53 protein-coding genes and 1 riboswitch (1 of these 54 running past the window's edge) are annotated in these 57671 nt (G+C 42.2%); of the genes, 15 read left to right on the top strand and 38 right to left on the bottom strand.

The genetic code is table 11. The annotated features are described in order from the left end of the window. Nucleotides 1-901: the 3' portion of a GGDEF domain-containing protein gene (locus ORI98_RS15260; RefSeq protein ID WP_306135803.1), read on the top strand. Its footprint begins 287 nt before the window's first position; 901 of the gene's 1188 nt are visible here — the last part of the coding sequence; its start codon lies off the left edge, out of view; its stop codon occupies nucleotides 899-901. 70 nt (nucleotides 902-971) lie between these two features. Here ORI98_RS15260 and ORI98_RS15255 read toward each other — a convergent pair whose 3' ends face one another. The 11 genes from ORI98_RS15255 to moaA all read right to left on the bottom strand — a co-directional run bounded on the left by ORI98_RS15255 (nucleotide 972) and on the right by moaA (nucleotide 9316). After that, a complete protein-coding gene (locus ORI98_RS15255; protein ID WP_306135802.1) occupies nucleotides 972-1658 on the bottom strand; it encodes a TIGR01621 family pseudouridine synthase in 687 nt (228 codons plus the stop codon). Nucleotides 1659-1671: 13 nt separating this feature from the next. Beyond that, nucleotides 1672-2931: a HAMP domain-containing sensor histidine kinase gene (locus tag ORI98_RS15250; RefSeq protein ID WP_306135822.1), complete on the bottom strand. Its 1260-nt coding sequence runs from the start codon at nucleotides 2929-2931 to the stop codon at nucleotides 1672-1674. Nucleotides 2932-2980: 49 nt separating this feature from the next. After that, nucleotides 2981-3658: a response regulator transcription factor gene (locus ORI98_RS15245; protein WP_306135821.1), complete on the bottom strand. Its 678-nt coding sequence runs from the start codon at nucleotides 3656-3658 to the stop codon at nucleotides 2981-2983. 14 nt (nucleotides 3659-3672) lie between these two features. Next, nucleotides 3673-4194, bottom strand: a complete 522-nt coding sequence (locus tag ORI98_RS15240; RefSeq protein WP_306135801.1) for a hypothetical protein — start codon at nucleotides 4192-4194, stop codon at nucleotides 3673-3675. 167 nt (nucleotides 4195-4361) lie between these two features. After that, nucleotides 4362-5468 (bottom strand): ABC transporter ATP-binding protein, encoded by a 1107-nt coding sequence (locus ORI98_RS15235; RefSeq protein ID WP_306135800.1) that lies wholly within the window; start codon nucleotides 5466-5468, stop codon nucleotides 4362-4364. Then, a complete protein-coding gene (gene modB / locus ORI98_RS15230; RefSeq protein WP_261299565.1) occupies nucleotides 5449-6129 on the bottom strand; it encodes a molybdate ABC transporter permease subunit in 681 nt (226 codons plus the stop codon). Before modB ends, ORI98_RS15235 begins: the two co-directional genes overlap by 20 nt. A gap of 1 nt (nucleotide 6130) precedes the next feature. Further along, nucleotides 6131-6913 (bottom strand): molybdate ABC transporter substrate-binding protein, encoded by a 783-nt coding sequence (gene modA, locus ORI98_RS15225; protein ID WP_306135799.1) that lies wholly within the window; start codon nucleotides 6911-6913, stop codon nucleotides 6131-6133. A gap of 123 nt (nucleotides 6914-7036) precedes the next feature. Beyond that, entirely contained in the window at nucleotides 7037-7495 is a 459-nt protein-coding gene (moaE, locus tag ORI98_RS15220; RefSeq protein ID WP_306135798.1) for a molybdopterin synthase catalytic subunit MoaE, read from the bottom strand. A 5-nt stretch (nucleotides 7496-7500) separates the two neighbouring features. After that, nucleotides 7501-7749 carry a molybdopterin synthase sulfur carrier subunit gene (moaD, locus tag ORI98_RS15215; RefSeq protein ID WP_261299568.1) on the bottom strand — a complete coding sequence of 83 codons (249 nt, stop codon included), beginning with the start codon at nucleotides 7747-7749 and terminating at the stop codon, nucleotides 7501-7503. Between the two features lie 75 nt (nucleotides 7750-7824). Further along, nucleotides 7825-8301 (bottom strand): cyclic pyranopterin monophosphate synthase MoaC, encoded by a 477-nt coding sequence (moaC, locus tag ORI98_RS15210; RefSeq protein WP_261299569.1) that lies wholly within the window; start codon nucleotides 8299-8301, stop codon nucleotides 7825-7827. 34 nt (nucleotides 8302-8335) lie between these two features. Then, nucleotides 8336-9316, bottom strand: coding sequence for a GTP 3',8-cyclase MoaA (moaA, locus tag ORI98_RS15205; RefSeq protein WP_261299570.1), 981 nt, complete (start codon nucleotides 9314-9316; stop codon nucleotides 8336-8338). Next, nucleotides 9304-9437: riboswitch (molybdenum cofactor riboswitch) on the bottom strand. Its footprint overlaps the gene before it by 13 nt. Before the next feature lie 228 nt (nucleotides 9438-9665). Between moaA and ORI98_RS15200 the strand changes: the two genes are divergently transcribed. Both ORI98_RS15200 and ORI98_RS15195 read left to right on the top strand, forming a co-directional pair. Continuing rightward, a complete protein-coding gene (locus tag ORI98_RS15200) occupies nucleotides 9666-11315 on the top strand; it encodes an electron transfer flavoprotein-ubiquinone oxidoreductase (protein ID WP_306135797.1) in 1650 nt (549 codons plus the stop codon). A 139-nt stretch (nucleotides 11316-11454) separates the two neighbouring features. Then, entirely contained in the window at nucleotides 11455-13374 is a 1920-nt protein-coding gene (locus ORI98_RS15195; RefSeq protein ID WP_306135796.1) for a methyl-accepting chemotaxis protein, read from the top strand. A gap of 75 nt (nucleotides 13375-13449) precedes the next feature. Here ORI98_RS15195 and ORI98_RS15190 read toward each other — a convergent pair whose 3' ends face one another. From ORI98_RS15190 to ORI98_RS15165, 6 genes are all read right to left on the bottom strand, one after another. Further along, nucleotides 13450-13821 (bottom strand): DUF4870 domain-containing protein, encoded by a 372-nt coding sequence (locus ORI98_RS15190; protein ID WP_261299573.1) that lies wholly within the window; start codon nucleotides 13819-13821, stop codon nucleotides 13450-13452. Between the two features lie 21 nt (nucleotides 13822-13842). Further along, nucleotides 13843-14532 carry an MOSC domain-containing protein gene (locus ORI98_RS15185; RefSeq protein WP_306135795.1) on the bottom strand — a complete coding sequence of 230 codons (690 nt, stop codon included), beginning with the start codon at nucleotides 14530-14532 and terminating at the stop codon, nucleotides 13843-13845. Nucleotides 14533-14755: 223 nt separating this feature from the next. Further along, nucleotides 14756-15601 (bottom strand): PfkB family carbohydrate kinase, encoded by an 846-nt coding sequence (locus ORI98_RS15180; protein ID WP_306135794.1) that lies wholly within the window; start codon nucleotides 15599-15601, stop codon nucleotides 14756-14758. A gap of 120 nt (nucleotides 15602-15721) precedes the next feature. Next, entirely contained in the window at nucleotides 15722-17059 is a 1338-nt protein-coding gene (locus ORI98_RS15175) for a coproporphyrinogen III oxidase family protein (protein ID WP_306135793.1), read from the bottom strand. A gap of 406 nt (nucleotides 17060-17465) precedes the next feature. Beyond that, nucleotides 17466-18314, bottom strand: coding sequence for a substrate-binding periplasmic protein (locus tag ORI98_RS15170; protein WP_371931177.1), 849 nt, complete (start codon nucleotides 18312-18314; stop codon nucleotides 17466-17468). Between the two features lie 379 nt (nucleotides 18315-18693). Then, complete coding sequence (locus ORI98_RS15165) at nucleotides 18694-19062, bottom strand: hypothetical protein (protein WP_306135792.1); 369 nt, start codon at nucleotides 19060-19062, stop codon at nucleotides 18694-18696. A 198-nt stretch (nucleotides 19063-19260) separates the two neighbouring features. Between ORI98_RS15165 and ORI98_RS15160 the strand changes: the two genes are divergently transcribed. The 4 genes from ORI98_RS15160 (at nucleotide 19261) to ORI98_RS15145 (ending at nucleotide 22915) form a co-directional block, all read left to right on the top strand. Continuing rightward, nucleotides 19261-20061, top strand: a complete 801-nt coding sequence (locus ORI98_RS15160) for a hypothetical protein (protein ID WP_306135791.1) — start codon at nucleotides 19261-19263, stop codon at nucleotides 20059-20061. 96 nt (nucleotides 20062-20157) lie between these two features. Continuing rightward, a complete protein-coding gene (locus ORI98_RS15155; protein ID WP_306135790.1) occupies nucleotides 20158-20736 on the top strand; it encodes a hypothetical protein in 579 nt (192 codons plus the stop codon). 274 nt (nucleotides 20737-21010) lie between these two features. Continuing rightward, nucleotides 21011-21871 (top strand): LPO_1073/Vpar_1526 family protein, encoded by an 861-nt coding sequence (locus tag ORI98_RS15150; RefSeq protein ID WP_306135789.1) that lies wholly within the window; start codon nucleotides 21011-21013, stop codon nucleotides 21869-21871. Between the two features lie 261 nt (nucleotides 21872-22132). Then, nucleotides 22133-22915 (top strand): restriction endonuclease, encoded by a 783-nt coding sequence (locus ORI98_RS15145; RefSeq protein WP_306135788.1) that lies wholly within the window; start codon nucleotides 22133-22135, stop codon nucleotides 22913-22915. Nucleotides 22916-23435: 520 nt separating this feature from the next. Here ORI98_RS15145 and yqfB read toward each other — a convergent pair. Both yqfB and ORI98_RS15135 read right to left on the bottom strand, forming a co-directional pair. Then, entirely contained in the window at nucleotides 23436-23750 is a 315-nt protein-coding gene (gene yqfB / locus ORI98_RS15140; RefSeq protein ID WP_261299800.1) for a N(4)-acetylcytidine aminohydrolase, read from the bottom strand. Between the two features lie 19 nt (nucleotides 23751-23769). Next, nucleotides 23770-24639, bottom strand: a complete 870-nt coding sequence (locus tag ORI98_RS15135) for an AraC family transcriptional regulator (protein WP_306135787.1) — start codon at nucleotides 24637-24639, stop codon at nucleotides 23770-23772. Between the two features lie 270 nt (nucleotides 24640-24909). On the opposite strand from ORI98_RS15135, the gene ORI98_RS15130 reads away from it, so the two are divergent. Further along, a complete protein-coding gene (locus ORI98_RS15130) occupies nucleotides 24910-26073 on the top strand; it encodes an iron-containing alcohol dehydrogenase (RefSeq protein ID WP_306135786.1) in 1164 nt (387 codons plus the stop codon). Between the two features lie 397 nt (nucleotides 26074-26470). Here the strand turns inward: ORI98_RS15130 and ORI98_RS15125 are convergent, their stop codons facing one another. From ORI98_RS15125 to ORI98_RS15060, 14 genes are all read right to left on the bottom strand, one after another. Beyond that, nucleotides 26471-27394 carry a hypothetical protein gene (locus ORI98_RS15125; RefSeq protein ID WP_306135785.1) on the bottom strand — a complete coding sequence of 308 codons (924 nt, stop codon included), beginning with the start codon at nucleotides 27392-27394 and terminating at the stop codon, nucleotides 26471-26473. A 226-nt stretch (nucleotides 27395-27620) separates the two neighbouring features. Further along, the gene (locus tag ORI98_RS15120; RefSeq protein ID WP_261299804.1) at nucleotides 27621-28490 is read right to left on the bottom strand and encodes a DMT family transporter; all 870 of its coding nucleotides are present in this window, start codon (nucleotides 28488-28490) and stop codon (nucleotides 27621-27623) included. A 216-nt stretch (nucleotides 28491-28706) separates the two neighbouring features. After that, the gene (locus tag ORI98_RS15115; protein WP_261299805.1) at nucleotides 28707-29684 is read right to left on the bottom strand and encodes a formate dehydrogenase subunit gamma; all 978 of its coding nucleotides are present in this window, start codon (nucleotides 29682-29684) and stop codon (nucleotides 28707-28709) included. A 78-nt stretch (nucleotides 29685-29762) separates the two neighbouring features. Then, nucleotides 29763-30332, bottom strand: a complete 570-nt coding sequence (gene fdh3B, locus ORI98_RS15110) for a formate dehydrogenase FDH3 subunit beta (protein WP_261299806.1) — start codon at nucleotides 30330-30332, stop codon at nucleotides 29763-29765. A 29-nt stretch (nucleotides 30333-30361) separates the two neighbouring features. Continuing rightward, nucleotides 30362-33217, bottom strand: a complete 2856-nt coding sequence (locus ORI98_RS15105; protein WP_306135784.1) for a molybdopterin-dependent oxidoreductase — start codon at nucleotides 33215-33217, stop codon at nucleotides 30362-30364. Nucleotides 33218-33235: 18 nt separating this feature from the next. Next, nucleotides 33236-33433 (bottom strand): twin-arginine translocation signal domain-containing protein, encoded by a 198-nt coding sequence (locus tag ORI98_RS15100; RefSeq protein WP_306135783.1) that lies wholly within the window; start codon nucleotides 33431-33433, stop codon nucleotides 33236-33238. Between the two features lie 377 nt (nucleotides 33434-33810). After that, entirely contained in the window at nucleotides 33811-34824 is a 1014-nt protein-coding gene (locus tag ORI98_RS15095) for a formate dehydrogenase subunit gamma (RefSeq protein WP_261299809.1), read from the bottom strand. A gap of 46 nt (nucleotides 34825-34870) precedes the next feature. Then, nucleotides 34871-35467 carry a formate dehydrogenase FDH3 subunit beta gene (fdh3B, locus tag ORI98_RS15090; RefSeq protein WP_261299810.1) on the bottom strand — a complete coding sequence of 199 codons (597 nt, stop codon included), beginning with the start codon at nucleotides 35465-35467 and terminating at the stop codon, nucleotides 34871-34873. A gap of 22 nt (nucleotides 35468-35489) precedes the next feature. Further along, on the bottom strand, nucleotides 35490-38339 hold the full coding sequence (locus ORI98_RS15085; protein WP_306135782.1) for a formate dehydrogenase subunit alpha: 2850 nt from the start codon (nucleotides 38337-38339) through the stop codon (nucleotides 35490-35492). A gap of 18 nt (nucleotides 38340-38357) precedes the next feature. Further along, nucleotides 38358-38552: a formate dehydrogenase gene (locus ORI98_RS15080; protein WP_188843360.1), complete on the bottom strand. Its 195-nt coding sequence runs from the start codon at nucleotides 38550-38552 to the stop codon at nucleotides 38358-38360. A gap of 74 nt (nucleotides 38553-38626) precedes the next feature. Beyond that, nucleotides 38627-39292: a molecular chaperone gene (locus ORI98_RS15075; RefSeq protein ID WP_306135781.1), complete on the bottom strand. Its 666-nt coding sequence runs from the start codon at nucleotides 39290-39292 to the stop codon at nucleotides 38627-38629. Nucleotides 39293-39302: 10 nt separating this feature from the next. Further along, entirely contained in the window at nucleotides 39303-40985 is a 1683-nt protein-coding gene (locus ORI98_RS15070) for a 4Fe-4S binding protein (RefSeq protein WP_306135780.1), read from the bottom strand. 100 nt (nucleotides 40986-41085) lie between these two features. Then, complete coding sequence (locus ORI98_RS15065) at nucleotides 41086-41751, bottom strand: DUF3306 domain-containing protein (protein ID WP_261299815.1); 666 nt, start codon at nucleotides 41749-41751, stop codon at nucleotides 41086-41088. Then, nucleotides 41748-42215 (bottom strand): DUF3305 domain-containing protein, encoded by a 468-nt coding sequence (locus tag ORI98_RS15060; RefSeq protein ID WP_261299816.1) that lies wholly within the window; start codon nucleotides 42213-42215, stop codon nucleotides 41748-41750. The genes ORI98_RS15065 and ORI98_RS15060 overlap by 4 nt, the downstream gene beginning before the upstream one ends. A 389-nt stretch (nucleotides 42216-42604) precedes the next feature. On the opposite strand from ORI98_RS15060, the gene ORI98_RS15055 reads away from it, so the two are divergent. Next, the gene (locus ORI98_RS15055; RefSeq protein WP_261299817.1) at nucleotides 42605-43435 is read left to right on the top strand and encodes a formate dehydrogenase accessory sulfurtransferase FdhD; all 831 of its coding nucleotides are present in this window, start codon (nucleotides 42605-42607) and stop codon (nucleotides 43433-43435) included. A 38-nt stretch (nucleotides 43436-43473) separates the two neighbouring features. Here ORI98_RS15055 and rlmF read toward each other — a convergent pair whose 3' ends face one another. Both rlmF and ORI98_RS15045 read right to left on the bottom strand, forming a co-directional pair. Further along, the gene (gene rlmF / locus ORI98_RS15050; protein WP_371931176.1) at nucleotides 43474-44496 is read right to left on the bottom strand and encodes a 23S rRNA (adenine(1618)-N(6))-methyltransferase RlmF; all 1023 of its coding nucleotides are present in this window, start codon (nucleotides 44494-44496) and stop codon (nucleotides 43474-43476) included. Then, entirely contained in the window at nucleotides 44496-44894 is a 399-nt protein-coding gene (locus tag ORI98_RS15045; protein ID WP_261299818.1) for a flagellar basal body-associated protein FliL, read from the bottom strand. The genes rlmF and ORI98_RS15045 overlap by 1 nt, the downstream gene beginning before the upstream one ends. 110 nt (nucleotides 44895-45004) lie before the next feature. On the opposite strand from ORI98_RS15045, the gene ORI98_RS15040 reads away from it, so the two are divergent. Beyond that, a complete protein-coding gene (locus tag ORI98_RS15040) occupies nucleotides 45005-45580 on the top strand; it encodes a chorismate lyase (RefSeq protein WP_306135779.1) in 576 nt (191 codons plus the stop codon). Nucleotides 45581-45865: 285 nt separating this feature from the next. Here the strand turns inward: ORI98_RS15040 and ORI98_RS15035 are convergent, their stop codons facing one another. Beyond that, a complete protein-coding gene (locus tag ORI98_RS15035) occupies nucleotides 45866-46462 on the bottom strand; it encodes a YhgN family NAAT transporter (RefSeq protein ID WP_306135778.1) in 597 nt (198 codons plus the stop codon). A 261-nt stretch (nucleotides 46463-46723) separates the two neighbouring features. Here ORI98_RS15035 and ORI98_RS15030 point away from each other — a divergent pair, with 261 nt between their 5' ends. The 3 genes from ORI98_RS15030 (at nucleotide 46724) to hemN (ending at nucleotide 50610) form a co-directional block, all read left to right on the top strand. After that, nucleotides 46724-48280 (top strand): metal transporter, encoded by a 1557-nt coding sequence (locus tag ORI98_RS15030; RefSeq protein ID WP_261299828.1) that lies wholly within the window; start codon nucleotides 46724-46726, stop codon nucleotides 48278-48280. Between the two features lie 45 nt (nucleotides 48281-48325). Beyond that, complete coding sequence (locus ORI98_RS15025; protein WP_306135777.1) at nucleotides 48326-49105, top strand: NRDE family protein; 780 nt, start codon at nucleotides 48326-48328, stop codon at nucleotides 49103-49105. Between the two features lie 128 nt (nucleotides 49106-49233). Next, the gene (gene hemN, locus ORI98_RS15020; RefSeq protein WP_306135776.1) at nucleotides 49234-50610 is read left to right on the top strand and encodes an oxygen-independent coproporphyrinogen III oxidase; all 1377 of its coding nucleotides are present in this window, start codon (nucleotides 49234-49236) and stop codon (nucleotides 50608-50610) included. A gap of 57 nt (nucleotides 50611-50667) precedes the next feature. On the opposite strand, the gene add is transcribed toward hemN, so the two are convergent. After that, nucleotides 50668-51663, bottom strand: coding sequence for an adenosine deaminase (add, locus tag ORI98_RS15015; RefSeq protein WP_261299823.1), 996 nt, complete (start codon nucleotides 51661-51663; stop codon nucleotides 50668-50670). 215 nt (nucleotides 51664-51878) lie between these two features. On the opposite strand from add, the gene ORI98_RS15010 reads away from it, so the two are divergent. Both ORI98_RS15010 and ORI98_RS15005 read left to right on the top strand, forming a co-directional pair. Beyond that, nucleotides 51879-53714 carry a DUF885 family protein gene (locus ORI98_RS15010; protein ID WP_306135775.1) on the top strand — a complete coding sequence of 612 codons (1836 nt, stop codon included), beginning with the start codon at nucleotides 51879-51881 and terminating at the stop codon, nucleotides 53712-53714. A gap of 86 nt (nucleotides 53715-53800) precedes the next feature. Continuing rightward, nucleotides 53801-54781, top strand: coding sequence for an alpha/beta fold hydrolase (locus ORI98_RS15005; RefSeq protein WP_306135774.1), 981 nt, complete (start codon nucleotides 53801-53803; stop codon nucleotides 54779-54781). On the opposite strand, the gene ORI98_RS15000 is transcribed toward ORI98_RS15005, so the two are convergent. After that, nucleotides 54750-57260: a bifunctional diguanylate cyclase/phosphodiesterase gene (locus ORI98_RS15000; RefSeq protein ID WP_306135773.1), complete on the bottom strand. Its 2511-nt coding sequence runs from the start codon at nucleotides 57258-57260 to the stop codon at nucleotides 54750-54752. The genes ORI98_RS15005 and ORI98_RS15000 overlap by 32 nt on opposite strands. Nucleotides 57261-57671 lie beyond the last annotated feature (411 nt).

Here is a 57671-nt window from a genome sequence, read left to right as displayed (position 1 = left end):
AACTGATATGATTATTTTCAGTGTCACCATTTTAGTGATGTTACTCATTCCCCCTCAGCAAACTTACGCACCTTACTTAATGGTTGTAGCAAGCTTTGGCGCAAGCTTACTGTTTTTCTTTATCACCAAAGACAATTTCAAAGCCATGCGAAAAAGTCTATCAATAACATATTCTGTAATGCTGACACTGCCATATATGTTGGCCACACTATTTTTTGTCAGTCGCTTTCTTTTACTGCTGATTTTTGCCAATAATCTTGCCCTTATTGAAGCGTTAACCACATTAAAATCACCCATCGTATTGTGGTGTTACATCGGCTTTATCTTGAGTATTAATTGTGTGTTATTTGGTAACGCATTAACACGCTTAGTGTATAAGATCCATAAACTGGCTAAAAAAGATCAACTGACCGGTTTGTGGAATCGCCATGCTTTGATGACAAGATTAGACTTGGTCGACGCACTTTGGCGGCGAGATAAACAAGCCTACAGCTTGTTATTAATGGACTTAGACCACTTTAAAGGTATCAACGATACCTATGGCCACTTAGGTGGCGATGCCGCATTGCGACATATAGCGGCAATTTTACAAAGGTCGCTGCGAAAAGTAGACTTTATCTGTCGTTTCGGTGGTGAAGAGTTTCTGATCATCTTGCCAGCAACCGATGCAGAAAAAGCGTATTTTGTGGCTGAAAAAATACAGTCTCAAATTAACCAAAGCGCTCTAAAATGGCAACAACATACCATAGAGGTTCAAGTCAGTATTGGTTATGCCACCATTGATCAAGGCTTATCTGTTGAGAAGTTATTACAGCTTGCCGACGAGGGGATGTATTGCGCCAAGCAACAAGGACGAAACACTATCAGTACCTTAACGCCTGCGCAGAATACGACAACTTAACAACCTAATATGCAATCTAGACGAGTTACGTCAATAATACTGCTCTGGTCAGATTATTAAATCACAAGATTTACGGCTTTTGCGGCCAATCCAATTGTGCAGGTAAAGACCAATTATCTTGAACACATTGCTGCATGGCTTCGGTTAAAAAGCAAGCGCCTTCAGTCGGTAATTGAGTAAACTGATACTCTTGCTCTAAGTAACAAAAATTCAATTGATAGGCATGTAAATAACAACGATCACTTGTTTGCTTACCATATAAATTATCACCTAATATTGGCACCCCAACACTGGCTAAAGCCACTCTCAATTGATGGGTTTTGCCGCTAAAAGGTTTCAGCAGATAAGCCCTGATACCCGAACCTATCGTGAGTGAGAAAAAATGGGTTATTGCAGGGTTTTCTTTGGTTCGCAGCAGTTTATACATGCTGCGACGTGACTTGGCCATATCCCCAATAATCCACCCTTGCTTTTTTTTCGGCTTACCGGTCGCAATGGCCAAATAATATTTTTGTACCTGATGGGCGGTAAACATCTGCGTAAAGCGATTGGCCGCTTCGGATGTCTTGGCTAGAATAAGTAACCCTGATGTCGGTGTATCTAGCCGATGCACGGCAAATAACTTAACCCCGAGATCGATTTCAACCTGGGCAACCACTCCCGCTGTGCCATCTTGGCTATGAAAATGCACATTGGCCGCTTTATTAATAATAATAAAATCATCCTGCTGACTGACAATTTGGTACGCACTGGTCAATGTACTATTTCACTTATTTGAAGTGGATGCTCACAAGCAAACCGGGATGATTATCAGTTAATTCTATACTGGCCTGGTGACGAGATAAAATGGCTTTCACCATTGAAAGCCCTAATCCTGTACCTTTGTAGTGTCGACTTGGATCTAGTCGAACCAAGCGCTCAAATACTCTTTCTTTATCTTCATCGGCAATACCGGGACCATTATCAGCAATTTTAATGCATTTATTATCTTGCTCGATATGAATTTTGGCGCCTTCTGGCGAATATTTAATCGCGTTATCCACTAAATTGAACAGCGCCTGAAACAGAAGATATTTATCACCTTGTATGATTGCATCTTCTTTTAAATCAATCGTGAATACTTGATCTTTAGCTTCAGCAATGACATCAGCCATTTCAAACAAGTCCTGGCAAATCTCTTGTAAATGAATAGGCTGTAAATCCAATAACTGCTGACCTTCTTCAATACGGGTTAATGACAGCATGGCATCAAAGGTTGCCAAACAATCATCTAGCTCTTCCAATAATTCGGCGCGCGCATCTTCTAATTCCGCTTGGGGCTTTTCGGACAACTGCTCAATACCAATCCGTAAATGCGACAATGGGGTGCGTAAATCATGGGCAATGTTATCTGTCACGCCACGAACAGCGCGTAAATTTTGCTCCAAGGTATCAAGTACACGATTAAATTGCTGCGCCAACATATCAAATTCATCTTGCTGACGGCTAACGGGCAGACGAGTGTTGTAATGCCCCGCCTCAATTTGCTCACTTAATTGGTTGTACTGCACCAAACGACGAAGAATGGCTTTAGAAAAAATATATCCCAAGGCTAAAGTTAACCCTAGCGTAAATGCCACCGCCCAAAATGCAGCATTAACAAACTTTTCAATCAACATGGCTAATTGATCTGTTCGGGTGGCAATCAACACAGGACCATAATTGGTCATGGCTAACCCGCCAGTCAAGATATGTAATTTATCAGGACCGCCAGTAAAAATGGGAAACTCTTTTGTTTCAGGTAAAAGCGGCATATTGTCAGGTAAAAACGTTAATGCCCCAACCATATCGACACTGTTTTTCCAGGCAATTAAAGCTGTTTTTGGATCTGAGGCCTGAATTTGCGCAGCAAAGCTGCGTCGATTAACCGTCAAAGCAAGCTGTTGATACCGCTGCATTTCTGCAGACAAATGCGCATCCACTTGATTTTCTTGCTCAATAATCAGTTGTCTATACAAGCTAGAAATAAGCATGACAATCAAAATCGTCACTAGTGTTGAGAAGATTAACGTGATGCGCCAAGCACTGCTTTGGTAAGGCTTAATGCCCTTTGCAAAGACGATATCCAGCACCCCTTACGGTTTCAATTAGCTCACCATGGTCTAACTCTTCAAACTTGCGACGTAGTTTTGCGATATGCACATCAATCACATTAGTACGCGGGTCAAAGTGATAGTCCCAAACCGCTTCAAACAATAATGTCCGGCTGATGACCTGATTTGGATGCTCCATTAAAAATTTCAACAACTGAAACTCTTTAGGCTGCAACATCAACTCTTTACCATCTAAGGTTACATTGCGAGTTAGCAGTTCCATTTTCAGTCCACCCACTTCAATATCGGTAGTGGCGGGTTCAATAACATTACGCTGCGCCAGTTTTTCAGCCCTTACAAGCAACTCGGCAAACGCAAAAGGTTTGGTCATGTAATCATCACCGCCCGCCCGTAAACCTTTTACCCTTTCATCTACATGGCTTAAGGCCGATAAAATCAATACCGGTGTTTTATTTCCGCTGGTTCGCAGTGCAGAAAGCAAAGTTAAGCCATCAAGTTTTGGTAACATGCGGTCCAACACAATCAAGTCATATTGATTGTGTTTTGCCAACGTTAGCCCTTCTTGGCCATCGGTTGCACTATCAACACTATACTGCTGCGCGGTAAATCCTTCAGCCACATATTTCAATGTTGTGGCATCATCTTCTACGATCAAAATACGCATAGTCATAGTCGCAATTAATCCCATTTAAGTAGTGGTAATGGACGGAGATTCTCAATATCAAAGGCAATAACTTTTTTAGCTTCATTACTGAGCATTTGTAATTCTAGATAACTTATTGATAAGTCGTGGTCTAAGTCTGCTTGAAGTAAAAAACCATTTTGATTTTGAATAGCCAAACTGACTAAAGACGAGAATGAAATATTTTTTTCACGCATAAGGCTAACAGCATGCAATTGTTCAATGCTATTGCCCTCGTAAGGCTGACTAGTTTCATCTAGTAGAGCCCCATCTAGCGCACTGTATTCAAATTGATAAAGTCGCTTTGACTCGGTATTAATGGCTGACAGTAAGTAAACTAATTGTTCGTTGTCGATCTCAAGTCCAAAACCGCACAAGGTGCCCTGCTCTTGCTGTTCCCAATGCTCCATAACAGATATCGGCGTTAATAGGCCTTCCTGGGATACTAATGATTGTATCGATGGTGCAGCCATAGATACCAATGGGAACAAGCACAGCGCAACAAGCAACCGAACCATTTTAAGCCTCAAATTTAAAAGAATGCGTACTCTTATACTTTACCTAAGTCCTACTCAAGACCCAAGAAAGTTAAGATTAATAATTGATCATCCAATGTAATGAACAGACGATTATGGGTTACTAGTAAAAAGAAATTCGTGTAGATAAGTGAAGTGGTAAGCTGAAGTTAAGTCTGTAAGACATGAATTTGGTCAGACTTCAATGCCAGCGTGGTTTTTTGACCTTGTTGTAATCCTAATTTATGGCAAAGATGAAGCGGTATGTCGGCATTAATAACCTGTTCGACCCCTGCTATTCTTGCTATCACTCGCACCATTTCCCCCATCACTAACAAAGATTCAATTTCAACATCCAGCTTATTGATGCTTTTGCATAATCGACCGCTAGTGATAGCGTTAAATCGAATCCCCTGGTTAGGAATAACCCAGCGGATATGTTGCCCAACAGACATCTTTGGCGCATTTTCAGTTGCAATTTGATTATGCCCAAACGTCAGCCATGTCATTGCTCGCCCCTCTTCTTGGGAAACAACCGTGGCATCAAAAATGTTACGAAGCCCCATTTGTCTAGCAACGGCTTCATTTCGAGGGTGCGACATCACTTCAAATGGTCGACCTTGCTGCAGCATTTGTCCCTGACTGATTAAAATCATCCGGTCAGCTAATAATTGTGCCTCATGAATATCATGGGTCACCATGATCACCGGGATGGCTAACTGCGATTTTAATCTCGCTAATTCAATGTATAAACGTTCACGGGTTTCTCTGTCTACCGCAGAAAAAGGCTCATCAAGCAGTAACACTGAAGGTTCTCGAGCTAATGCCCTGGCTAAAGCCACTCGCTGCCGTTGTCCACCAGACAAGTTTGCCGGTAACCTATCGGGTAAGCCATCAAGATTGACCCGCTCAAGCCACTCTAGGGCACGCTGTTTACGTTGCGACTTTGGCACATGATCTAATCCCGCCATCACATTTTGCATTACTGTTAAATGCGGAAACAAGCCAAAATGTTGCGGCACGTAGCCAATATGACGCTGCTGTGGGGTTTGATGAATTTTTTGCTGACTATCAAACCAGACATTGTCACCGTAAGTGACTTTTCCTGATTGCGGCTGACTTAGCCCGGCAATCATTCTCAGTAATGTGGTTTTACCGCCACCAGAGGGGCCGACAACCGCCAGCATTTCACCCGCTTTACAATGAAAGTCCGCCTCTAACGGAATAGGCGATAGCTGTGAAAAGTGACAATTCAGATTAGCGACTTGAGTGACCAAGATGGCCTCCTAATCGCCGCGAGAGACTAGTTGTCAGAGCCAATGCACTGATTGCAAACAATAGCAGCACTAACGACATGGTCCCAGCGCCATCAAAATCAAACGCTTGTACACTGTCGTAAATAGCAATTGAGATCGTTTTCGTTTCGCCTGCAATATTGCCGCCTAGCATCAACACTACGCCAAACTCGCCAAGCACATGGGAAAAGCACAAAACTAATGCTGTTAATACACCTGGCCAAACCATAGGCAGTTCAACTTTATAAAACAGTGTGAATCTACTCATACCACAACATGCAGCGGCATCTCGTACATCTTTAGGAATGGTTTCAAAAGCGCGCTGAATCGGCTGCACCGCAAAAGGAATATTAACCAAAATAGAGGCGATAACTAAACCTGAAAAGTGAAACACCAGTTGCTGCCCAGTCAGCTGCTCAACCCATTGCCCTAACCAGCTTTGATTACCCATACCCACCAACAGGTAATAACCTACCACAGTTGGTGGTAACACTAGTGGCACCATAATCAGCGCTTCAACCCAAGACTTACCTTTAAACTGATGATAAGCCAATGCTCGACCAACAAACAACGCCAGCGGGATCAGTAATATTACCGTGACACTGCTGAGTTTGACCGATAACCACATTGCCTGCCAATCCATACTACTTACCCCCTTCTGGCGCAAATAATGTGTGATTGGTTTCAGAGGCTAATACCGCTTCAGGCACATGAAAACCGTATTTAATTAAAATGGTTTGTGCCACTGGAGTTTGCATGTAATGGTAAAAAGCGACCGCCGTTTTAGAGGCCTGTTTCATTAACACCATTCGTTGCTGAATTGGCTGATAAAGTGCGTCATCAATGGCTGCATATTGGCCAATGCGTTCAAAGTTTGGTGTTAATACCAAAGACAATGGGATAATACCGCCTTGAGTCGAACCACTCACGGCAAACTGCGCCGCTTGAGAGGCATTTTCACCGAGAATGATATATGGCTCAACCGCCTGCCACAAACCTTGTTTTTCTAACACCTGTTGCGCCCGTTCACCATAGGGGGCGTGGGCTGGATTAGCGATAGCAAAACGCTTTAGCTTACCCGACTCAATTAATGCCTTTACCCCAAGTAACTGGCTATCTAACACTAATGATGAGCCTTTCGAAGCCGCAACGGCCAAACGCCCCATCGCATAAATCTGACCTGCGTCTTGGGTTAACCCCGCTTTAACTAATTGATTAGGATAAAACTCATCAGCACTCAGCAATAACTCAAATGGGGCACCATGTTGAATTTGCGACACAAAATTACCCGATGAGCCATAGCTTAAGCGTACCGTCATGCCCGTATCTTGGGTAAATTGGGCCGCAATATCATCCATAGCAAACTTAACGTTAGCCGCAACAGCAATGGGGGGATTTGAAGAGGAAAATGCAAAATGAGGCTGCATTAAACAGCCTGTAAATATTAATAATATGGCTATTTTGGGGCTTAGTTGAATTAACGATTTTGCATAAGCAAATTTTTGCGCAAAAAAACCATAAGCCATATCAGATAGAAACATCATACAAGGTTATGACTGCCACATTTTGGCAGCTTGTTCGTCACTGTCACGGGCATCAACCCAATGGCTACCCTTGTCGCCGGCTTCTAGTTTCCAAAAAGGCGCTTTGGTTTTCAAAAAGTCGATCAAAAACTCACATGCAGCAAATGCCGCTTTGCGATGGGCACTGGTCACGCCGATAAACACAATTTGCTCACCTAAAGCCATAGTGCCAACACGGTGAATAATAGTGACATAATTTAATGGCCAGCGGGCATGAGCTTGCTCAGTAATTTGCTGCAGTACCGCTTCAGTCATACCTGGATAGTGTTCTAAGGTTAAATCAGTGACGGGGTTACCATCATTAAAGTCACGCACTTTACCGACAAAATTAACCACAGCACCGTCACTGTTGTCACTTGCAAGTAGGGCATATTCTTCAGCAACATTAAAATCTGCCGTTTGCACACGTATGTTTGCCGTTTTCATCACAATTAACCTCCCGTTACTGGAGGAAAGAATGCCACTTCGTCACCATCAGCCACTTCGGTATCCCAATGGCTCATGGTTTGATTAACCGCAACCAATAACTTGTCTGAGGCCATAACTTTAGCCCACTTGTCGTCTTGTGCTGCTAATGCGGCTCTTAAGGATTCAGTGGTAGTGATATCTTCTGCTGAAAATGCAAGTTTAGCTGTGCCCAATAATTCACGAACCTGAGCAAAAAATAATACTTGGATCATAGGGTTTCTCTTCACTGTGTAATAACTTGTTGAATACAACTCGGTCAAGCCTTTAATCAAGCCCCAACCTTAACACTATGCCTTGAAATGGCCGGATTTACCGCCACGCTTTTCCAGTAACTTAACCTGTGAAATCACCATGTCTTTTTGCACGGCTTTACACATGTCATAAATCGTCAATGCGGCAACTGATGCGGCGGTTAACGCTTCCATTTCAACCCCAGTTTTACCTGATAACTTACATAAACTGTTAATGCGCACACGATTAAACTCAGGCTCAGCCACTAAATCAACTTCCACTTTAGTTAACATTAATGGATGGCATAGGGGAATAAGATCTGAAGTTTTTTTAGCCGCTTGAATACCCGCAATACGCGCAGTAGCAAACACATCACCTTTATGATGGCTACCACTCATGATCATTTCAAGGGTTGCTGGTGCCATTTCAATAAATGCTTCCGCGCGCGCTTCACGTTCGGTAACCGCTTTTTCAGTGACATCGACCATATGGGCATTGCCATCTGCATTAATGTGGGTAAATGCATTGCTCATGAATTAAAGCCTTTATATTTGAGAGGAGAATAAACTAACCACCAATAGATGCCAGATGTTGAGTCACACCTGTGATCCCTTGATGTAAATAATGGGTTTCTTCTTTTTGAGCCAATTGGCCATGCAAACGTGCAATCAGCTCTGGGCGTTGATCCGCATGTTGCAATAAATCACGCAAATCTAGACCGTTTTCAGTAAACAAACATAAATGCAGCTTACCCTTAGCGGATACACGTAGACGATTACAGCTAGCGCAGAAGTCTTTTGCATAGGGCATAATCAGGCCGATTCGACCTTGGTAATCTGGGCGACTAAAGTTTTGCGCTGGACCGTCATCAACACTAGGCCTATCGTGCAACCACCCCTCAGCCATCAAACGCGCTTTAATATCTGCCCCAGCCAAATGGTGCGCCTTAAAATAATCATGGCCTAAACCGGTTTCCATTAACTCAATAAAGCGCAAGTCTATGGGGGTGTGCTTTATCCAATGTAGAAAACGCGGTAAATCTTTACTATTCAAATCTTTCAATAACACCGCATTGACTTTAACACGTTCAAATCCCGCTTCTAATGCGGCATCAATACCACGCATCACCTCATCAAACTTGTTTTCACCCGTTATTTGATAAAACATTCGCGGATCTAAACTGTCCACCGACACGTTAATTCGCCTTAAGCCCGCGTCGTACCAAGTTTTAGCGTTTTTCTCTAAACGATAACCATTGGTCGTTGTCGCAACGGTGTGGATATTAGGGTTATCAGCAACTATGCGCACTATGTCAGTAAAGTCTTTACGCAGTGTGGGCTCACCACCAGTAATACGAATTTTTTGGGTACCGACTTCGCCAAAGGCCGCAACCAGATTTTCAATTTCTGGTAACGTCAAAAAGCTTGGCTTACCATCGGGACGATAGCCATCAGGCAAACAATAAGTGCATTTGAAATTACACACATCAGTGACTGACATGCGTAAATAGTGAAATTTTCGACCAAAACTGTCTTGTAGTTGGGACATGTTAACCTTTCCAAGTGTGGGAGGTGAGTGCATTTCTTTGCCCACCCCGGTGGCATTATTACCACGGCTAAATACCCATATCTGGTGACGTAGGATAAAAAGCTCGGAGAACCGTCAGCCCTGATTATAGGCTTAAAACGCCACTGACAAGTAGTCCTTTTATTCAATTTGTCGATAATCAAGGCAAGTTCCACAGTGAATTGTGACTCGGCTCACGATGATCAAATCGATTGAAATACTGGGCTACCGGATAAATTTGCGGTAAGGTTAGTAAAAAGATAAAACGATCGTTTATTCGTCGTAATAAAAACAAAAAACCCGACAAAACGGGAAATTTAAAGGTGATAAGATGGAACGCGAATCAATGGAGTTCGACGTAGTAATCGTCGGCGCTGGTCCTGCAGGATTAGCCACCGCATGTCGTCTAATGCAAATATCAAAAGATGCTGACAAAGAGATCACCGTCTGCGTGGTTGAAAAAGGCTCAGAAGTCGGCGCGCATATTCTTTCGGGTGCGGTATTTCAGGCAGATGTGTTAGATGAGCTATTTAACGATTGGCGCAATTCAGACTCGCCAGTAAAAACCAAAGTAACCCATGATGACATTTATTTATTTAATTCAGATACCCAGTCACGCTTAATCCCCAACAGTTTAGTCCCTAAAACCATGCACAATAATGGTAATTATATTATCAGCGTGGGTAATTTAGCTCGTTGGTTAGCCGAACGAGCGGAAGCCATGGGCGTGGAAATCTTCCCGGGGTTTGCAGCAAGCGAATTACTGTTTAATGATGACAACAGCGTCAAAGGCATTTTAATCGGCGACATGGGCGTGGGTGAAGACGGTCAACCTAAAGACAGTTACATGCCCGGCATGGAGTTACATGCTAAATATACCGTGTTCTCTGAGGGCTGCCGAGGCCACCTAGGTAAACAACTCATTGAAAAATATCATTTAGACAATGGTAAAACCCCGCAACATTACGGCCTAGGTTTTAAAGAAATTTGGAAAATTCCAGCAGCGCAACATCAACAAGGTAAAGTGGTTCATACCGGCGGCTGGCCATTAAACAATGGCTCTTCTGGTGGTGGCTTTTTGTACCATATGGAGGATAACCAGGTTGCTGTTGGATTAATAGTTGACTTGAACTACAAAAACCCACATTTAAGTCCGTTTGACGAGTTTCAGCGCTACAAAACCCATCCGGTTATTGCGCAATATTTAACGGGTGGTGAGCGCTTATCTTATGGTGCCAGAGCGATCGCTAAAGGCGGGTTAAACTCGTTACCTAAAATGAGCTTCCCTGGCGGACTGATCATTGGCTGTAATGCTGGCACGCTAAACTTTGCCAAAATTAAAGGTACACACACCGCCATTAAGAGTGGCATAATTGCCGCGAAAACCTTAGGTGAAGGCTTAATTGCAGGCTTAACTGGCGGTAAAGATTTAGACTGTTTCCAAGCACGCTTTGAAGAAAGCTGGTTACATGAAGAGTTATATCAATCGCGTAATTTTGGTCCTGCATTACATAAGTTTGGCACCTTAATCGGTGGCGCATTTAACTTTATCGATCAAAATTGGTTTGGAGGCAAATTCCCTGTCACTTTCAGAGATGAAACGCCAGATTATGCCAATATGGGTTTAGCCAGCGATTACAATAAAATTGACTATCCAAAACCAGATGGAAAGCTCAGTTTCGATAAGCTTTCATCGGTATACTTATCAAGCACGTATCATGAAGAAAACCAACCCTGTCATCTACGTTTGAAAGACAAGAGTGTTCCGATTGCAATCAACCTCGTAAAATTTGATGAACCCGCGCAGCGCTATTGTCCTGCAGGAGTTTATGAAGTGGTTGAAGAAGAGGGAAGCAAAAAATTTGTTATCAATGGTCAAAACTGTATTCACTGTAAGACCTGCGACATTAAAGACCCAAGTCAAAATATTACTTGGGTAACACCTGAAGGTGGTGGCGGTCCAAACTATCCAAACATGTAATCTTGTTTGATTATTGGAATTGGCCAGAAACAATAAACGCACAATAATTTGTGCGTTTTTTTCGTCTAATGGACTAAGCTTATTTAAGTTTTTTCCCATCTGACCGATAAAGATTAATTACAGCAACAAGGCGTATTACATGAACTTTTTTAGTCAATTAACCATTAAGCAGAAAATCTTGCTTACCGTCACACTGGCGGTGCTACTTTCAACAGTTTTAGTCGGGGTGCTTAGCCAGCGCAGCGCAAAAAATGTGGTTGAAGAACGTATGTTAACGTCTGAAATGCCCAGCATATTACTGCAAATCCGTAACAAGATTGATTTGGACATCAGCTCGTTAATGAACGCAGCCGAGCAACTCGCCAACAGCCGAATGCTGCTTAATTGGTTAGAGCAAGGTCGCCCAGCCAGTGAAGAAAGCGCTGTCGTGGCGCAGTTAAATGATATTGCCAGTCAATATGATCTGGCACAAGCATCTTATGCCGACCGCCAAACTGCCGCTTACTATACGCAAGATGGTTTTTTACGGGAATTAACCCCGCAGCAAGATGGCTGGTTTTTTGATTATCGCGACAGCCGCCAAGAAAAAATGCTCAATGTCTTTACCGAAAGTAATGGTGAAGTGAAGCTGTTTATTAATTACCAACAGCCCAACGGCCGAGGTTTAGTCGGATTAGCTAAATCACTGGATGATATGGTTAATCTTTTAGCGTCGTTCAAAATTGAATACACAGGTTTTGTATACCTTGTCGACGCAGAAGGCCAAGTCAAACTGCACCAAGATAAAAGCCAAATGGGTAAAAAAAGCTTAAGCCAACTTTATCCTAATGTGAACGTGCAGCAGTTGTTAAATAAAAATGACTTCAACCTAATCAAAGCCGAAGCTGATAACCAACAAATGCTGATCGCCAGTAGTTATTTACCGTCAATGGGCTGGTATTTAGTCGCTCAGGTGCCTGAAGCAGAAGTGTTTGCGCTATTGGAAGAGTCGTCATATCAAATTCTCATTTCAACCGTCATAATTGCGGCACTATTTATTGCCATTGCTATTGCCGTTGCCGGCTCAGTAAGCCGCCCTATCGCCCAAGTCGCAGAGCTATTTCGCAATATTGGTGAAGGCGAAGGCGATTTACGTCAACGCCTACCCGTTAATGGTGAAGATGAAATCGCACAACTTGCACGCGGATTTAACAGTTTCATCAGTAAAATCCAAGACTCTGTTATTGAAGTGGCACAAACCAGTGAACAATTAGGTAAGTCAGCAATAGATGTCTCTAACCAAGCACACCAAACATTAGAAGACAGCCATTTGCAAAAAGACCGCACCGTTATGGTCGTAACGGCCATTAATGAAATGGGTGCAACGGTGAATGAAATAGCCAGTAATGCCGCGCAAGCCGCCGTTACCGCTAGAGAAGCCGACACAGAGTCATTAGAAGGCCAGCAGGTTGTGACGCGCGCACGCGATACCATTAATCAACTATCAAAAGATGTTGAGCAGGTGGGCGAAGTGATTGAGTCTTTAGCGACCCACACTAAATCAATTGGCAGTATTTTAGACGTGATCCGCGCGATTTCAGAACAAACCAACTTACTGGCATTAAACGCGGCTATTGAAGCGGCTCGAGCAGGTGAGGCAGGTCGAGGATTCGCTGTGGTTGCCGATGAAGTAAGAAACCTCGCGTCACGTACTGCAGCATCAACTAACGAAGTGCAAAGTATGATTGATAAATTGCAATCGGAAGCCAGCCGCGCAGTAACTGCCATGGAACAATCTCGTAATCGCTCACGCGAAGGTGTACAAGCCGTTGATGAAGCAAGTAATTCACTTAGCGGTATTAGTCAGCAAATTGCCTCAATCAGTGACATGAATATTCAAGTTGCTGCGGCAACGGAAGAGCAGTCTACGGTAGTGGAAGATATTAACCGTAACGTCACCGAAATCAACGACATTACCCAACGTACTGCGCAAACGGCTCAGGCTGCAGCGCAGGCAAGTAAAGCATTGAATCAACTTGCTAACCGTCTAGATACCCTTGTGGCGCGCTTTAAAGTATAGCGTCAGTGAGTAAAGGCTAAAATGCCGCAATCTGAAATCAGGTTGCGGCATTTTTATTTGCTTGAAATTTGACGTTTATTTAAAAAATTTAATCGATAACGGGTATTGGTATGCCACGCCTTCGGTGGCTTTTATAATCGCGATAATCGTGCAAATGATATCCAACAATGCCAAGGCGCCTAGCAAAATAAAGCCGATACCTACGAACATTAACACCGCTGAAATACACACATAAATAAACAAACTGATTTTAAAATTGAGGCAGTTTTTTCCACACTGGTTAGCAAAGTCAAACTCATCGCGCTTCATCAACCACACAATTAATGGCCCTAAAATACTGCCCATGGGTATTACATACCCCGCAAAACTGGATGCGTGCACCAACACCCCCATATCGCGAGCTTGCTTTTGATTATTTGACTGATGAGTGGATTGTAAATCTTCCATGAAATGTCCTTTTCGTAATAATTAAGCTTTACCATACAAGCGCATCTGCCAATCTTCAATCGCTTGATGACTGATACGACGAGTTAATGAATCAACCCAAGTTTTTGCCAATCCAGGGCATTGCAATAGTTGCTGATATTGCTCGGCATCAAACTCTGGTAGAAAATAGATGTGCATGGCTTGAGCGACGCTAATATCAGAAACGCGATCAACGCGATAAATCGCATCATCACTGGCAATGTTACCTTCTGATAATACTCGGTAAAACCAACCACACATTTTGCTTTTTTGCATCGCAAGCGCAAATTCTGGATGGCCGAATTGTAAATTAAGCTTAAAACAGGGCGAGCGAGGTTGGGTAACCTGCAAGGTAACATCGCCAATTTGCATAATATCGCCAATATTGACCTGTGACTCATTCAAACCAACAGTACTGATATTTTCACCCATTGCGGGGGCATCTTTAAACGATGCCATCATGTCCCAACGGCGATACTGACCATAATGTTCACGCGGAAAATGATGTAATACTCTGTCCAAACCGCCGTGATGCTTAGGGTCTGCTTCTGCATTACCCACAACACGATCAAATTGCACAGCCAGTTTTGGCGCGGCATGTTTTTGGTTAATACAACTGGCAACCCCACTGTGCATTTGTACCTGATCACCCAAATACAACGCCGATATTTTATTTACTATGCGATTTTTCACTCAGTACATCCCTGAACAAGATCTGCTTTAAAGCATCAAAGTACCTAAAAAAACACCAAAAAAAAAGCCTCACCAACAAATGGTAAGGCAGAATATAAAACAAGGGGGAGTTCAGGCTCAACATGCATAGAGTCAGAACGAAAACGCTTAAGACTGTAAAGCGCCAATCAACGCTTCAACAAGCAACACTTTACCCACACTCTGTGACAATCAGGTGACAACTTTAGCCCGCAAGATAATTTTTTAATTTATCTCCAGGAACCGAACTCGGGGTAGCCACAGCAAATGCAGCCCAGCGAGCCCCTTCTGTCATTGCATCAGTGATACTTGCACCACTGCATAAGCCATGAATCACTCCTGCAGCATAATTATCCCCCGCTCCCGTAGTATCAATCACATCAGCCGAAATGGCGGGCACATGTTGGTAACCTGATTGCTGGTAAACTTTGGCGCCATTCTCGCCATCTGTCACAATAAAATACTGTAAGTTATCGCCACTAATAGATTGAGCAAACGCCCACAAATCTTGCCCGCAACGACCTTGCATATCGGTTATAGAAGCAATTAATACATGGCAAGGTCTTGGACGCTCATCTTTGGCTAACTGGGCGACGACTAGGGTTTTAGACTGCGCCATGGCCGCAAGCGCCCAAGTATCAGCTCCTAATGCTGACGTATTAATATAAAATGCATCCCAATTAGCCCAATTTGGTTGTTTAGCTAAAGTAAAAATAGGTCTTTGAGGTCTAATAATGGTGCGTTCGCCATCAGGGGTCATGACGAGCAGCATTTCACAGGTATTACCGTTAAAGCGTTGTACCATTCGGCAATCTAATCCTTGAGTGCTGGCCTGCGCCACAATCCAGTCGCCAATTTCATCTGTACCGACCTGACTCACCAGCGACACATTATGCTGCGCCCAAACTAGCCCTAGACCGGTATTAGCGCCACCGCCGCCAAGTCGTAAACCACCATCTTGATAATGAAAACGACCACCCGTTTGCAACGGTTTATCTAACCTGAGAATGCGGTCACAATTGATGTTCGCCAGTAATAAAATATTCGCCATGATAAATACACAATTACTTAATTGAAGTAATTTAAGAGTACTCGTTATAAAAAAAACGGCAACCTAAGTTGCCGTTAATTTTGCGGTTGAAGACCTAAATACCATCTAAACAAGCTTAGGCTACATATCCAAGTCTGTTAATGGTTTACGCAGCTGAGCTCTGACATTATCCATGCCTGAGTAAAACTCTTTCATCATCAGCAGCCCCATCATCTTACCGTTATCGGTTACGATAAGGCGGTCTGGATGTACTGGATCGTTTTTAATCGCGCCAATGGCCTTCATTGAACTCATCTCTTTAAATAATGCGGTATCTAGGTTTACCCCAAATTCATCGCGGAAATATTTGCGAGACAATCGGCCTGAAAACATGCCCAATAAAAAACGATATTGCATCACTTCTTTCTTGTGATAATACTTTTGCTGCTCAACTGCCATACGGCCTTGGGCAATACGCTCTTGGTACTTTTTCAATGAGAATGTGTTTACATACAAGGTGTCATTTAAAAAACTAAATGATCCTGAACCAACGCCTAAGTATTCATCATGATCAATCACGTACTCATCAAAACCTTCATCATTGGTTTTACCAAACGCCCAAGCAGACAATTGCGTATATTGCCCTGTCAACTTATTCAAAATTTGACGGTATTGATTAATCATTTCGCCGTGTGGCGCAGCAAGTGTGCCCTTTACACTTTTACGGGTTTGATGCGTGATCATCAACGGGTAAGTGGTAATTTGTCTTGGGTCTAACTTTGATGCCATTTCAAGATCCGACTGAATAATTTCATCGGTTTGGCCACGAAAGCCAAAAATCAAATCAACATTGATGATCGGGAACAATTCTTTTGCCGCCATAATGCGGTCAAAAGTTTGCTGGCCCGTGCCAAATTTATCTAAACGGTCAGTCATTTTTAAGATGCCGTCATCAAAGCTTTGTACGCCAATCGACATTCTGTCAACTAAGCCTTTAAGTTGTTTAAACTCAGGGTTAGCTAGATGCTGTGGATCTGACTCACACGACACTTCTTTAATATCGGGGAACAAAGTTTTGGCATGCTCAATCGTACGCGCAAGCTCATCTTCTAATACCGTGGTTGTACCGCCGCCAATGTACATAGAGTCAAACTGATAGCCTAAATCTTTAGCCATCTGCATTTCTTTACGCAGTGCAACAAAATATTCACGCGCTTTGTCTTCACGGAATAAAAAACGATGAAAGGTACAAAATGAGCACAAGGTATGACAAAACGGAATGTGCGCATACAGCATGTACTTGCGCCCTTCCACTGGTTTAGGCATACGGTCGGTTGAAATGGTGTCTAGACGCAGGTTTTTATCGACATAAAACTGCATGACCTTTTCCATCGAACTGACCATCCAATTTGGCACAGTAATATTAGACTGATAAGGCGTAATCAACGCATCGGATGTTGATTGAATAATAGAAGACATTAAAAATCCTAGTGAGCAAAGCTTGAAAGCAAAATCATTGATTACAAAGCAGTAAAAAACATATCCCAAAGCGGAGCTTAAAAGTACCACTTTAGATATAGATAAAATGTGAAGTAGACGACGCTATGTAAACTATCAGGATTTTTAATGATTATTTGTTAAGCAGATCATGTTTTAGTCATTATTAATATAATGGGCGATAAAAGTGTGATTGTAAGTTGTTAATTGCAAGCCATAAAAAATAAGCTCATCTAAATTGAGGCACTGCTTTCTGATATTCGTTAAAAGATAAATCAACCTCGCAGGGCTCCCCTGCACAGGCCGAAAAGGGAATAAAAAGCCATTCAATAACACGTGCGGTTCGACTCCCATTGGAATGTTTACTTTGGCCCTTTAGGCACTCATTCTAGTGGGCGGTGGAGTTGGCTAAGCGTATAGTGACATCATCATCTAAGGTGAGTGATAACATTTGCTGGTATTTGTTCTCAATAGCGAGTCGAGTGCCATCTTGTTTGATTTGCGCTAGGCCATAATTGAAGTCATCGCGAATATCGGCGCTTAAAAATGCGAATTGGTAAGGCGTAGGAGGGAATACTTTATGGCAAATCACCTCTTGTTGTACTTCATCTTTAGTGAGTGTGCCTGTGAGGTAGGACTGCCTTAGATAATAAATAAAGATATTCTTATCCATCACGGCCACATCTATTCTCTGCTTCATCAGCATTTTCACTTGTATTATTTGCTTCGCCTGTTCTCTATACCGACTGTTAAGTGCAGCCATCTCATTGAATTTATTACCTAAAAGCATAGAGGCTTGCTGAAAGGCGACAATGCTCTTATCTTGCAAATCGGTTACGTTTTCTATATTGAATTGATTCTTTTTAAGACTAATCGCACAATTTTGAAAACGAATGGCCACATCTGAATAAAACACGCCTTCGAGCATGTTTTCTTTAGTATTAATGATGCCATCAAGTTTGCCTTCTTTAAGTGCATGAAAAGTACGTGCTAAAGGCAGGTATTGTATGTTGACGCTATGACCTTTAACGGCAAGGGCACTTTTAAGCAATTCGAGTTCTAGACCACTGTTAGTTTCTTGAATGACATAGGGAGGAATTGAAAAGCTGACACCGATTTCAAGATCTTTGGCTTGTATACTGGACGTCAACAAGGGCAATAAAATCGACACCACATAACCTAATGGTTTAGCCATTCGATTCACTTGTGGGTTGAGCCGATTATTCTCATTATTCATTCTATTATTGACCTTTAAATGATGGTAAACACGAGCCCTGCTTCAGCGAATTTTTCTGCCGTTACCTAACTAAACCTATCATGATTACACTTAACTATAAGAGGTCTTATTAAATTAGCATAACTTTAATTTTGTTAACGTTAGGCACAAAGACTAGAGGTATTGTCTTGAGTAAAATTTTAAGCTGTCAATTTATTGGCTAAGCGTTTGAATGTTTGAGTATTAGATTTGAAAAGGGCCGATTTTTCACATCTTACCTATAGGAATATGGGAAATGTCAGTGTGATGTCCGGAACATCACTGACCATGTGAAGGAGCAACCTTATGTGTAAACACTTCTGTGACACGCTGCAAGTACGTCCCTGTAAGCTCAACGATGTTAAACAACATCCATGTTTAACTGCCAGTTTGGCATCCATGCCTCTCGCTCATAGCGTTTCATAAGATGAAACTTCTCCATGCCATCGACGGTCACATCCGCGCTTACACCTAATAATTTATATCTTTGATTAGGCTGCATTGGTAATAAAGCCTTTAGATCTTTGGCTGATACGAAAATGTCAGCTACTGGTACGCCTGCTGAAGGTAATTGGATGACCGTTATGTCCGATTGTGACTTAACCAACAAAAAATAAGTAATTGATTGAATTTTAAATACAAAATAGGTTAAGTTATAAAGACTTAAGGACAGAGTTGGGCAATCTCGAACATAATCATCGAGCACGCCATTTAGGGAAGAAGAAGCCATTCAATAACATGAACCGCTCGACTCCCTTTTTAATGTTTACTCTGACCCCACTAATTTCTTGAAATGAAAAGTGCTTCAAATCAATAAGATAGCAAATGTAGGATGTTATTAATCAATAACTTAAGCGGCCGACATTGAATGATGCGCCGTTCAATAAGCTGTTACATGCTCAAACCACATTGCCAGGAGAATAAGTAAGTGGGCGGATTTTTAAGGGATGAAATAGTAAGTAACTTATCAATAGATGAGGAAGCATTGACATTAATTAGCGATGAAATGCTAATGAGAGCTAATGCTATTAACCAGCTTCTTCCTGAGGCGGGGAAAAACCACGATCAACAACAAATTGTTACCTTTATCATCCGCTTCGATAACAAAGGATATCGCCTTTATCATATAGACGATGTTCTAAGGCATTATCGCGTGGCACAAGCCGTTGAGCGTATTATTATCACGATGGAGTCCACCGAAAGCATCCGATCGAATAGACAGTTCGGAACTCATCTCGAGGTACGATTCGACATCAACGACACAAGAAATTGCAGCCTAGCTGTTTCTAGTGAAAACAGCGATTGGGTAGAATCTACTTACTCAACTATTAGCGAGCTTATAAATAAGTTAAAAAACAAGAATGGCTTTATCCGAAATGGCTGGACTCCATTTACAGTACAAATATCAGGAGTTGTTGCAGGGTTTATTTTGAGCTTGTGGGCTGCAATGAAAATAACACCTCACCTAACTGTAGAAAGCGCATTTGTCGTAAGCTTTCTATTTGCATTTTTAGTGTTCTCCAATATTTGGACGTATCTAAGCCAACAGATCTTAAATGGCATAGGGTATTTCTTCCCAAATATAAGATTTGAGCGCAAAGGTAAAGAAAAGCTGCACTGGCTGATTCAAACTGTAATTGGTGGTTTGGTTGTAGCTATAGCCCTTTATGTAATTAATCTGCTTTTTGGTTATGTAGGCTCAGTTCTTGGAGAGTTCATTGCCAAATAAGCATGTAACAAGTTTAGGCAATCGGAAAACTTACTGCGCCTTCGGCTCCGTAATTTTCCGTTGCTAAAGGCGTTAGGGTACCAATGAGGTTGTTGCATGGATAACGAAGTAAGAAAAATTTCAAATCATATGTTTGATCTTGGAAAGTACCTATTAGGTCATGGAATAGAACACGTTATTTTTACAGGAATGCGTCATCCTTTTTGGTCTGCGATGGGAGTTTTACATGTTGCTCAAGCCGCTGAAATATTGATAAAAGCAGCAATAGCTAAAGAACATCCATTATTAATTTTTACAGACTTACCTAGACTATCTCAAATTAAAGAAGAGAAATTAACAACAGAGCAGTTAATGGCAAAAGCCAAAACAGTTCAATATAGTAAATTACCAGATTTATTATGGGCTGCTACAGCTTACGAAATTACAGAGTTAGATATATTTAGAGAAATCGGTGAGCAACGTAATCGTATACAGCACTTAGCTGTCCCTGATGCTGATTTTAATGACTTGGTATTTCGATTTTGTATTTTAGTTATAGACCCATTGATGAATCATTTTTTTGGTGAACGTTTTCTCGATGATTTAGTTTTTGATGACGAATACATTTTTGAAGATGACTTATTGAAAGACTCTATTGAATCAACAGGCTTAGAGTACACTGGTAAGTTACCCTAACAAGGCGTTTAAACGTCGGAGGTATCGTGCAATTAATCATCAAAATCTTATCGGCATTAGCATTAGCGGTTTCTCTATGTTGGTTGTTTTTCGAGCCAAGTTTTGAACCCCTATTAACATCAGTTGTTTCTCTTTCGGCTCTAATCTCGTCATTTGTTTTTGGCAACAGCAAGAACGAGCAAAGTGGAAGCCAAAATCAGCAAGTGTCGTCGAACTCAACAGGTATCCAAGCTGGCGGAAATGTGACTATAAATAATTCGAGTAAGGAAGGTTAATGTTAGGGAAAAGCCAAGATCAGAAAGTTGCTGAAAACTCCACTGCTATTCAAGCTACTGGAAACGTAACAGTTAACAATGGGCTATCTGTTGCCGAGGTTAAAGAGTTATGTTTGTTGTTTTTGAAGGATAACTTTCCAGCTTTAAGAGAAGAAGCTATTCGAGAAGCCGAGGGTAATGTTAGAGAATTTGCACAGGAGTTAGAACAAAAAATTGTTCAAAATGCGCAATTTATTACATTGGAAAAATTTAAAGATCCTGATGTGCAAGCGGCAATCAATGATGCGGTGCAATCAAGTGCAAGACGCGGAAAAAAAGCAAATACAAGTGTTCTTGTCGATTTGATCTCCGAGAGAGCTTCGGTTTCATCTTCTGACTTTAAAGATATCGTATTGTCTGAGGCAGTTAATGTGGTTCCTAAGCTTACACGAGAGCAGATATCATATTTATCTTTTATCCATTATATGACACATTGCGGTCGTAATGGATTGCAACATGTATCTCAACTAGAACCTTTCTCAATTATGGCATTAAACGCTGTTTCTGCAGGCTTTGGCTTATCGGATTCCCAAAAACGTCATATTCAGTTTGCTGGAACTTGCTCGATTATGTCGATGATGCATATAGATATTTATGACGGCTGGATCAACTCTTTATTTAAAAGTCTAGGATACACTGATAAAGAAAAGTTCAAGTCTGATGTTGCTCAGTTCAGCCCATCAACCAAAAAGTTACTTGAAGAATTCGATAAAGATAGTAAAGGCGGTCAGGTAACTTTAACAAGTGTTGGCCAAGCAATAGCTATCGCCAATCTTTCGAAAAGCTTAGGTCGTCTAGACTACTCAATCTGGATTAAATAGACGTATAACAGTTGGCTCGGTTTCGCTTCGCTTCACATTTTAGCCAACTATTACTCACCGCTTAAGGCGGCGTTGAGGCTGTAGAATTACTCATTTGGTCAAATTTTTAGGTGATTTTAGGGGACTCAAATGCATTGCTTAGTGCGAGATAATCGCTTAGAAAGCGATACAGGAGGTCTAGGAAATGGCCAAATTTATAAAAATAGAAATTCTACAGGCTCGTTATGTGCCTGTGCATTACACTAATTTTCAGGAGTTTTGATGTCTAGCAAAAGAGAAAATTCTGATTGGTATATATTCCAAGAAGATATTAAGAAACACTTTGAGTCAATGGGTACTGATGCTAAAACTAACGTAAAAGTATCTGGAGTTCGAGCTAATCATGATATTGACGTTTTAGTTAAATCTAAGTTCCTTGGAAGTGATATAACATGGATTATCGAGGCTAAAAAATGGAAATCTAATGTTCCCAAAGAAAAGGTTTTAGCTCTTCAAACTATCGTGCAAGATATTGGTGCTGATCGTGGTTTTATAATTTCAGAGAAAGGTTTCCAGTCTGGGGCGCACCAAGCTGCTGAAAATAGTAATATTTCGCTAGTTAACTATAATGAGTTATTATCTTCAACCAAACAATACATGGATCTAGAAATACTTAAACATTACGAACAGCGTTGTGAAATTTTAGCCGCTCGCTACATTGCTCATCCCAAAAGAGTTCGCCGTGAATATAATTTAAGACATGATATTTGTGCACCATTATCCCCATTTTCTGGCAGTACTTTACTTCGATATGTTGAGAAAGTTATAGAGTGCATCAAAAACAGAGAATATCCAATAAACACTGACACTGGACTTAAAATTAATGCTGGTGAGCAAACGATTGAAGATTTTCAGCAAGCATGTAATTGGTTAAGTTTAAATTTGAACCTCCTTGATAAACAGTTAATTCAAGCTGAATATTGGATGATGAAGTGCGATGATTTTAGACCTAAATTCGAATACTGGAAAAGCGTAGCATCTCCTGAATTTGGAAAAACTGACTAAATGCACATAACAAGTTGCTTAAACGGAACTAAAACAGTGGGTTACGTTTCGCTTCGCTCCACATTATAACCCACAATTTTAGTCCGCTTAGCAAGGCGTTGAGGCTGTAGAATTTCTCTTTTTAAAGAAAAACAGCCATTTTTAGGGTTCAAAATGCAATTTAGTTGGGTCAGGGTAAACTTTATAAAAATAAATTAACCGTTCAGCTTTTATCCTGCTTTATATAGCTTTTTACCACAATCATCAATGAAGCTAAATCGAAGAAACAAAAATTCAGGTGCAGATGAGCCAGCGAGTATCCAAAACAAGGCGAAGTTTCACTAAGTGAAACATTTCTGAGCGAGAGGCATGGATGCCGAACTGGCTTTTTAACAGGGATGTTATTGGTTTTGGTTAAGCTCACAAGGATGTGCTTGCTGCGTCTCGCTGGATTATCTGCACATTGGGTTGCCCCTTAATATCTGACCCAGAGTGATTGCACTTCAGAAATTTATTGGAAGTAGAAAACTCACTAATCCACTCACTTAACCAGCTCAAATGAAATCATAAACAATGACTGTTGGTTTGGGTAAACCTTCTGAATAATCTGCTTTAATTCATCTAAAGGCAGGCTTTCTTGCTGCGCATGAAACGCATTTATGTCATCAAACGCCAATGGCTCAACTGACAAAATAGTTATATCACACACCTTTTGATGGGTTTCAAGGGTGAATACTTCCACTTGCGAACCGGGCACATAATGGTTTTCAGATGCGTCTCGAATGGTAATGGTTTTAGCGCCACTGGCTACCAGTGGGGTTAAGTATTCAAAAAAAGTGATGCTGGTTGGGATCATTATTTTAGCCTTTTGTCTGTTATTGGCGAGCACACTCACCGGGGCTTTGGTCAAAATAACGTTTAAATTCACGGCTAAATTGCGCGCTGCTTTCATAGCCCACTTGCGTGGCCACGTCTTTTACTTTTAACCGCTGCGCTTGGAGTAGTTCTTTGGCGCGTGTTAGTCTAATTTTCTTCAAATACTGAATAGGTGATGAAGATGTCACCTCTTTAAAGCAACGATGAAATGCCGATGGGCTCATGTTAACGAGGCTTGCTAAGGTATCCACTTCAACTGATTCACCATAATGCCGATGGATATAGCTTAACGCTTTTTCAACTCGAGATAACCGCGTATGACTAAGCGACAAAGCATACAAAGGGGCGGCATTTGGGCTATCAAGTAATCGATACAACAGCTCAAGCACGAGTGCTTCACCCATCACCTTAGCTTCGAGTGGCGATTGTAAAGCTTGCAGTAACCTAAACACACTACAATCCATCTCTTCTGTGGTCGGTGCCACAAAATATCCCGGTTGCGGCGATTCATTCAAGTCTTTAGGTATTTGATGATGCTCATCCAGTAAGCGAATAATATGGTTCAGCTGCACTAGGTCTATATCAACCATTAATACCAATACAGGCTCTTGTTCACTGGCAAAGGTTTCACACTCCACCGGTAAAGGAACTGTCATCACTAATGCATTTTGACTGTCATAATCGAATGTTTGCTCATCTAAATACAGACGCTTTTTACCTTGGCCGACAAATAGCATCCCCTGCGAATAACACATAGGCCCACGTGCACCATATTGCGACCCTCTAAAAACATGCACACCTTTTAAGTGAGTTGGGTTCACGCCTTCTTTTGGCGCTAATGCAGCCATTAATGTTGCGATATCTGTCATTGCGATCACTCGTTACACACTATTCAAACAGATTACCACTAAAGCAGAAAAATGCATAAAAAAAGCTATAAATAAGCCATATAACATAAAAATAAGTAGGAATAGGCACAAACACAATAGTTATGTGTCTGTTTATTTGGTGTCAGAGGTTTATGATCGTTTCATCAAATTTAATTGTGATAACAAGGCGCTGACTGTTGTCACGAAAACACGCTTAACTTCATGCACCGACACCTTGTGGCTGGTGCAACCAAATAAGGTGACATCTCTATGCTTAACTTTAATTACCGTAACCCTACCCATGTTGTTTTTGGCAAAGACCGTATCGCTGAATTAGACCAATTGGTACCCGCGAATGCCAAAGTACTTATCACGTATGGCGGCGGTAGCGTTGTCCGTTTTGGGACGCTAGATAAAGTCAAATCAGCACTGGGCAATCGCACAGTGATTGAGTTTGGTGGTATTGAAGCCAACCCTAAATACGACACGCTAATGCAAGCCGTTGAAGTGGCACGTAGTGAAAAAATCGATTTTTTATTGGCTGTGGGTGGCGGTTCAGTAATGGACGGCACTAAGTTTATTGCCCTAGCTATCCAGTTTGAAGGTGACACTGCTAGCCTACTTCATCATGGTTTTGCGCCAGTACCTGTTGCTGAAGATAAAGTGATTCCATTAGGCGTGATTGCGACTTTGCCTGCTACGGGTTCAGAAATGAACGCGTTTGCTGTGGTTAGCTATCAAGGCGGTAAGTTCCCTGTAAACCACCCTAATGTTTACCCAACTTTTGCCATATTAGACCCAGAGTTAACCTTCAGCTTGCCTAAAATTCAAGTGGCTAATGGGGTTGTCGATGCCTTTGTACATGTACTTGAGCAATATGCGACTTACCCTGTTGATGCCCGAGTGCAAGACCGCACCGCAGAAGGCATTATGCGAACCTTAATTGAGATAGGCCCTATTACTGTAGAAGAGCCAACCAATTATGAAGCGCGCGCTAACTTAATGTGGAGCGCCACATCGGCCTTAAACGGCATGATTGGTGCTGGAGTCCCATTTGATTGGACGACCCACATGATTGGTCATGAGTTAACCGCCATTTTCAACATTGATCACGCACAAACCTTAGCCGTGGTGTTGCCGTCAGTTTGGCGAGTATTGAAACAACAAAAACACGCTAAGTTACTGCAATATGCAGAGCGTGTATGGGACATTACCGAAGGTGATGAAGACAGCCGCATTGAGCAAGCCATAGTAAAAACAGAAGCATTTTTCCAACAGGTTGGTTTAAAAACGCGCTTACGTGATCATGGTGTTGAGTTATCTCAAATTGACAGCGTTGTGAACGCACTTGACGCCCATGGTATGACAGCATTATCTGAAACCGGCAAAGTGGATTTAGCCATGAGCCGTAAAATTTTAGAAATGTCGTACTAAGATTTTGACCAGCCTCAACTTGAGTAAATAGTTAACTCAAGTAAGGGTAAGGTGGCCAGGTTCAACAGCGATAAATCAAGCTTGAACTTGGCCAAAATACTAAGACGCCACCGCTTGCCACAGCTAGCCTATTGCAAACCATCTAGTGAAAAAGTCATACGGGTATCGATGTTACCATCGGCTTGCTAAGCCTTCATTATCTCAACAGCGCGCTAAACTGAGCTTAACTAACGCGACCAAAAATGGCCTTTGTTCAATGGCTATCAAGTCATGCGCTATCAAGTTGAGCAATAATCCTGCCACACACTAAATGAATCAGAAAAACAGCTTTACCTAGGGCGATTAAGTAAACTGAACACTCGCTAAGTACAAACAGCTTAATAGCGTCATAAGTTAGCTATTTCTGGTATTGCGCACATAACGCAGCAAAATCACTTTTAGGATTAAGTAAAAAATCAGCCCCGACAATTGAGGTCATTTGCTGCTTTGACACTAATGGATTCTCAATTTTAAGCACTAAGCGGCTATTCAACTGACTTTTCAGTAAACATTCACAATTGTGGCGATAAAAAAAGGCGTCAAATTGCCCATTGTCGATAATGCGTTTGAGGCCCACTTTAATGCGGTCAGCTAATCGCGGATGATGAGGTGAAACATAAAAGTAAGTGGCTAATGGAATATGCAGCACTAGGCTTTCATCAACCGTCAATTGCGGGTAAAGCTGGTGATAAGCAGCTATCTCCTGATAAGCCTCATTTACCCCGCGGCCAAACGTGATAAAACGCCCTTTTGACAACATATTAAACAGGTTTTCATAGTGAACATTTTCTACCACTTTAAAACCCGCTTGTTGCATCGCAATCTTGGTAGTCCACTGACTACCCGATCCTGTAGGTAAAGACATGAATTGCGCTAAAGAGGTAACAGCCTTTAATTTAGCGACATCATCTTGATTGATGATAAATAACCTAAAACCTTGAACACCTTTACGTATGGGGATATAAATTGGCAATAATGCATTATTCCATTCAATGTTGCTGGCTTCTGCCATCACATTGATCATTTCGCCCTGCTCTAACGCTTTTAGCTCTCGATTTCGGCTCATTGTCATATCCGCAACCGTCAACGTTGCGTCACCAAAATCAGCCTGCGTGGCCTCAATAACTAACTGTAATAGTTCGTAGGTATACTGATACCGAGCATCCTTTGTGGATTCTGGATGATTGGTAATGAAGTGATCTGTGGCATAAACCGAAGGCACACAACCACAGAACAGCAAAATGACACATACACATTTAGCGCGGAAGAATAATTTAACCATTGTTCGAAAAGCCCATATGAAAATCCTTTTCACTATTTCAACACCCAGTGTAGCTTAATTCACCACCGACACTGGTGCTGTTATCGATATTAATTCATATAGTTAAGAAAATTTCATTCTGAATGAATTTAATTACATGTCTGCTAATAGTTACAACCATATCTCTTTCAATCCTATGGCTTTAAACGACGTCTGCATACATTACTTTGATTAAACAGTTTCAGCGCTACACTCCCATTTCAACGGCTTTTTTAGGGGTAAAGCTACTGCCTAATGAGGCGATAATCACTAAGCCGATGGCTGACCACTGCAACAAAGTTAATTGCTCACTTAAAATCACCAAACCTGCCAATGCCGCTATCGCGGGTTCAAGACTCATTAACACACTAAAGGTTTGTGTAGGCATATTTCTTAGGGCGATCATTTCTAATGAATAAGGTAAGGCACTCGACAATATGCCTATCAGTAACCCTAGCGGTAAAACTTGCCAGCTGATTAACGCTAATCCCTGGCTTATGGCTCCAACTGGCACTAAAACAATGGCAGCAACAGTCATCCCTAAGGCGACAGTAATACCGCCTGAGGCTTGTTTTCCGGTGCGGGTACCAAACAGGATATAGCCCGCCCAACACGCACCCGCTCCCAACGCTAAAATAACCCCTGTAATATCCAGCCCTTGCGCACTGGACATATCGGGCATCAACAGCAAAATTCCCACAATCGCACAGGCAACCCAAAATAAATCGGTTTTACGTTTCGAGCCGAATAAGGCAACGGCTAAAGGCCCAGTGAACTCAAGCGCAACGGCAATTCCTAGCGGGATCCTATCGATGGAAAGGTAAAACAGAATATTCATACCACCTAGACACAAGCCATAGACGATAATACTGCGCCAATCTCGCCCCTGAGGCAAAGCTCGCCAGGGACGAAATACCAACCAAAGCACTGCTGCAGCAAAGCCCAAACGCAATGCGGTGGTGCCCTCTGGCCCTACTAACGGGAAAAGCTGCTTTGCTAAAGACGCACCAGATTGAATGGTGATCATCGCCAGTAAAACACTGCCTATCGCGGTCAGCAGTATGCGGTTAACTTGCATTAAAAATTCGCCTAAATAAATACTCAATAAGGGGGGAGGCATTTTACCCGAATAATCCCCATTCGAGTAAAATTTTATCTCGTCACATGTGGAAGCCAATTTACCTAAAAGGTCTATTTAAGTGAGCCTTAAGGTAGATTGATGTAAACAAAAACACCTTGTTAGCATGCCAACAAGGTGTTTAACGTTTACCCTAATATTAAGTAACTCTGTTTATTACTCTTTGTATTTTAAGGTGCCGTTTTCTTTGATCTCGTCATACCATAAATTATGGTGCTGACTTGCCCAGTTTTCATCACAATAGCCCGACACCATACACTCCATACCACCTTCAGACATAACGGTTGCCATAAAGATATGTACAATAGAGAACGCCGTAATAATAATGGCACTCACTGAGTGCAGTACCAACGCGATTAAGCTGATGGTTCGGCTAGGTTCAAACAGGTTTGGAAATAACAACAACATACCTGATGCAGAAATGACTAGGCCAAATAATGCAAACGCCCAAAACCACATTTTTTCACCCGCGTTAGCAAAACCTGCATCAGCATGCTTGCCTTTAAACGGACCAAAGTTAATGTATCCACCAACCACCAGCATCCACTTGAGGTCATACATTTTCGGCATTTGGTTTTTAGCCCACAACGCGGTCATTAGAAACCAACCTACAACGAAGGGAATCGCCATATAGTCGTGAATCAATTTAGCAGCGTTGATCATGCCAGCCCACACACCATCACTCACATAAGGTTGGAAGAAAAAGCGTCCAGCCAATAGGGTTAAGCCCGTTAAGATGAGCAGCAAGCAGGGTATTGCCCCTAACCAGTGAATCGATACATCAAACTTAGACCAGCGATAGACTAACTTACCAGAAAAACCACCGTGCAATTTTGAGATACCATTTACTTTAATAAACAGCACAAATATGATGATCATTCCAAATAACGCTGCCATTAATGCTGGCGCCAATAAATCACTACGCAGCTCAAACACACGTAAATCATAGGTATTGATCAATTGATTATGTGCTTGGCCGGTCGATGTTGTCACACCTTGAGCACCATCTTTCAACTGTGACCAAATTTGACCCTCTGTCGCGCCTTGTTCAACCTCAGTTGTTGCATTAGCTAATGCCATCACGCTGAAAAACAAGGTAATCGCCACACCACATGCAATAAGTATTTTTTTCATGCTACATCCTTTTGAGTCACTAGGTGTTTGCAAAGCAAACACCTAGGCGCACATTTGGACTAACGCCACAATGAGGGATTATCCCCAAATTGCCTTGTTAGACCCACGAGAAGCAACACGCTCACGGAAGATATCCGACACGACGCCAGCATCACCTGCAAGCAGCGCTTTAGTTGCACATAGCTCCGCACACATAGGTAACTTACCTTCAGCGATACGATTTGAACCGTATTGCTTACGTTCAGCATCTGAATGGTTTTCTTCTGGGCCACCGGCGCAGAATGTACATTTATCCATTTTGCCACGACCGCCAAATACTGACTTTTGTGGGAACTGAGGTGCCCCAAAAGGACAAGCATAAAAACAGTAACCGCAGCCGATACAGGTATTTTTGTCGTGCAGTACGATGCCATCTTCTGTTTTGTAGAAACAATCTGCTGGGCACACTGCCATACAAGGCGCATCACTACAGTGCATACAAGCCACTGAGATAGAGGCTTCACCTGGTACACCATCGTTAATGGTAACAACGCGACGACGTTGAATACCCCACTCTAATGCAGAGTCGTTTTCGTTCTTACATGCAGTGACACAACCATTACATTCGATGCAGCGCTTGGTATCACATAAAAATTTCATTGTAGCCATGTTGGCATTTCTCCTCGCTTAAACTGCAATTACGCTTTTTCAATTTGACAAAGCGATGCTTTGGTTTCCTGCATCTGCGTGACAGGATCATAACCATAAGTCATTGCAGTGTTAGCTGACTCACCAATAACGTAAGGCACTGTGCCCTCGGGATAATTTTGCGCTAAACTTTCGCCATGCATCTCACCCGCAAAGTGATAAGGCATCCAGGTAACGCCTGGTTTAACCCTTGGTGTCACCATAGCTTTAATCTTAATGCGGCCACCCTCAGCGCCTTCTAACCACACTGTGTCGCCATCACGAAGACCGCGATCTGCTGCATCGGCAGGGTTAATTTCAACAAACATTTGCTGTTGAAGCTCTGCTAACCAAGGATTAGAGCGAGACTCTTCACCACCACCTTCATACTCAACCAAACGACCTGAGGTAAGTGCTAATGGATACTTAGCCGCAGTGTCTTTCTCTTGAATAGACTTGTACAAGGTCGGTAGGCGATGCACTTGCATGTCATCATAAGTTGGGTACTTAGCCACTAAGTCACGACGCGGCGTGTATAACGGCTCGCGGTGAACAGGCACTTGATCTGGGAATGTCCAAACAATACAGCGCGCTTTAGCATTACCGTAAGGAATACAACCATGCTTGACTGCCACACGTTGAATACCACCTGAAATGTCGGTTTTCCAGTTTTGGCCTTCTGCATGCTTTTTCTCTTCAGCGGTTAAATCATCCCACCAGCCAAGTTGTTTTAACATGTCAGCGGTAAATTCTGGGTAACCGTCTTCAATTTCAGCACCTTTTGAAAAGCTACCATCAGCAAGGATGTTTTTACCGTTATATTCCACACCGTAACGTGCTCGGAAGTTACCACCACCGTCTTTAACGTGCTTGCTTGTATTGTATAAAATTTGGGTACCTGGATGCTTCTGCTCTGGTGTACCCCAACATGGCCAAGGTAAACCGTAGGTTTCACCTTTCGCAGGGCCGCCTGCTGCTTCAAGTGTCTTGTTGCTGAACGAGCCCCAGTTTTGGGTGTGCAACTTAATACGCTCAGGGCTTTGACCTGTCATACCGATAGTCCACATACCGCGGTTAATTTCGCGAGTAATGTCTTCAATCACTAACATGTCATTTGCGTCTTTAGCGATACGCTTGGTGTACTCTTTATCAAAGCCAAGCTTTTGCGATAAACGGTACATGATTTCTAGGTCGGTTTTCGATTCGAATAACGGCTCGATCACTTTTTCGCGCCACTGCTGGCTACGGCCAGAGTTAGACACTGAACCTTCGGTTTCAAACTGAGTAGATGCTGGTAGCAAGTAAACCCCGTTTTGACGACGATGCATGACACCCGCCATTGTTGGGAAAGGATCAACAACAACAATCGTATCCATTTTATCGAGTGCATCACGTACATCTGATTGACGGGTTTCAGTGTTAACCGACTGTCCCCAGAAGAAGGCCATGCGTACACGATCTTTTTGCGCGAGCTTTTCAGGTGTTTCTAACACACCATCATGCCAACGAGAACAAGGAATACCCGGAGTATTCATAGGCACACGGCCAAGATATTCATTTTGGTCAAAGCGTGATTTAACCCAATTGATATCAAGGCTCCACACGTTGGTCCAGTGATCCCATGCGCCTGAGGTTAAACCGTAATAACCGGGTAAGTTATCAAACAGTAACCCTAAGTCTGTTGCGCCTTGGACGTTATCATGACCACGGAAGATGTTAGTACCACCACCCGACACCCCCATGTTGCCTAAGGCTAATTGCAGAATACAGTAAGCACGTGTGTTGGCGTTACCAACGTGATGCTGAGTACCACCCATACACCAAACAACCGTACCTGGACGGTTGTCAGCCATTAACTTAGCAGCTTGATAAACTTCTTCTTCGCTACAGCCAGTAATGTCTGCGACTTCTTTAGGTGGGAATTTTTTCACTTCTTCACGGATGCTTTCCATTTCGAAAACACGTTCTTTGATGAACGTTTTATCTTCCCAACCATTTTCAAAAATGTGCCACAACATACCGTAGATGAATGGAATATCGGTACCTGGACGTAAACCACAATGCAGATCCGCGTGCGCAGCAGTGCGTGAGAATCGAGGATCAACAACAATAATTTTGGCGTTGTTTTTCTCTTTCGCGATTAAAATATGCTGCATAGCCACAGGATGCGCTTCTGCTGGGTTAGCCCCAATAAAGAAAATCGCATTGGCATTTTGAATATCGTTAAAAGAGTTAGTTTGCGCACCGTAGCCCCAGGTGTTAGCAACACCAGCTACCGTGGTAGAGTGACAAATACGAGCAGAGTGGTCGACGTTGTTAGTGCCCCACATGGCTGCAAATTTACGATACATGTAGCAGCCTTCGTTTGAAAACTTAGCGCTACCCATAAAGTAAAGCGAATCAGGACCAGACTCTTCACGGATTTCCATCATCTTGTCGCCAACTTCGTTAAAAGCTTGCTCCCAAGAAAGTTTTTTCCACTTACCGTCTACCAATTTCATTGGGTATTTTAGACGTTTTTCACCATGGCCATGCTCACGTAAAGCAGCACCTTTGGCGCAATGTCCACCCGCATTGAATGGGTGGTCAAATGCTGGCTCTTGCCCTGTCCACACGCCATTTTGCACTTCAGCATACAAACCACATCCCACAGCACATGCGCTACAAACCGTGCGCTTAATTTCAATCGGTGCATTGTGTGGAACATCTTTGGCTTCGGCACGACGCATCATACCCGCACCGAGCATTGACGCTGCGGCGATACTACCTGTAGTCACACCCATTTGCTTCATAAATTGGCGACGATTGATGCCAAGCTTTGGTGAGTCTGCAGTAGGGGCGATAGTTGACTTACGAGTTAATTTCATCGATTACTTGCTCCTAAACTAACCGCGTAAGCTATCGTAGTAACTGCGAACATGCGCGGTTTCTTGATAACCTTGGGTGTTGGATGTAGTTGTTTTGGTTTCTGTTGCATGGGCAACCTTAATACCGGTCGCTGCAATAGCCACGCCTGCAGTCCCACCTAGGGTTAAGGCTTTCAACAAAGATCTGCGATTGAGATCTGGTTGTTGTTTACTCATATCATCTCCAATTGAAAGGCATTGCTTTCAAGATAAAGTCGAATCAGTGCTCGTTTATAGTTGAAACACTGGCTTACGAACGTTTTAACGTATCGTTTAATGTCGGGGGAGATAGTAGAGATAAATGCAAGTCGATTTGTTGATCACAATGGGGGTTTAACGCTTTTTTATTTGTAAAAAAACCTAAAATGCTTATTAGATCACAATCTTAATGTCTGAAATCATAAATGAGTAATCAAATTATTTTTCAGTGACTTAGGATGTTAAATAACTGAAAAGCAGTGGTTGTGAAACTGTTTCCCTTCCGTTGAGTTGTTGGATAAAAAAACACCCCAAAGTTGCCTTTGAGGTGTTTATCAATCAAGCATTCAATTCAATCAATCTTGATATTTAATCGCGTTGTTTGCTTTCAACTCGTCATACCATAAGTTGTGATGTTGAATAGCCCAGTTTTCATCACAATAGCCGGAAATCATCGACTCCATACCGCCTTCACTCAGTACCGTTGCCATCCAAATATGCACAATGGTAAAACCGATTAAAATAGCAGCACAAATACCATGAACCAACAATGTCGCGATTGAGGCTTCACGCGGTAAGTCAAGCAGTGGTAAAACTAAAATCAACCCAGAAATACTGATAAATAGACCAAATATCGCTAAGGTCCAAAACCACATTTTCTCACCCGCATTGGCAAAACCACTATCGGGATGCTTGCCTTTAAACGGGCCAAAGTTGATATAGCCACCCACCACTAAAAACCATTTTAAGTCATACATCTTAAAGGTTTGTAATGGCATCCACTTGATCATACAAATTAACCAAGACACGATGAAAACCGGTCCTGCCCAATCATGGCTGAATTTACTGGCAGCAATAATACCTGCCCATAAACCTTCGCTAACGTAGGGTTCAATAAAATGTCGTCCAAGCATAATAAATACGCCGGTAAACATTAATATGAAACACGTAATGGCCATAATCCAATGCAACTTAATGTCAGCCTTGGTCCAACGTTCCATCATTTTACCCGAAAAGCCATGGGCAAGTTTTGCTGGACCGTTAACAAGATAAAAGAATAAAAACGCACCAAATATGCCAAATATTGCGACAACGATGGCAGGTTTTAAATACGTATTACGTATTTCTTTACCTTGATTACCGGCTTTATTAATTAACACATTGGCTTCAAGTGCTTTATCAGTACTGTAACCTGACTCACCCGCCTTCACTGCTCGCCAGAGATCTGCATCGCTGGTAGTAGCTGTTTGTTGTTTACTCGATTGTTCATCCGCTGCATGTGCCGTCGGCATAACTAAACCGATAGACATTATCAGCGCTAACAAAGCAAACATCATCCGCAGTGATTTGTTTAACGATGTGTTTAACATTGTCACTCCTCATTGGGCTGCAAAAAACGCAGCCCATACTTTGGGTTTAGATCATCTCGCCTGTTTTTGGGTTGTAACCCCAAATAACATTTGGATTACCACGCTGTGCCATACGCTGACGATAAATGTCAGATACCACACCAGCATCACCCGCAAGCAGTGCTTTTGTTGCACATAGCTCAGCACACATTGGTAGCTTGCCTTCAGCAATACGGTTTGCACCGTACTTTTGACGCTCAGCATCTGAATGGTTTTCTTCTGGGCCACCCGCACAGAAAGTACATTTATCCATTTTACCGCGGCTACCGAATGCAGTCTTTTTAGGGAACTGCGGCGCACCGAATGGACAAGCGTAGAAGCAATAGCCACAACCGATACAAGTATCTTTGTCATGTAGCACAATGCCATCTTCTGTACGGTAGAAACAATCTGCCGGACAAACAGCCATACAAGGTGCATCGGTACAGTGCATACATGCCACTGAAATAGACGCTTCACCTGGTTGACCATCGTTAATTGTCACCACGCGGCGACGTTGAATACCCCACTCTAAAGCAGAGTCGTTTTCGTTCTTACATGCTGTGACGCAACCGTTACACTCGATGCAGCGTTTGGTGTCACACAAAAATTTCATGACTGCCATAATGGCTTATCTCCTCATCAAGTTAGGCTTTGCTGATCTGACACAAAGAGGCTTTTGTCTCTTGCATCTGAGTCACAACATCATACCCATAAGTCAGCACTGTGTTAGCTGACTCACCAATCACATACGGGACTGTCCCTTCTGGATAGTTTTTCTCAAGGCTTTCACCTTCAAACACACCAGCGAAGTGGTAAGGCATGAAACATTCACCAGCGATAACACGAGGCGTCACCATTGCTTTTACAGTGATCTTCGCACCTTCAGGGCCATGTACAAATACAGTATCACCATCGCGAATACCGCGATCAGCTGCATCAGCAGGACTGATTTCGATAAACATTTCTTGCTGTAATTCAGCAAGCCATGGGTTCGAACGTGTTTCTTCACCGCCGCCTTCCATTTCAACCAAACGACCAGATGTCAGTGCTAATGGATAATCCTTAGCAAAGTCTTTGTCTTGAATGGTTTTGTAAAGAGTCGGAAGACGCGCAACCATACGGTCATCATAAGTTGGGTATTTAGAAACCAAATCACGACGAGGCGTATATAACGGCTCACGATGTAGTGGGATATCATCAGGGAAGTTCCACACAATACAACGCGCTTTCGCGTTACCGTATGGGATACAACCATGTTTGATTGCCACACGCTGAATACCACCAGAAATGTCAGTTTTCCAGTTTTTACCTTCAGCGTGTTTCTTCTCTTCAGCGGTTAAATCATCCCACCAGCCAAGCTGTTTTAGCATGTCGGCAGTAAACTCTGGGTAACCATCTTGAATTTCAGCACCTTTAGAGAATGAACCTTCAGCAAGAATATTATTGCCGTTATGCTCAACACCGTAACGTGCACGGAAGTTACCACCACCGTCTTTGACTTCACGACCTGTGCGATACAGAATTTGCGTACCAGGATGCTTCATCTCTGGTGTACCCCAACAAGGCCAAGGTAAACCATAGGTTTCACCTTTAGCTGGACCGCCTGGTGCTTCAAGTGAATCCACATCGAAGGTGCCCCAGTTTTGTTGGTGCATTTTCAAACGTTCTGGGCTTTGGCCTGTGTAACCAATGGTCCACATACCTTTGTTGAATTCACGGGTGACGTCTTCAACATTTGGCTCATCGTTATTAACAGCAATATGCTTACACAATTGCTCAGCAATGCCCCATTTTTTCGCCAGTTTATACATGATCACGTGATCAGGTAATGACTCAAATAGTGGTTCAATAACTTGGTCACGCCACTGTAATGAACGGTTTGACGCTGACACAGAACCATAAGTTTCAAACTGAGTCGCTGCAGGTAATAGATAAACACCATCTTGACGTTGGTGCATGACACCCGCCATAGTTGGGAATGGATCGACAACCACTACTGTGTCCATTTTGTTCAATGCTTCACGCACTTCACGACCACGGGTTTCAGTGTTTACTGACTGTCCCCAGAAAAACGCAAGACGAATATTGTCTTTTTGCGCAATTTTGGTTTTGTCTTCTAACACGCCATCGTGCCAACGTGAACATGGAATACCCGCTGATGTTTGTGGATCTTGGCCTAAGTAAGCCGTTTGATCAAAACGTTGTTTAATCCAGCTTGGTTCTAGGTCCCATACATTTGCCCAGTGATCCCAAGCGCCAGAGGTTAAGCCGTAGTAGCCTGGTAAGTTATCGAATAACAAACCAAAGTCAGTTGCGCCCTGTACGTTATCGTGACCACGGAAAATGTTTGTTCCGCCACCTTCAACACCCATGTTGCCAAGGGCTAATTGAAGAATACAATATGCACGAGTATTCGCGTTACCCACGTGATGCTGAGTACCACCCATACACCATACTATGGTGCCAGGCTTAGTTTCAGCCATCATTTTAGCGACGCGGTACATTTGTGCTTTTGGCACACCCACAACATGCTCAACTTCTTCAGGAGGGTACTTCTTCACTTCTTCTTTGATACGTTCCATGCCGTATACACGTTGCGAGATGAAGCTTTCATCTTCCCAGCCGTTTTCGAAGATGTGCCATAACAAACCATAAATAAATGGAATGTCAGTACCTGGACGAATATGGACATATTCATCTGATTTAGCCGCGGTACGGGTAAAACGTGGATCAACAACAATGATTTTTGCGCCGCGCTCTTTACCAATTAATATGTGCTGCATCGCAACAGGATGCGCTTCACATGGGTTAGAGCCGATAAACATCATGCATTTTGAGTTGCGGATATCATTGAACGAGTTAGTTTGCGCACCGTAACCCCAAGTGTTTGCAACACCGGCTACCGTGGTAGAGTGACAAATACGTGCAGAATGGTCGACGTTGTTAGTGCCCCACATCGCTGCAAATTTGCGGTATAAATAAGCTTGCTCGTTCGAGAATTTCGCACTACCCATGAAATACACAGAATCAGGACCTGACTCTTCACGGATTTGTAATGCTTTGCTGCCGACTTCTTCGATAGCCTGTTCCCAAGATAAACGTTTCCACTTTCCGCCTTCCAGCTTCATTGGATACTTTAGACGTTTTTCACCATGGCCATGCTCACGTAATGCAGCACCTTTAGCACAGTGACCACCTTGGTTAAATGGATGGTCGAATGCAGGTTCTTGACCTGTCCACACCCCATTTTGAACTTCAGCATAAATACCACAGCCCACTGAACAGTGAGAACAAATGGTACGTTTAATTTCTGTTGGCGCGTTATGTGGTACATCTTTGGCTTCAGCTTTACGCATCATACCTGCACCTAACATTGACGCTGCTGCAATTCCACCTGTCGCCAAACTGGCTGACTTGAGGAACTGACGTCTGTTAAGACCTAGGCCTGGCTTTTCAGCTTTTGCGACCGTGTCAGATTTACGGGTTAATCGCATTTCACCCTCTCCTATAAGTTATTTGCTTAACGAAGCATAGTAGTTACGAATATGCTCTGTTTCACGATAGTTGTTACTTTCAGACGCTTGAGTTGCTTTTGGTGAGGCTGCTAATGCAGGGGCACTCACACTGGCAACCGCGCCTGCGGCGCTGCCTAATGCTAATGCTTTTAGCATTTGACGGCGTCCCATGTCGGAAGCTTGCTTCTTCATAGTTTCTCCTTGTTTAAATCGCCCTAATCACTTAGGGCATGAATGGCTTAATACTGGCGTGATGCCATAAACCATTAGTTTACTTGCACGACCTCGTCTGTTACCGGTTCAAGTTCTTCACTGCCTGGGCAGTTAACCGGTATATTCAAACTCAGTTGGTCAAATTCATTTACTTCTGCCTCAAAAAACGCTTTGGCTAATTGCGCTACGGGCAGATAAAACTTGGCACTGGGTGTTTTCGCCAATGCTTCACAAAAACGATTAATCCAAGAGCCAATGTGACGTTGATAAAATGCCAGCTGGCGATAACCTGGGGCTTCTAAAATCAAAATCCCCATAACTTCACATAATGCTGCAACATGATCTTCAGGCTCTTTGACATTTTCTTCACGCTCAAACCCCATTTGCATTAGGTCATTACGTAACAGTGCTAGCGGTTTATCCATTAATGAGCCAGTCATAAACCAACTACCATAAGGGATAATTTCACCACTGCCTACACCTAGGAAAATACTGAAATACTCGTCTTCAAGTGTAGTCACATCACTGGTTTTTGCTGCTGTTTTTAAAGCAATCCATGCTTGATTCATTGCATTGCCTTCATCGGCTTCTACATCTAAATTCGCTAAAAATTGTAATAATTCTTCGCTTGGATGACGACGTAGCAATGCGGCTAATAGCTGATAAATATCGGCTCTTAGTTGATCGTTTTCGCTGATTTCTCTTTCTATTTGGGTCATAGCGGATCTCTTATCGCAATTGCTTTTCTGGATCTTGAAGAATGTCTTCAAACATATCTTTTACGCGGCAATCACCGCACATTTTTAATCTTTCAATGTTGGCACTAAATGCACTGTGCGCACCGACCATTTCAACCATTTTATGCACCATTGATTGTGTCGCAAATGCACTACCACAGCGAATACATTCAAATGGGGCTTCTTCTTTTAAGGTGGTAACCCCTTGGCGACTTTGTTGGTCAAAGTTAATTTGTGGCACTAAGCTAATCACGCTTTCAGGGCATGAACTTTCACATAAACCACATTGCACACAATCTTGCTCAACAAAGCGTAATGCTGGCGATTCGCCACCATCTTTTAAGGCTTGAGTCGGACAGGTTGAGACACACGACATACACAGGGTGCATTTATCAACATTTAACTTCACCTGACCATAAGGCACATTTGGCAAAGCAAGTTGAGTTTGAATTGCACCAGCCTGACTATTTAAATGGTCAATGGCTTGGTACAAGATGTCTCGCTTGGCATTACTGGCTCCAGCATCTGTTATCACTGTCATTGGCACAATAACAGGCCAAGTTGTACTGATGGCTAAAGGTTGTTCAAGCGTAGCAAGGTCTGATGCCGAAATAAGGCGTAAGCGTTGCGGCTGACCCATTTCATCAAGAATACGATTAGCTAAGGTTAATTCACCTTGAAGCATTTGCGTCAATGTCGGCGCGGTCGCGTCGGTGTTAAGGACTAACACCTCCCTTGCACCATGGGCCAATGCGGCTAACCAATGATCAATACTGGCTACGGTAATCTCTTCCATTGCGACTGGCAGCACATCACCCGATAACGTATCTGTAATCAGCTCACTGCCGAGAATATTGTCATGAAATAATATGACTGGCGCGACCTGTGCTTCAGCACGGTAACGACTGATTAATTTTTCAAGATAGGAGTGCAAAGATTTTGGCGTAGGTAAATCATAGCTGATAGCCCCCGTTGGACATAAATTGGTACAACTGCCAGCACCATGGCAAAGATAAGGGTCTATTTCGATTTTCTGTTCAATACTGCTGATTGCATCCGCCGGACAGAAGTTCAAACAGCGATTACAGCCATTAATACCATTTCGATGGTGGGCACAAATGTCACTGTTTACTTTGACATATCTGGGCTTATCAAACTCTCCGACTAAATCAGGTATTTGCTCAATGGCATCGGCTAATTTGTTAGCATCTTGACCCACATAGAAATAACCTGCAGGCAGCATTTCAAGGTTAATGCAAGGCGTTGAACTTAAATCGAGAATGATGTCGAAGTGAGCTTGACGGATCGCAACAACGCTTAGCTCAGCCACGCCCCCAGCATCGGACTCAACACTGACCTGAAATTGACCTAAAAAGCCTTTAATACTTTTTAGTTTATTGTAAAAACTGTCTACACCTTCTGCAGCGTTCATCACCTTTTCAAGATGTGCTTCATCTTGGCTAGTAATAGACTCGTTAGCTAAAACGACTCGACTTGCCATCGTTGACAGGCTATCTGCGGCCAAACGCGCTAAATCTTCAGGCCCAATAATTAACACATGACCTTGAGTGGTATAACTGACAGTTGGCGGGATCAAATTCTGCAGAATTTGGGTCCTCGCCATCACTTGTTGCCGAGCGATTTTAAGCTCAGACTGAGATTGTCTCATACTCATTGCGTTCCTAAATTTTTTATTATTAAGTGAGCTAATTGCCCACTCGCAATATCTTGCGATATTGATTCATTGCTATCCGCTAATCATTAGCGACCAACAATCAGCTCGCTTTTACCGCATCACCAGTAAAAGAATGGGATTGCAGCTCATCAGGCTGCGCTTCCATTGAGGCTAATGCTTGGTTAGCATCGACATTTTCCAAATCTGTACTGCTTAACTCTTGAGTTTCTGCGCTAACACTATCGGTTTCTGGGGCATGGTCACTGGAATCATTCAGTTCATCAGACTGATTGGTTTCCTGTGTTTCATCCTCTGGCGCTTCTTCTTTCTCTATAACGTGTTTAAATACTTTTTTTGCTAACTCGGCTGATACTTCAGCAGACAGCTTGGGTTGATTAGTATAATCAAGCGCATATTCTAGTAACCCATCAATATGCCCGTATTGCGGCTGTTTCCACAGCGCGCGTAACGCTGCAGCTTTTGCTGCTGGGTCAACATTTTTAGCCATAAAGCTAGCAAAACTACCACCGACTTCTATCGAGTCTGGATCAGGCAAGTCATCCGCCTGCAGCACCGTATCTGTTGCAGCTTGCTCATCTTGCTGCACCTTGCTATCCACATCTGCAGTTTGGCTTATTAATGCAGCGGTATCATCCGATTCAGTCTGGCTAATTAAACTAGATTCATGTTGTTCAGCATCCTGTTGCTCGGCTTCTTTGGCAACATTTTCACGGCGCTGATTCCAACGGCTTAATAATCCACTCATTGCATTTTTCCTGAGCGATTCGCACTTGGGCCATCATTCGTGCGGCGATTAACATGCTTACGACGGTGAGCACTGATCTCAACTTCACCATGGCGTGTTATGAAAGCTTCAATCCAGCAAGCAATCGCTTTGGGCATTAGCACGTTGAACACTGGCGTATCAGACTCTAAACAACCTGCACCCACATTTTGATCTGCTGAGATCATCGCGGGCACCCAAGTACCATCAGATAATTCATCACACACGATATACAGCATGGCATTATCCATATCGAGGTTGATACGGTAGCTGCCACGTTGATCACGATGCAGCTCTAATAGAATTAACCTTGCACCTTCTGGCATAGGCTCGGTAGCGGGAACCATTTGGTCCATTTCCCACTTTGTAGTTGTCCAGCGGCCTACTTGTTTTGTCACTTGTTTTAACGAGACATACATTGGCCAAACGCTTTCGGTATGTTGCATGCGGTACTTCACCTTCATTCCACTTAACCACTCAATACTTGATCTAACATGCGTATCGAATTGTAAATACCCTACAGTTACCCTTGGTAGAGCAATAATAATGCCAACATGTTTTATAGGGATAAGTTTGAGGTGGATCGCAAAAGCCTCAACACATAGGGACAATTTGTCCAAAGCTGATGTAACAGTAGGACATAAGTACACGTTTGAATAGCGACGATAAACAAAACATGCGCTAGATCACGCAATACCAAACATCTGCATGTCGGTAAGGTAAAAATTGATATTCTTGAGCCTAAAGAAGTTCATTGCAGCTGTTCGTATTTGGCGTGTCATTATGATTTTATAGCGGTAATGTCAGCCCAAAACTCCAAAGGTAAATCTTGCTTATGACTCAAAAACCAACGGTGAAATTTGTTAAAACCCAAACGGAAGTGCCGCTTACATTACCAGTAGTAGCCTATAACGAAGAAGGTGAAGCATTAGATAAATTTGTTGCCTGCGAGCGCCCACTTACAGTCTATTTAAACTGGCAACCCATTGTGACGTTAATGACATTGGGGGCAAAACCTGAGTCACTTACATTAGGTTATTTAAAAAATCAGGGATTTATCAGCGACATTCATTTACTCGAGTCGGTCATTGTTGATTGGGAGGTTAATTCTGCCGCGGTAATTACCAAAGAAAACATCGATGACTTAACGGAAAAACTGTCGGAAAAAACGGTTACCTCGGGGTGTGGACAAGGCACGGTTTACGGCAGTTTTTTACAAGGATTAGATGAAATTCATTTACCAACACCACAATTAAAACAATCGGTTATTTATAGCTTATTAAAAAACATCAGTGCGTATAACGACACTTACAAAAATGCCGGTGCTGTGCATGGTTGTGGTATTTGTGTTGATGATCAAATTCTGGCGTTTGTAGAAGATGTTGGCCGCCATAATGCGGTCGATACCTTAGCTGGCGATATGTGGATGGAGCAACAAACAGGTGGCGATAAAATCTTTTATACCACAGGACGACTGACCTCTGAGATGATTATCAAGGTGGCAAAAATGGGTATTCCGGTTCTATTATCTCGCAGTGGGGTCACACAAATGGGTTTAGAATTGGCACAACAATTAGGAATTACCCTTATCGCCCGCGCCAAAGGACGCCACTTTTTGGTTTACAATGGTGTTGAAAATATCAGCTATGATGCCAAACAAAAATAGTGGCGCTATCAAAAAAGGGTTGAATTAAAACAGGGGGGTTAAGGTCGACATTTTGTCCATTGTTCTCTGAGTGTGGGGCTTAAAAAACTCCACGCTAAAATACGTGTTTGCTTGCTACCTTGCTGCATTTCAATCGTTTTAACCGTATCCGCACCGCAATGGGCCAACAAATTATAGCAAGGTTTAAGATTTTCAGATTTAGATACCAGCGAAGTAAACCAAAGTACCTGATGCTTAAAAATACGACTCTCATTAATCATATTGGTTAAGAACTGCCTTTCACCACCTTCACACCACAACTCGGCTTTTTGACCACCGAAGTTGAGTGTCGAATTAGCGCCAGTTTGCTGGGGTTGAACATGTTTTTTTGCTCGATTTCGCGCTAAATTGGTCTGTTTTCTTTGATTTCCGGCGATAGCATCAGCTAAAGACTGATGAAATGGTGGGTTACACATGGTGACATCCACTCGGTCATTCTTGCCAATAACACCCGTAAATATTGCATTGGTATCAACTTGTTGAACTAATTTAAGCTTTGCGGCAATTTGAGGGTTACTGGTGCAAATTGTCGCTACGTTAGCAATGGATTGTGGGTCAATATCCGATGCGATAAATTGCCATCCATAACATTGAATACCCAGCAATGGATAAATACCGTTAGCCCCAGTGCCTATATCTAATGCTTGAATTCGCGCGCCTTTAGGCACTTTTCCTTTCACTGCTAACAAATCTGCAATGTAATGCAGGTAATCCACTCGCCCAGGAATGGGCGGACACAAAAAACCTTGAGGAATGTCCCAGCCTTCAATTTGATAGTCCAGTTTAAGCAATGCAGCATTGAGGGTTTTAACCGCCTCGGCACAGGCAAAATCAATCGACAAATTCCCATAGGGATTTGGACGGACAAATTGGGACAATTTGGGCAATACATGCATTAACTGTTCAAAATCATAGCCATGATTATGCACATTACGTGGATGAAGCGACTTGATGACTTGGGCTTTATTTGCCATTGATGGAGCAGGACATTTTGAGCCCTGCTTTGCTGATTTTGTAGACATTAATCGTAAAGGTATTTGGTAAACAGTAAATTCACGACCATTGCTCGGCCAGTCTCTTTTTCTAGAAGACGATTAACCATCTCGTAGCATTCACGACGCACTTCTTCACGGCCAGATAATGATTTAATTTTATCTTCGGCTTGGTTTCCTAAAATTTCGACAATTGCGGCACGTAATAGTGGGTCATGACGTTCGATGCTAACAAGATCATTCGGATTTTTAACCATAAGCTCAACACTAATTCGCACAAAGCCTAACTTTTTACGATTTGAAATATAGTTAGTGACAATTTCAGGTTCAAAGCCGTAATAACCATATTCTTCCGCTCCCTCATCAGCACTTTGGGCATTAAATGTCACGAACAGCAGTAAAAGGCATGCTGAAGCAAATTTTCTCATAGTGTGATGCTCTCCTGAATTCATTGATAAGCAGATAGTCGCTTTTATGTATTTAACCTTGTTGAGCATGGTAAACTCATGCGGTCTAGGTATATTGTAACGAGTTTTTGATGAATGTGACCAGTAATAGCTTTCCTTACGGTGAATCAATTCAATGGTTCTCTCCAGAAAAAGCCGCCACACTCCCCCACACTCCGCTAAAAAGCTGGCTATTAGCTAACGGCAGTTTGACTGAAAAGCTAAAAAAACATTGTACAAACTTCAGCGTAACAGTATTAGGTGAGCACTTATTGTCGCCATTAAAGGGCGAACTTCCTTCACAAACAGAGCCTGTTTGGGTTCGTGAAGTACTACTGAGTTTAGATGATATTCCATGGGTTTTCGCAAGAACATTAATTCCTCAGGCGCTATTAGACAATACGCTTCACGACTTTATTCATTTGGGTAACAGGCCGTTAGGCGAATTATTGTTTACCAGCCCTGATATTGAACCGGGTAAAATTGAAGTCGCCGCTTTTGAAACCTGCGGTCGTTTAGCGCAACTTGCCACCAGCTTATCTCAACCTGTCGATGACACACTTTGGGGGAGACGTCGTTATTTTCATATAGGTTCTTCCGAGCTAATTGTTAGCGAAATATTTTTACCTATCGCCGCTGAAACCATAAAAAAATACCGCCTAGATTAAGGCGGCATTGATATGGGCAAATACCGCCGTAGGTAAAATCACTACCCTAACGGTGTGCTGTAACAACAATGTATTGTCGGCCTTCGGCTCCTCATCGTCACCTGAAGCATGGTAGGTGTCACTTATTGCGGCATCCCCATTACACTAAGTTAGTGGGACCGTCACCAAATAACCATGCATATACTCAATACTGGTGTTAAACCACACTGTTGCTGCACCTACAAAATGGCACAAAGCAACCTGATAGGCTGCCTTTGAACAACGTTTTGATACTGTTAGTTGTCGTTATTGCGCAACCGAATTCATGTAATTTGAAATGCCATCTAAAAACATTTGTACAGATATCATCACCAAAACCATGCCCATTAAACGCTCTACCGCGGTTAAGCCTTTTTCTCCTAATAAACGGGTGAACACCTTATAAAACATCAGAATAATGGCGCTCAACCCCCAAGCAGATACCAGTGCAATCGTCCAATCAGTCATGCGACTGCTATCGGTATGAGCCAATAAAATCAAAGCTGCTAAAATTGAAGGGCCAGCCATTAATGGAATAGCCATAGGCACGATAAAAGGCTCTTCTCCTGCAGCTAGCCCGACGACACCACCAGGCTGTGGAAAAATCATTTTTATCGCAATAAGAAATAGGATAATCCCACCCGCAATACTGACAGATTCAGACCGCAGATTTAAAAAGTTAAGTATTGCTTCGCCTGCATATAAAAACAGCAACATAATGGCTAGGGCAAACAGTAGCTCACGAATAAGCACTCGACGACGTTTTTTAGGATCTATGTGACGTAAAATAGACGCAAAAATGGGTAGATTACCCAGAGGGTCCATAATTAAAAACAACATCACAGCAGCAGAAAAAATATCCATAAATTACAATCTATCTATTTAGCAATAACAATAACTCATATTGTATACCTAATCTGGGTCTTATGGTTGATAGGCGACACAGTATTATTTCTTACAAGATGAATTAGTTTTTCTCACCTGATTAAGCACAAAGATGACTGATTTGCCCCTTTGGATAATAAAAGCCAGCCAAATTTACACATCTTATGTTTTCTCGCTAGCTACAAGGGAGCACAAAAATGCTATACTGCAGCGTTTTTTGTCGATTTATGCTTGGAATCCATGCTCTATTTAGCCGCTAGCTGTATTGCCTTATTATTTGGTCCTTTATTTTACCGTTACTTCTCTTCGGGCAGTGGCCTGCAAAAAGGATTAGATGGTTTTATATTCGTCTCTTTAGGCGGGCTAGTGCTCATCCATATTTTACCTGAACTACTCGAACACGGTGGATTTGTGACTCTGCTGTTTGTCATATTAGGCCTTTGGGGGCCTACCGCGAGTGAGCGTATCTTTCATCGCTATTCAGAGATCACCCACAATATTACCCTCAGTTTAGGCATTATTGGTTTACTGTTACACACCATCACAGATGGTGGTGCCATGGTGCTATCACAACAACAGGGAAACTCTCCTTTACTCGCATTAGGGGTGATTTTACACCGATTACCCGTTGGCCTGGCTATTTGGTGGTTGCTTAAACCACAGGTTGGCGCGCGCTGGGCAGGTATTGTCTTAGTGGCCATGATGGGGTTAACGGCCGTCGGGTATTTTGCCGGTGAGCAACTGCTGCATCAACTTAGCATTGAGAACACTGTCTATTTACAAGCATTTGTCACAGGTTCGATATTACATGTGGTATTGCATCAACCCCATGGTGAGCACACCACTGACAAACAGGGGAAGTACCAATATCAAGCGGGTATTGGCAGTTTATTAGGTTTAGGCTTACTGGCCATTTTGTTATTGATGGATACGGGTAGTCAGGCCCATGAGCATCATGAACATTCCCATGGGGTAGAACAGTTTGTCAGCTGGCTGCTAACTATTTCACCCGTATTATTATTAAGTTATTTATTCGCCACTTTAAGATTCAAATTAGGCTTACAGCCTCAACATCAAAATTTAGGGTTACGATGGTTACAACGCCTTGCAGGTCCTGAGGCACTAATCATTACTTTAGCCTTGTTAGGCCCATGGTTTGCCTTGTATCAAATTATCGGCTTGGCGGTTATCGCTGGCTTACTGACTTGGAATAAGACTTCATTAACAGACCCTCATTTGCAATTACCTGAGTCAGCCTGGCGCTTTGGTTTTGCCCATTTAGTTGATCGTAGCGCCCCTTGGATCATCTTAAGTTTAATTTTGGCAAACTTAATTGGCCATCCTTCAGTGCCTTTAGAAAATCCTGCATTACAGGTATTAATACTGTTGCTGGTATTTATTCCTATGCGTTTTTGTAATTTAGGGGCGGCCATTTTAGCCTTAGCCCTCTTTTACAGTGGCTGGAACCAAGTTGCCGTAGCCTTTAGTTTATTAGCCGCTCCGGTGATTAATATCGCCCAGTTAAAGTTAATGACATGGAAGCAAGGTTTAATGCTGGGTGGGGTATTAGTCAGCGCCTTTATCGTGGCAGATTTAATACCACTGACTTCTGATTATGTTTTGGTATTGCCTGAATCGATTAATATTTTAGGTTTAGCAATAATCAGTTTACTGTTTGGTGCCAGTTTATTGCGTTTGGGGCCAAGGAAGTTTCTAAGCCGTATGGTCACCAATCTCAAACCCGAACATCATCATGATCACAAACAAAGCCATGGACATTCGCACCACCATCATTAATGATTAGCCATTACCCTTGGTTTAACAAAATGATAGGACTCGTTTATGTGCATTTTATTTTTTGCGATTGAAAGCCATCCGCGCTATCCATTAATCATTTGTGCCAACCGTGATGAATTTCATCATAGAGCGACTCAGCCTGCACACTTTTGGCCACCAGAAAACCAAATACTCGCTGGCAAAGATTTACAAGCTGGCGGAACTTGGCTTGGGGTAAATCGGGCGGGTCAATTTGCAGGAATTACCAACTTACGCACTCAAGAAACCCAAGATGGTGTCCGCTCACGGGGGGAGTTAGTGATCAATGCTTTAAGCAGCATATTAGCCAATCCCGCCTTGCCAACGGTCACCTCACAATGGCTACAAACCCACCACGCTAATTACAATCCCTTCAATCTAATTTTTGAGCATGACAACATACTGCATTGCTTCAACAGTCGCAGCACAGAAACTAAAACCTTAACCCCTGGTTTTCATGCCGTATGTAATGGCGATATGGACGATGTATGGCCAAAGATGGCCAGCGGTCAACAAGCATTACAATCTTATATAACCCAAACCGACACAATCAATGTAGATGAATTACAACAACTTATGAGCGACACCAGCCAACCTGAAGATAGTTTACTGCCAAATACTGGAGTGGAATTAGAATGGGAGCGGCATTTATCATCAATTTTCATCCAGCACCCTCAATACGGTACACGCTCAACCACGATTATTTTAAAAGACACATTCGGCCGAATTGATTTCTATGAAACACGCTTCGATGGCAAAGGCCGTAACCTTGGGCGGCAGCACTTTGAAATAGAATCAAGCAAATAACCGCAAGAAAACTCATTATTGCTATGCGGGTCACGTTCAAATATCAAATTTACAACCTAGATCAAGGTTATTTGATGCATTAGTCTGCATAATTCGTCTATTGCTAATTTACCATCGGAGTACACGTCTTGGAGCAGCCCACACAAATTGGTTGGGATCAGTCAATGATCGAAAAATATAACTATAGCGGCCCACGTTATACGTCTTATCCGACAGCATTAGAATTTGATGACAGCTTTACCGAGCAAAATTTGTTATCTGCCATCGAAGGCAGCAAAAGCGACCGATTGTCTTTATATGTACATATCCCATTTTGTGCAAAGCTTTGTTATTACTGTGGTTGCAATAAAGTCATTACCCGCCATTCTCATAAAGCAGATCAATATATTGAATATTTAGCCGCTGAAATTATCAAGCGCGCACCGTTATTCAAGCATTATACCGTGACACAAATGCACTGGGGCGGAGGCACACCAACCTTCTTAAAGCCTGAGCAAATTTTGCATCTCACTGCATTGATTAAAGAACACTTTACCTTTGCTGAAGAAGGTGAATATTCAATTGAAGTGGATCCACGTGAAATTGAGCTAAGCATGCTTGATACCCTAAAAGAAGCAGGGTTTAATCGTGTTTCTATTGGTGTGCAAGATTTCAATAAAGATGTTCAAGTTGCGGTTAACCGTGAACAGGACGAACAGTTTATTTTCGACTTTATCGCCAGAGCAAAAGCGCTTGGTTTTGTGTCGACTAACGTTGACTTAATTTACGGGTTACCTTTACAAACCCCTGAAACGTTTGCACAAACTATCGCTCGCATTATTGAGTTATCTCCAGACCGCTTATCCGTTTTTAATTACGCGCACTTGCCCTCTCGTTTTGCCGCGCAGCGTAAAATTAAAGATGCCGACATGCCTTCGCCACAGCAAAAGCTTGATATGTTGCACCAAACGATTGAATCCTTAACCGGTGCAGGTTATCAATTTATTGGTATGGATCATTTTGCTAAACCTGATGATGAACTCGCCAAACTACAAAATGCGGGTAAATTACACCGTAACTTCCAGGGCTACACCACACAAGAAGAGTGTGACTTGCTTGGGTTAGGCGTATCTTCAATCAGCCAAATAGGCGATTGTTATGCTCAGAATCAAAAAGATATTCGCCCTTACTATGAAGCAATTGATCAACAAGGTCATGCTTTATGGAAAGGTTGTAGTTTAAATCGTGATGACGAAATTCGTCGTGTGGTGATCAAACAAATTATCTGTCACTTTGACCTCGACATGGCCAAAATTGAACAGAAATTTGATATTGTGTTTGAAGAATATTTTGCAGAAGACCTAAAGCTACTGCAAACCTTCTTAGACGATAAGCTAGTCGATATTACCGATCGCCGCTTAACCGTCAGTCCAACGGGTCATTTGTTAATTCGCAACATTTGTATGTGCTTCGATGTATATTATCGCCAAAAAGCACGCCAGCAACAATTCTCTCGCGTGATTTAATCTACGCGCAATAAAAAAGCCAGCTTAAGCTGGCTTTTTTTATTGCCATAAAAAGCATTAAGCTTTCGAGGCATATAACGCTTTACGTTCACTATCAGACAAAAATGCCATTTCAACACCATTGCGTTGAACTTGTGACAATTGATCATCCGTCAAACCCATTTCAGATTTTGCAACACGATATTCATGATTGATATCAATGTTACTGACTCCGGGGTCATCGGTATTTAAACCGATTAATACGCCCGAATTAAAGAACTGCATAAAGGGATGAGAATCATAATCGGCGATAGTCGAGGTATGCAGGTTACTGGTTGGGCAAGACTCAATACCAATACGATGCTTAGCTAAATATTCCATCAACTTAGGATCACGAATAGCATTAACACCATGGCCAATACGTGTTGCACCTAATGTTTCAATCGCTTGCCACATGCTTTCAGGACCTGCAGCTTCTCCTGCATGGGCAGTGATCTGTAGGCCAGCATCACGAACACGTTTGAAGTGTTCTGTGAATAAATCGCCAGGAAATCCTAATTCATCACCGGCTAAATCAATCGCCACAATTTTATCTTTATGGGCCAACAAGCCTTCAAGCTCTAAACGGCATTTCTCCTGACCAAATGAGCGCGACATAATACCAATTAAGTTGATTTTAATATCATGCTCTTTCGTGCCAGCAACCACACCATCAATCACAGCTTCAACAACAGCTTCAATCGGTAGGTTATGGTTCATCGCCATGTAATATGGACTAAAACGTAATTCGGCATAATCTAAGCCCGATACTTTAGCATCAACCACGTTTTCATATGCGACACGTTTAACTGCATCCAAATCAGCTAAAACAGCTACCATCCAATCAAGTTTCTTTAAAAAAGCAACTAAGCTATTTTCTTTACCTTGAATTTGTACAAAAGGCGCCAAGGTTTCTAAGGAATCGGCAGGTAATGCAATACCATGTTGCAAACCTAACTCCCAAATTGTTTGAACGCGAACATTGCCATCCAAATGGCGATGTAAATCAACCAATGGAATAGATTTATTGATCATATATAACCCCTATAGTCTCATCCTGCCACATTTTGTTATTAACTTGGTCAGGTATGATTAAACTAAGTTTAACATGATTTTACCCAACTGCTGACGATTAAGCGCACAGTATAGGAGCAATAAATGCTTACATATACCCATGCCGTTGATGCGATGTTTTCAAGACTAAAATCAGGCATACTGACCACAACACAATATTGAGACAAGGAATGACTATGCGTTTGCTTATTTTACCTTCATTAATCGCCCTCAGTTTAACCGCTTGCAGCCTAAATACCACTGTGGGTGAAGCCTATAAATACTCTCACAATAAAGGCAAAGCATCTTCAACCCCGATAGAGACCATGTCCACAAAACCGCAAGCAGCTCAAGTCATCGACCAAGATTTACAAACCATTATCGATAAAAGTTGGGCGCTAACACTGGCTTACTCACCAGAACTAGCGGCAAGCCTTGGAGATAACAGCGCCGCAGGTAAGCTGACAGACTTATCTCCCGAAACACTGGCTGAACAAAATATAAAAACACAGCAATTACTCGATTCATTGAAGCTGTTAGACCGCTCTCAGTTAAGTAAAGACGATGTTATCAATGCCAAAATTTTGCAAGACCAATTGCAAAACCAAGTTGATATGTATCGATATAAAGATCACTACACTCCTATTTCGGCTGAGAGTGGTTTTCATGCGTATATCGCAAGCATAGCCAAGGCTTCATTTAATAATGAAGCTGATTACCAACACTATATTGCACAACTATCAGCCCTACCGACTTACTTTGCCCAGCAAACTTTTTGGTTACAACAAGGCTTAGCCAGCGGCATCACTCCAGCAAAAGTGACTCTTACGGGCTTTGAAGACAGTATTAGCGCCTTTATTGTACCCACAGAACAAAGTGGCTACTTTAAACCTTTTACTGAATATCCAGCCCACTTTACCGAATCACAAAAACAACAACTGACAGCACAAGGTAAGTTGTTAGTCGAAGAGACTGTATTGCCCTTGTATACAGCGTTTTACGATTTTATGACCCAAGATTACATCCCAAATGCTAGACAACAAATTGCAGCTTCAGCATTACCCGATGGGCCTGATTTCTATCAAAACAGAGTAGAGTATTACACCACCTTGCCGATGAGCGCTGAGGAAGTCCATCAACTCGGTTTAAAAGAAGTCGCTAGAATTAAACTCGAAATGGAACAAGTCATTGCTGATGTAGGCTTTAAAGGCACCTTTGCAGAGTTTTTACATTTTCTTCGTACCGACCCGCAGTTTTATCCTAAAACCGCAGAAGAGCTACTCAAAGAAGCGGCTTACATCGCTAAAAAGGCCGATGCTATGCTGCCTAAGTATTTTGGCAAACTCCCAAGAACACCATATGGTATTGCGCCGGTGCCAGCCGAAATTGCTCCTAAATACACTACGGGTAGGTATTCAGGTTCCAACCGAGACGATCAACCAGGCTATTATTGGGTTAACACATATGCGCTAGATAAACGTCCTTTATATGAGATGGAAGCGTTGACATTGCATGAAGCCGTGCCGGGTCACCACCTACAAATTTCATTAAATAAAGAATTAATCGAGCTACCTAACTTTAGGCGCTATAGCTATATCTCTGCATTTGGTGAGGGTTGGGGCTTGTATGCTGAATACTTAGGCCTTGAAGCCGGTTTCTACCAAGACCCCTACAGTAATTTTGGTCGATTAACCTATGAAATGTGGCGAGCGGCTAGATTAGTTGTCGATACGGGTATGCACGCAAAGGGATGGACTCGCCAGCAAGCTATTGATTTTATGGCAAGCAATACCGCGTTATCTATGCATAACGTTAATACCGAAATTGACCGTTATATTTCATGGCCTGGACAAGCACTATCCTACAAAGTGGGTGAATTAACCATTAAACGTTTACGTTCAAAAGCTGAAAATACTTTAGGTGAAAAATTCAATATTAGAGAGTTTCACGATGCCATCCTAGAGAATGGCTCAGTACCTATGCCTATTTTAGAACAAATGATAGATGCCTATATTGCTAAGCAATTAAGCTAATCTTTAGTATTTACCCCGCTGTTCTAGCGGGGTAAATACTGTATGATGAAATCAACTTCACTTCCATGAATTAAACTTACGACAGTATGATTTATAAAAAATTTTCTTCAGAGAAGATGCTCAACACTCCCGAGCAACAACGATTTTGGCAACAGGTACATCAAAGCGAGTTTGAGTCCAACAATGGCGTTAAAATCGCATTTTGTCAGGTGTTGCAAGCTGATGCTAAACAAGCAATAGTAATTAGTAATGGTAGAGTAGAATCATACTTAAAGTACCAAGAGCTCATTTTCGATTTGTATCAGCAAGGTTATAGCGTGTTTGCTTTAGACCATAGGGGGCAAGGGCTTTCTGATCGGCTAACCGATAATCCACATCAGGGGTACGTGGATAAGTTTGAAGATTATGTCGACGATTTCTCATGTTTTATTGAAAACATAGTATTACCGACTCAGCACCTGTCATTGTCAGTAATGGCTCACTCTATGGGCGGAGCCATTGTCGCTCACTACCTTAATCGTCAGCCTCATATTTTTGATAGTGCTGTCATGTCCGCACCCATGTTCGGTATTGCATTACCCTTAAATACAAAAATGGTCCTCTGGTTAGCCAATCGATTAGATAAAACTCGCCCATCGAAACAAGAGGGCAAAGTCATAAGTAATTACGTTTTAGGTGGTGCAGATTATCAACCAGACCCTTATATCAGTAACAATTTAACTCATAGCAAGCATCGATATGAGCATTACCGTGACTTGTACAAAAAGCACTCAGAAATACAGCTCGGTTCTCCCACAAACCGCTGGTTGATTGAGGCTATTAACGCTGCACAGCAAAGCATAACATTCGCCAAACAATCGCAAACACCAATTCTAATCTTACAAGCAAGTGAGGACTCGATTGTCACCAATCACACCCAAGATCTAGCCTTAAGCAACTTGTGTCATAAAGTGGTGATTGAAGGGGCTTACCATGAAGTATTTATTGAGGGTGACACCTTGAGAAATGCAGCCCTGACTTATGCGATAAACTTTATCAAATTACACTCAAAGACAGCTCAGATTTAAGTAACTGTATTAAATCGGCCTCACTCAAAGGACGGCTAAAAATATACCCTTGGTAACCATCGCATTTAGCATGGATCAGGTTATTTAACTGCTTCTTAGTTTCAACTTGTTTAGCTATCACATCAAAATCAAGCCGAGACGCTAATTCTACCAAAGCACATAGCATAATTTGTGCTGCGCTATTGCTAGCGTTTTCTTCAGCATAACAGGCTGCAAGTTTGACCTGTGATAGTTGAATACCTTGTAATTGATGTAAAGCACATAAACCTGAACCAAAGTTATCTAAAGCGACATTAATATTTTTGGTTTGAAGCTCTTTAATTTTGCTCTTCACCATCTCGGTATTAACCGAAAATACATCTTCATTCAATTCAAATTGAATTTTTGCGGGGTTAACTTTACTGCTATGAATGCGATTTAACACAACGCTGGTAAAATGCTCTTGATGAAAATGTCTTGAGGATATGTTTAAAGACATTATTGGTGCGACAATCCCTTGTACTTGTAATTGCTTTAATAATCGACAAACCTGTTCTAATATCCATAATTCCATTTCAAATATAAAATCTGATAACTCAGCAGCTTCAATAAATTTGCGAGGTGCAATAAAACCATGCTGAGGATGATACCAGCGAGGGAGCACTTCCAAACTGAGAATATGTCCACCTCCATCCACCACAGGTTGATAAACTAAATTAAGTTGATTTTGTGCAAGAGCGACATGTAATTCATGGCTGAGTTTAAAAGGCTGAATCTGGTTATCATCAAGCTGCGGATGATAGATAAAACAACCATTTGATTTTGGTTCTTTTGCATGCTCCAGCGCATTATCAGCTCTTGCTAACAATGTTTGCGGTTCGAGTGATTCACTACCATCACATACAACTACACCCACACGTGCTGAAATGGATAAATTCTGATCTGCGATTGAAAAAGTACGACCGATTAATTGGCGAACTTCACTGGCCAACGCTAAAGCACGTTTGTTTGCATGATCGATATCATTACCAAAACTTTTTGCCAGTAGAATAAATTCATCCGAACCTAAACGGGCAACAAAGCCTGCGGAAGAGAAAGTACCAGACAATCGAGCGGCAATCTTAATAAGTAATCGATCACCTAGCTCTTGTCCTAAGGCTTCATTCAACACTTTAAAATTATCTAGGTTAATTAATAAGATTGCCGAAAACTGGCCAACTTTACGGCTATAAACCTGTAAATCATAAAGCGTGTCAGCTAAGGTTTCACGATTAATAAAATCAGTGAGAGCTGTTTGGCTTGCTGGGGGGTTATCAATTTCAATTCGTTGATTTTTAATATCGCCAGACACATCTGTTATGGTGCCAATGATACGAATTGGTTTACCCTGTGGCGACCATTCAACAATTTTACCTCTGTCCAACACCCAGATATATTTGCCATCTTTATGTCGAAGACGATGAACGCTCTCATACTCGTTAGAATGCCCATCAATATACTTTTGCAGAGTATTCAGGACATCCGTCTTTTCTTCACGATGTAGCCTTGATTCCCACACTGAATAATCATTATCAAGTTCATAAGCTTGATAACCAATCATCTCTTTCCAACGATCCGAAACATATACGTCGCCTGTTGTCAGGTTCCAATCCCAAATACCATTGCGTGAAGCCTCAACAGAAAAAAGCCAACGTTGTTCAGCATCATTCAATCTTTTCTGATTGCGTCTAATTTTTCCGCTCACCTGAACCAGATAATCCCTCAGCGTTACGACTTCAGACGCGTAACAACTGATACCTTCTTGAAAATCCGCTAGCTCAATATTTTTTGCAGCCAAACTTAAACGAGATAACGGATAAATCCATATCCAATACAGTAGCAAACAAAAAGCCAACAACAATAATGTTCCAAGACTCCAAACGTGTATCGTTCTCGATAAAAGCGCATCTGAGCTATGGGATATGAGATCAGAAATATTGTACTCAACGTAAATAAGCTCAACAGATTGTGCATAGCTAAAACGATTAGTATCAGTAATAGGGTAATAAGCTTGAATGGAGAGCCTATCAAAATTAACGAAAAGATAGGGTTTATTAGATTGAACAACACTTTGGTGAATACTATTAGAGTAACCTTCTAATACATTACTGGCATCACTATCACGCCAGATAATATGATTAGCAAAATGAATAGTTCGACTTGGATCTAAAATAACATAGACCATCATATTTAAATCAGTAGACGTTAAGGCTACTTCTTGCTCAATACGATTAAAGTCCTGATTTTGAATAGAAGACTCAACGACATGCCGCATTCGAAATAAATCTTTCTTTAGCTGCTCAGTCTCATCCTGTGCAAGTTGCTGCTTTAGATCCGTTGACTCGTAAAAATACCCTCCAAATACCATTGCTAGGTGTATAGACAGAATACAAAATGGAATGATAAAAACCAGAGAAACATTTCGAAAGGTAAACAATGCAAATCCAAACGAGTAAAACATCCCTTATGCTAGCGGTAAAGTTATGAACAAGTAAAGAAATAGTTGCTTATACAAAGGTAAAAACATAACCCAAAGCTAATGTTTTTAAACACGTTTTTATAATAATTCTTGCCTGATTTACATTAAATTTAATCAGTCATAAAACTGCATTACGCAAATTGCGGGCGAAGTTTAGGTACTTCTAGAGATTGATTGAATAGAAAATGATATGAGAAAATATGGTTAAAATAGATATGTGGTAGGTAAACACTCAAAAAATTAAACTCGAGCTTAAATTTTATGACTCAGCAAACGAAAAAAGCCCTAGCATTGCTGCTAGGGCTTTCATCTTAAGTTGGCGGAGCGGACGGGACTCGAACCCGCGACCCCCGGCGTGACAGGCCGGTATTCTAACCAACTGAACTACCGCTC

The organism is Shewanella sp. ULN5, from assembly GCF_030731885.1.
Lineage (GTDB): Bacteria > Pseudomonadota > Gammaproteobacteria > Enterobacterales > Shewanellaceae > Shewanella > Shewanella holmiensis.
This window is presented reverse-complemented; position numbering and strand designations above follow the sequence as displayed.

Excerpts from the sequence above, each read along its gene's own strand:
- ORI98_RS15145 (WP_306135788.1), top strand. The coding sequence starts at position 22,133 with ATGTCTAGCAAAAGAGAAAATTCTGATTGGTATATATTCCAAGAAGAT.
- fdh3B (WP_261299810.1), bottom strand. The coding sequence starts at position 35,467 with ATGGCAGTCATGAAATTTTTGTGTGACACCAAACGCTGCATCGAGTGT.
- ORI98_RS15130 (WP_306135786.1), top strand. The coding sequence starts at position 24,910 with ATGCTTAACTTTAATTACCGTAACCCTACCCATGTTGTTTTTGGCAAA.
- yqfB (WP_261299800.1), bottom strand. The coding sequence starts at position 23,750 with ATGATCCCAACCAGCATCACTTTTTTTGAATACTTAACCCCACTGGTA.
- add (WP_261299823.1), bottom strand. The coding sequence starts at position 51,663 with ATGATCAATAAATCTATTCCATTGGTTGATTTACATCGCCATTTGGAT.
- ORI98_RS15190 (WP_261299573.1), bottom strand. The coding sequence starts at position 13,821 with ATGGAAGATTTACAATCCACTCATCAGTCAAATAATCAAAAGCAAGCT.
- rlmF (WP_371931176.1), bottom strand. The coding sequence starts at position 44,496 with ATGTCTACAAAATCAGCAAAGCAGGGCTCAAAATGTCCTGCTCCATCA.
- modB (WP_261299565.1), bottom strand. The coding sequence starts at position 6,129 with ATGGATTGGCAGGCAATGTGGTTATCGGTCAAACTCAGCAGTGTCACG.
- ORI98_RS15195 (WP_306135796.1), top strand. The coding sequence starts at position 11,455 with ATGAACTTTTTTAGTCAATTAACCATTAAGCAGAAAATCTTGCTTACC.
- ORI98_RS15005 (WP_306135774.1), top strand. The coding sequence starts at position 53,801 with ATGATTTATAAAAAATTTTCTTCAGAGAAGATGCTCAACACTCCCGAG.
- ORI98_RS15070 (WP_306135780.1), bottom strand. The coding sequence starts at position 40,985 with ATGAGTATGAGACAATCTCAGTCTGAGCTTAAAATCGCTCGGCAACAA.
- ORI98_RS15095 (WP_261299809.1), bottom strand. The coding sequence starts at position 34,824 with ATGTTAAACACATCGTTAAACAAATCACTGCGGATGATGTTTGCTTTG.
- ORI98_RS15165 (WP_306135792.1), bottom strand. The coding sequence starts at position 19,062 with ATGGCTTCTTCTTCCCTAAATGGCGTGCTCGATGATTATGTTCGAGAT.
- ORI98_RS15025 (WP_306135777.1), top strand. The coding sequence starts at position 48,326 with ATGTGCATTTTATTTTTTGCGATTGAAAGCCATCCGCGCTATCCATTA.
- ORI98_RS15040 (WP_306135779.1), top strand. The coding sequence starts at position 45,005 with ATGAATGTGACCAGTAATAGCTTTCCTTACGGTGAATCAATTCAATGG.
- ORI98_RS15000 (WP_306135773.1), bottom strand. The coding sequence starts at position 57,260 with ATGTTTTACTCGTTTGGATTTGCATTGTTTACCTTTCGAAATGTTTCT.
- ORI98_RS15055 (WP_261299817.1), top strand. The coding sequence starts at position 42,605 with ATGACTCAAAAACCAACGGTGAAATTTGTTAAAACCCAAACGGAAGTG.
- moaE (WP_306135798.1), bottom strand. The coding sequence starts at position 7,495 with ATGAAAACGGCAAACATACGTGTGCAAACGGCAGATTTTAATGTTGCT.
- ORI98_RS15085 (WP_306135782.1), bottom strand. The coding sequence starts at position 38,339 with ATGCGATTAACCCGTAAATCTGACACGGTCGCAAAAGCTGAAAAGCCA.
- ORI98_RS15245 (WP_306135821.1), bottom strand. The coding sequence starts at position 3,658 with ATGCGTATTTTGATCGTAGAAGATGATGCCACAACATTGAAATATGTG.
- ORI98_RS15010 (WP_306135775.1), top strand. The coding sequence starts at position 51,879 with ATGCGTTTGCTTATTTTACCTTCATTAATCGCCCTCAGTTTAACCGCT.
- ORI98_RS15030 (WP_261299828.1), top strand. The coding sequence starts at position 46,724 with ATGCTCTATTTAGCCGCTAGCTGTATTGCCTTATTATTTGGTCCTTTA.
- ORI98_RS15060 (WP_261299816.1), bottom strand. The coding sequence starts at position 42,215 with ATGCAACATACCGAAAGCGTTTGGCCAATGTATGTCTCGTTAAAACAA.
- ORI98_RS15175 (WP_306135793.1), bottom strand. The coding sequence starts at position 17,059 with ATGTCTTCTATTATTCAATCAACATCCGATGCGTTGATTACGCCTTAT.
- ORI98_RS15155 (WP_306135790.1), top strand. The coding sequence starts at position 20,158 with ATGGATAACGAAGTAAGAAAAATTTCAAATCATATGTTTGATCTTGGA.
- ORI98_RS15065 (WP_261299815.1), bottom strand. The coding sequence starts at position 41,751 with ATGAGTGGATTATTAAGCCGTTGGAATCAGCGCCGTGAAAATGTTGCC.
- fdh3B (WP_261299806.1), bottom strand. The coding sequence starts at position 30,332 with ATGGCTACAATGAAATTTTTATGTGATACCAAGCGCTGCATCGAATGT.
- ORI98_RS15240 (WP_306135801.1), bottom strand. The coding sequence starts at position 4,194 with ATGGTTCGGTTGCTTGTTGCGCTGTGCTTGTTCCCATTGGTATCTATG.
- ORI98_RS15075 (WP_306135781.1), bottom strand. The coding sequence starts at position 39,292 with ATGACCCAAATAGAAAGAGAAATCAGCGAAAACGATCAACTAAGAGCC.
- ORI98_RS15080 (WP_188843360.1), bottom strand. The coding sequence starts at position 38,552 with ATGAAGAAGCAAGCTTCCGACATGGGACGCCGTCAAATGCTAAAAGCA.
- ORI98_RS15180 (WP_306135794.1), bottom strand. The coding sequence starts at position 15,601 with ATGGCGAATATTTTATTACTGGCGAACATCAATTGTGACCGCATTCTC.
- ORI98_RS15135 (WP_306135787.1), bottom strand. The coding sequence starts at position 24,639 with ATGACAGATATCGCAACATTAATGGCTGCATTAGCGCCAAAAGAAGGC.
- ORI98_RS15100 (WP_306135783.1), bottom strand. The coding sequence starts at position 33,433 with ATGAGTAAACAACAACCAGATCTCAATCGCAGATCTTTGTTGAAAGCC.
- ORI98_RS15120 (WP_261299804.1), bottom strand. The coding sequence starts at position 28,490 with ATGCAAGTTAACCGCATACTGCTGACCGCGATAGGCAGTGTTTTACTG.
- moaD (WP_261299568.1), bottom strand. The coding sequence starts at position 7,749 with ATGATCCAAGTATTATTTTTTGCTCAGGTTCGTGAATTATTGGGCACA.
- ORI98_RS15035 (WP_306135778.1), bottom strand. The coding sequence starts at position 46,462 with ATGGATATTTTTTCTGCTGCTGTGATGTTGTTTTTAATTATGGACCCT.
- ORI98_RS15045 (WP_261299818.1), bottom strand. The coding sequence starts at position 44,894 with ATGAGAAAATTTGCTTCAGCATGCCTTTTACTGCTGTTCGTGACATTT.
- ORI98_RS15170 (WP_371931177.1), bottom strand. The coding sequence starts at position 18,314 with ATGAATAATGAGAATAATCGGCTCAACCCACAAGTGAATCGAATGGCT.
- ORI98_RS15200 (WP_306135797.1), top strand. The coding sequence starts at position 9,666 with ATGGAACGCGAATCAATGGAGTTCGACGTAGTAATCGTCGGCGCTGGT.
- ORI98_RS15125 (WP_306135785.1), bottom strand. The coding sequence starts at position 27,394 with ATGGTTAAATTATTCTTCCGCGCTAAATGTGTATGTGTCATTTTGCTG.
- ORI98_RS15105 (WP_306135784.1), bottom strand. The coding sequence starts at position 33,217 with ATGAAATTAACTCGTAAGTCAACTATCGCCCCTACTGCAGACTCACCA.
- moaA (WP_261299570.1), bottom strand. The coding sequence starts at position 9,316 with ATGTCCCAACTACAAGACAGTTTTGGTCGAAAATTTCACTATTTACGC.
- ORI98_RS15150 (WP_306135789.1), top strand. The coding sequence starts at position 21,011 with ATGTTAGGGAAAAGCCAAGATCAGAAAGTTGCTGAAAACTCCACTGCT.
- moaC (WP_261299569.1), bottom strand. The coding sequence starts at position 8,301 with ATGAGCAATGCATTTACCCACATTAATGCAGATGGCAATGCCCATATG.
- modA (WP_306135799.1), bottom strand. The coding sequence starts at position 6,913 with ATGCAGCCTCATTTTGCATTTTCCTCTTCAAATCCCCCCATTGCTGTT.
- ORI98_RS15115 (WP_261299805.1), bottom strand. The coding sequence starts at position 29,684 with ATGAAAAAAATACTTATTGCATGTGGTGTGGCGATTACCTTGTTTTTC.